This window comes from Acetobacter sp. DsW_54 (genome assembly GCF_002153575.1).
Taxonomy (GTDB): domain Bacteria; phylum Pseudomonadota; class Alphaproteobacteria; order Acetobacterales; family Acetobacteraceae; genus Acetobacter; species Acetobacter fabarum.
In genome coordinates this window covers 115,344-173,014 of the sequence record NZ_JOPD01000002.1, presented here as the reverse complement: position 1 = coordinate 173,014, position 57,671 = coordinate 115,344, and the positions used below count along the sequence as shown (strand labels likewise).

The window sequence follows — 57,671 nt, the reverse complement described above, 5'->3', positions numbered from 1 at the left end:
CCAGCAGCACAAGGGCCGTACCCGTAAACAGGCCAAACACCAGAGGTGAAAGGGCCAGAACCCCCAGACAGGCCAGCACGCAGGCCACACCAGCACGCCCCCGGCCAACCAGCGCCCCCACACAGGCCAGAATGGCCAGCATGGGCAAAGATGGCCCATCCGCCCCAAATACGGGGAACCACCCCAACTCCCCTTCCACACGGAAGGCGGCACCGGTCAGGGCTGTTACACCGGCAATGGCCCAGAGTACCGCCAGTATTTCTGTCCGCCAGAATGCCATGCCACGCAGGATTTTATCCGGCAGCGCAGCAACAGCACCCAGTGCCACCAGCACCAGAAGCAGACCACAAAGAACACTAGAGAGAAGAATGGAACCCAGCCCCAAAACCTATGAACACGAAAACCGGCGGATAACACCATGAGTGCAGGCTGAATACAATGCGTTCAACCGTGCCCAGTGCGGGCTAGGGTGTTTTTCCCGCTCTGGGCGCTCCGGCCATGCCAGCCGAGGGCATGCGCATACGCGCAAGCCACCCCTTTTTGTGCTGCACGGGCAAAGAAAGAGCAGAATACATTTCCGGCACGGCTTCTACCAGAATAAGGCTTCCGCCACCGGGGCAGAGCACCTTGCCTGCAATATCCATCCGCCGACCACGCCTAAGCGTGCGGCAGGCCTGACTTGCGGGCAGGAATACGGCCTCATCCCACTGTTCGGCCCGCAGCATGGCTGCTGCCAGCAACTGCCGCAGCTTGGGCCGCGTAAAGGAGGCATCCCGCGCAAACGGAGTACGCCGCAGCCTTGCCCGCCCACCCAGCCGACTGGGCACCACCATAAGCAGGCGCCCGTCATCCTTGAGCGCGCGCGCTGCGGAGCGCAGCACGGTCAGCGGGTTTTCACGCCCTTGCAGGGCATGCACAAGCACAATGCGGTCAAACCTCTGCGCTTCAAATGGAAGGCTCGCAGGATCCACCACACAACACGGACCGGGCTGCAAAACCATATCGCCCTGCGCGCCCCCAAAACTGGCCCCTATGCGCAGGGTGGATGCATCGCCCAGTGCGTGCAGGTAAGGAACTGCCCCGCCCAACCCCAGAACAGACTGGTTTTTAAGCTCCGGCCAGAACCACCGCATGCGCTCGCCCAGCAGGCTGACACACACTCTGCCCGGTGGAGTCCCGTAAAAGCATTCTTCGCGCGGCATGGCATTTTGCATGGTTCATGCCTATCATATATTGGCCCGCCAAAGCCATGACCCAGCCAGCAGCAGGAGGCCCCATGCCCCTTACCATTCGCGCCATTCCGGTCCTGAACGATAATTACGCCTGGCTCCTGCGGGATGAAGCAACAGGCACAACTGCCATTGTGGACCCCGGCGAGGCCGCCCCCATAGAACGCGCACTGGCTGAGGATGGGAACAGGCTGGATTTTATTTTACTCACCCACCACCACCACGACCATATTGGCGGCACTGATACCCTGCGCACCCGCTACCATGCCAAGGTGGCTGGCCCCGCGGCCGAACAGCACCGCATGCCAGCACTGGACCTGCCCCTGCATGACAATGACAGGCTGGAAATAGGCCAGAGCGCCGGGCAGGTTCTTGCCATGCCGGGCCATACGCTGGGCCATATTGCCTATTACTTTGACCAGCCCCCGGCCCTGTTCTGTGGCGATACGCTGTTCAGCCTAGGCTGTGGCCGCCTGTTTGAAGGCACAGCACAGCAGATGTTTACAAGCCTGAGCAGGTTACGCGCCCTGCCAGAGCAGACCCTCATCTGCTGCGGGCATGAATATACGCTCTCCAACGCCCTTTTTGCCCTGAGCGTGGACCCCAAAAACCCCGCCTTAGCAGCACGCGCGCAGGAAGTACGCGCCCTGCGTGACAAGGGATTGCCCACCGTGCCCTCTCCCCTTGGGCTTGAGCGCGCGACAAACCCGTTCCTACGCGCACCCGATGCGCAAACGCTGGCCAGCCTGCGCAAACGTAAAGACACGTTCTGACCACCCACGACACTACTGCGTAGCCTGCGTGCCCTGTTGGGGTTGCATCAGCCTTACAACTGGCAAAATCTGCCCCAGCGGCACAGCCCCCATATACACATAGCCATTGCGTGCGGAGAGCGAGAGAACGAGTTTGCCGCCTGACCGGTCCCCCCGGGCAATCATATCTTCCAATGTGGCTTTAAAAACCGCTGCCTGCTCAGGGGGGAGGATTTTTTCAGGTTGCAGGCGCTCCACAAAAGGCTTCCAGTCCCTGACTGTCAGCCAGAAATCACCGGTCATGGCTGTGGCATGCCCACCCCGCACATGGCCAGTCACACCCAGTTTGAGGCCATTCCAGTCCGCCGAGGCTTTTTGCACGAGCAGTTCGGGCCAGATGGCCTGCCCGCTCTCCTCCTCCTGTTCCAGCACGCGCAGGCGCTCATACGGGCCGGGCATGGAAAAAGCGGCTTTGACGTTTTGCAGGTATTGCGGCCAGGCAGGGACAGTCATCTGCTCCACCGACAAGGAAAGGCCTAGCACGCTGGCCTGAAACGTAGCCTGTGTGTTCCACAACCATTCGCCCTGCACGTTGGTCATGCTCACGCCCGATGCACGCACATGCACAAACGGAGCGGTAAACGCAGCACGACCGGCAGGCCGGGAGCGCGCGGGCCAGAATACATCTACCGGGCTGCCTTCAAGCACAAATGCACGTGTATCCTCCACGCCATCATGTTCATACGGCACGGCAAAGGACTGCGGTCCGTCCAAGCGCATATGCACCTGCAAGGGGTGCCACGGCACCACCTCCAGCCAGACACGGCTGACCGCGTATTCCACCGCCCCTCTGGCTGGCCCGCCATGCGTGATGGGGGTGCAGGCTACACGCACGCCCTGCAATGCCAGACCGGCCCGGAACAGCCCCCCCGTGTGCTGCCTGCCCTGATAGGTTATCTGGCACAGCCCGGCAGGGTGCGTAACAAGCTGGTCCAGATACTGCTGGCTCTTCCAGCGGAACGCGCCAGCTCCGCCACCAAGCAGCACAACACCAGCGGCCAGCGTTACAAGAGCCGTTTTTACAAAGCGTGTCATCCCCACCTCAAATGGCTGTCTTCCGCCTGCCGCGTAAAATTATCCACAGCCTGACTTCCTTCCCGGCAGCGCCTTGCCCTGCGGCAACCTAGCCTATGCCTCCACCCAATTCCACAGCAAATGCACTGAATACATGAGGCTTAAAAATCCCTTTGCAGGCAATGGATTTTTTTAACAAAAATCCATACGGACCCTAACATGCACAAAATACCTTCGCCTGATTTACTTAAGGGCATGCAGTAAATCAGGCTGCAATACTGGTATGACCCTTTTATGACATGGATCATACTCCACAAAGTTATCCACAATGACGGGTGGTTTATCCCCTGCCGCCAAGCTGTGCCTGAAGCTACAGACCACAGCCTGGTTCAAGCGCGCGCCAGCTTTTTTCAATCTCTTCCAGCAGGACCGCTCTTCTGGTCGGGGCAATGCTGGGGCCAATGCACACATGCAGCACACCCGAGCGTTTAACAAACGCATTACGCCCCCAGAATAGGCCCGAATTGGTGGCAACAGGAATAACCGGCAACCCAGTATGGCTGGACATGGCGGCAACCCCGGGCTTGAGCGCCACGTGCTCGCCCGGCATGGTGCGCGTTCCTTCAGGGAAAATAATAATCTGCCGGTTATCGGCCACTGCCTTGTCCGTGCCCTGCAACAGCAGCCGCAGGGCACGCGCCCCCGCTGCGCGCTCGACCGGCATCATGCCCGTAAGGACCAGCATGGGGCCAAGCAGGGGAATACGGGTGAGTTCACCTTTCATGACATAGCATGGCCGTGGCAGAAGCAGCATCCATACCAGCGTATCGAACGCAGACTGATGCTGCGAGGCAATAAGGGCCGGGCCGGATTGTGGCAGATGTTCCAGCCCGCTCACACGCACCTGCACCCCGCAGATGGCACGGAACAGCCACAGGACCAGCCGCGACCACAACTTGGCATAGGCCAGCGCATGCTCGGGCATAAACCAGCGGATTGGCAATGCGCCAACCCCCATGACCCCGGTCAGCACAAAAGCCACAATATTAAACACGACGGAACGCACAACAGCCATTAGAACAAACCCGTTACAACCCGCATAATTTAGTCTTTGATTAACAAGTGCTGGACACCAGAAAACCGCCGTTGTGGCAAGCAAAACCACATAAAACCAGACCTGCCATACCTGTTCCGGCTGGCCTATGGCCGTCTATGGCTGTATAGCAAAGCAGCACTTTGCATAGAAAGACAGGATAATATGAGCGACTATAAGGTAAAGGACCTCTCGCTGGCCGATTGGGGTCGCAAGGAAATTTCCATTGCTGAAGGCGAAATGCCGGGTCTGATGGCACTGCGCGAAGAATACGGCGCAAGCCAGCCCCTTAAGGGCGCGCGTATTGCCGGCTGCCTGCACATGACCATCCAGACCGCGGTTCTGATTGAAACGCTGGTCGCTCTGGGTGCAACCGTGCGCTGGTCTTCTTGCAACATTTTCTCCACGCAGGACCACGCTGCCGCAGCCATTGCCGCTGCTGGCATTCCGGTGTTCGCATGGAAAGGCCTGACAGAAGACGAATTCAACTGGTGTATCGAGCAGACCATTCAGGGCCCCGATGGCTGGACCCCGAACATGATCCTCGATGACGGCGGTGACCTGACCGTGATGATGCACGAGCAGTACCCCGAACTGCTGGCCAAGGTTAAGGGCCTGTCGGAAGAAACCACAACGGGTGTGCACCGTCTGTGGGAAATGCAGAAAAAAGGCACGCTGAAGGTTCCCGCCATCAACGTGAACGACAGCGTTACCAAATCCAAATTTGATAACCTGTATGGCTGCCGTGAAAGCCTGGTGGACGCCATCCGCCGTGGTACCGACGTCATGATGGCAGGCAAGGTTGCCGTTGTTGCCGGTTATGGTGACGTGGGCAAAGGCTCCGCTGCCTCCCTGCGTAATGCTGGCTGCCGCGTGCTGGTAACGGAAGTGGACCCGATCTGCGCCCTGCAAGCCGCCATGGAAGGCTACGAAGTGGTCACCATGGAAGCCGCTGCACCGCGTGGGGACATTTTTGTAACCGCAACCGGCAACGTGGACGTCATTACCGTTGACCACATGCGCGCCATGAAAAACCGCGCAATCGTGTGCAACATCGGCCACTTTGACTCCGAAATCCAAATCGGCGGGCTGCGCAACTTCACGTGGGAAAACATCAAACCGCAGGTTGATGAAGTGGTGTTCCCCGATGGCAAGCGCTTGATTGTTCTGTCCGAAGGCCGTCTGGTCAATCTGGGCAACGCAACCGGCCACCCGTCCTTTGTGATGTCTGCTTCCTTCACCAACCAGACGCTGGCACAGATCGAACTGTGGACGGCACCTGAAGGCAAGTATGACGTTGCCGTTTACACCCTGCCCAAAAAGCTGGACGAAAAAGTTGCAGCCCTGCATCTGGCCAAAGTTGGCGCGCAGCTGAGCAAGCTGAGCGAAACACAGGCCAAGTACATTGACGTTCCGGTTAACGGTCCCTTCAAGCACGAAGAATACCGTTACTAAAATATCTTGAACGAAGGGTGGGGGAGCATTCCTTATGGAGTATCCCCTACCCTTCTTCGGGCCTTGGCCCTGCCGGCACCACGCGTGCCGTGGCCAGCCCCCTCTCTCCCCTACAAAAAATTCCTGACTGGTCGCGGTTTTTAACCCGAACCGGCCCCGGCTCCGGGCGTTAGCACCGGCATGGTCTTTGCCTGCATAGGGCTGCGGCTTTTTGCCGTGTCTGCACGCCAGAACATGCCACCGTTAGCCTCCACGCCCATGCGCTTGCACAAAACTGTCTCTTTCCTGCCAGATTTGTCAGGTTATCTTACCTCACACGATCGCATTGTATCTTATGAAAGGGTTACCCCCATGAGCATTTTTGGTTCCATTTTATCTGCCATTTTTCATCACGCCAAAGCTGCAACGCCAGACACCACATCCCCCGCCAATGCCGGCACGCAGCCCAGTGCCGCCGCCACAGCGGCACCTGGCACGGTGCCCCCGGCAGGCTCCCCCGTTAATGTTGATGCCGTGCTGACAAGCCTTGCCACCCAGAACGGGCAGAACCTGAACTGGAAAGAGTCCATTGTGGACCTGCTTAAACTGCTGGGGCTGGATAGCTCGCTGGATGCCCGCAAAAAGCTGGCGGCAGAACTGGGCTACACCGGCAGCACGGAAGACAGCGCGAGCATGAATATCTGGCTGATCAAGGAAGTTCGCCAGAAACTGGCGCAGAATGGCGGCACGCTGCCTGCAGGCCTGTAAGCCAAAGCTTACACAGGCTGAACCGGAGCACACAGTAAAGCGCAAGCCCCCAGCTTGCGCTTTACACTTTTACGGCACTACGCACACCGGAACTCGCTTCAGCGGCAGCTAGAGCTAGAGCTAGAGCTAGAGCTAGAGCTAGAGCTAGAGCTAGAGCTAGAGCTAGGCGTAAAGACCAACCTTATCCATGCACAATGGGCCTGTGTGGGGCAGCCTCGTTTTTAAAAGCCGCAGCGGCCGGGGGCATGGCCAGCCCTGCTGTATCCACCACCACAACCAGCAGTCCGGCTATGGGGGAAGCAACCCTGTCCTTGCGTAAGAGGGCTGCAAACCTGCGGTCCACGGTGGCGCGTTGTTCATACTCCGTATCCAACAGCCCGTGGCGGTCAATGAACACATTGAGTGATGACGGAATACGGATGCACCCCTCGGACGCCGTATGGCCCAGCCGCTGCTCCAGATAAACCGGGTCTGTTGCGTGCATTTCCAGCCGGATCTGCACTTTGTCCCGGCTTGGTAGCCAGCCTTTTTCGGCCCATTGCCAACCAAAATCCCAGACGCGCATCCCCGTGGTGCCGTTCCCCATAATGCCGTTTTCGTTCTTGGTACCCAAGGCCCGGTAGCCAAGCCGGGTTGCCGAATTGGGGAAAACGCCGGTAGGAGTAATATAATAATACTGCCGCCCGGTTGTGCCGGTGGAGACTTTGGTACTGCCAATAACCTGCCAGTCCGCGCTACCGGGAATGGCCAGAATCAGGCAAAGGCGCTGCACTTTGGGGTTGCGGTCCACCACCACAAGCACCTGCGGGCGATCCAGCACATAGCCTGCCTGCTCCAGTTGCTGGCGGGCCAGAGCCACCCATGCCGCTTTATAAGCTGAGGAAACAGAAACAGCGACAGGCACCTCGCGCCTGAACGCCAGTGTCAGCGCCCATGCTTCCTGCCGGGCGGCATCCTCCCCAAGAATGGGGGGAGAGTCGTCTGTAAAGGAAGAAGACGGGTGTATGCCGCCAGACACCCCTGCAAAGGCGGGGTCAAGTGCGCGGTCATCCACACCCGCAGGGGGTGTAGCAGCCTGTGTGCCAGCACCGGCATGGCCAGTGTTCTGCCATGCCGCACCTTGGGCATACACCATATTCGCCCCGGCCAGAAAACCGCCAGCCACGGCCAAGCAGACTGCCAGCTTCCCTGCCACACACATACATACTCTCCTCCGTATGCAACTACGGAAGAGAGTATGGCATTAGTCCTAACAAGAAGAAAATTTTCTTAGATATTGATCGCGCGGTTGTCAGCGCCCAGAGCAGCTTCCTTTACGGCTTCGCTCAGAGTTGGGTGCGCGTGGCAGACGCGGCCAATATCTTCCGCCGAGGCACCAAACTCGATCGCCATGGTGGCTTCGGCAATCAGCTCACCTGCTGCGGGGCCAATAATGTGCACACCCAGCACGCGGTCTGTCTGCTTGTCGGCCAGCACCTTCACAAAGCCATCGGTCATGCCCAGTGCGCGTGCGCGGCCATTGGCAAGGAAGGGGAACTTGCCGGTCTTGTAAGCAACACCCTTGTCCTTGAGCTGCTCTTCCGTAAAGCCCACGGAGGCAACTTCGGGCCATGTGTAAATCACGCCGGGAATGGCATCGTAATTAACGTGTCCGGCCTGCCCGGCCAGCAGTTCGGCCAGCGCCACACCTTCCTCTTCCGCCTTGTGGGCCAGCATGGGACCCGCAATAACGTCCCCAATAGCGTAAATGCCGGGCACGTTGGTTGCGTAATGGGCATCCACTTCCACACGGCCGCGCTTGTCCAGCGCAATACCGGCTTCTTCCAGCCCCATGTTCTTGCTGGCTGCCGTACGGCCAACCGCAACCAGAACCACATCGGCTTCCAGCGTTTCCACCGCGCCACCAGCCGATGGTTCGATGCTGAGCACAACGCCTTTTTTGGTTTTTTCGGCCTTGGTCACCTTGTGGCCCAGCTTCATTTTGAAGCCCTGCTTGGTCAGCAGTTTCTGGAACTGTGCCGCCACTTCATTATCGGTGCCGGGCACCAGACGGTCGAGGAACTCAACCACGGTAACTTCCGCACCAAGGCGGTGCCATACGCTACCCAGTTCCAGCCCGATAACGCCGCCACCAATAACCACCAGACGCTTGGGCACTTCAGACAGTTCAAGCGCACCTGTGGAAGTGACAATAACTTTTTCGTCCACCTCAATACCCGGCAGGTTTGCGCTGTCGCTCCCGCTGGCAATAATGATGTGCTTGGCGGTTACCGGCTTGCCGTCCACACTCAGGCGGCCTGTGCCTTCAACCTTGCCGTGGCCTTTAAGCCAGGTGATGCCGTTTTTCTTGAAAAGGAATTCAACCCCTTTCACGTTGGCACCAACAATATCGGCCTTGCGGGCCTGCATTTTGGCCAGATCAAGCTTTACGCTATCAATCAGCACGCCATGGGCAGCAAAATCATGCCCTGCTGCATGATAGTTTTCTGAAGACTGAAGTAGCGCCTTGGAAGGAATGCAGCCGACATTAAGGCAGGTGCCACCAAGAGTTGCGCGTTTTTCCACGCAGGCAACCTTAAAGCCAAGCTGCGCTGCACGAATGGCGCAAACATACCCACCCGGGCCCGCACCAATAACCACAACGTCATAATCCGTCTCGGCCGGGGGAGCGGCCTGTGCTTCTGCCTTGGGGGCAGGTGCCGCCTGAGCGGGAGCAGCCTGTGCCGCCGGGGCAGCGGCCTTGCCTGCGGCTCCGGCTTCCAGCAGAGCCAGCACGGCGCCAACTTCAACCTCGTCCCCTTCCTTGACCGCGTGGTTTTCCAGCCGACCGGCGGCGGGGGCAGGCACTTCCACGCTCACCTTATCCGTTTCCAGCTCCACAACCGGTTCGTCTTCCTTGACCGCTTCGCCCGGCTGCTTCAGCCACTTCCCTACCGTGGCGGTGGTCACACTTTCTCCAAGGGTTGGTACTTTAATTTCGGTCGGCATGGGTATTGTCTCGCTCACGTTAGGGTCTGCAAAAAAGGAAAGGCCGGAGAGCAGCACCAAGGCAGCCTCCGGCCTGTGCCAGTGTCAGATCAGACGTCAATCAACAGGCGGCGGGGGTCTTCCACATTCTGCTTGAGCCGGACAAGGAAGCTGACCGCCTCCTTACCATCCACAATGCGATGATCGTAGGACAGGGCCACATACATCATGGGGCGGATGACCACCTGACCGTTTACGGCAACCGGGCGTTCCTGAATGGAATGCATGCCCAGAATACCGGACTGCGGGGAGTTCAGGATCGGGGTGGACAGCAACGAACCGTAAATGCCGCCATTGGTGATGGAGAAGGTACCGCCGGAGAGTTCGTCCAGCTTGAGTGTGCCTTCCCGCGCGGCCTTGCCAAACCCGGAAATGGTTTTTTCAATCTGGGCAAAACCCATTTTGTCGGCATCGCGGATAACCGGCACCACCAGACCGTTGGGGCCACCCACGGCAATACCAAGGTTGATGAAGTCGCGGTAAATTACGTCTTCACCATCGATTTCGGCGTTAATGGCCGGGAATTCCTTAAGTGCCGCAATAACAGCACGGGAGAAGATGGACATATAACCCAGCTTCACACCATGCTTTTTAACAAAGCTGTCCTGGAATTCGGCACGCAGCGCCATGGCACCGGACATGTCGATTTCGTTAAACGTGGTCAGCATGGCCGCCGTGTTCTGCGCTTCCTTCAGGCGGCGGGCAATGGTGCGGCGCAGGCGCGTCATTTTTACGCGTTCTTCACGCGGGTCGTCCTTGCGGGCGGCTTTGGGTGCAGCGGCGGGGGCTGCCCCCTGCGGCTGGGACAAAAAGCCCAGGACATCGCCTTTGGTAATCCGCCCGCCAAGGCCCGTGCCCTGACCAACCTGCCCGGCACTCAGGCCATTTTCGGCCATGATCTTGCGTGCAGCAGGCAGAGCAGCTGCGGGATCAACTGCCCCGGCCGCAGGCTGTGCTGCGGGGGCGGGAGTTGCAGGGGCTTCCACCTTCTTTTCCGCGGCTACAGCCTTGGGCGCTGCGGGGGCTGCCCCTGCCTTGCCGGGTTCAACGGTTGCCAGCAGGGCACCCACTTCAACCTCGTCCCCTTCCTTGACGGCCTGCGGGCCAAGCACACCAGCCTGCGGGGCGGCAACTTCCACACTGACCTTATCAGTTTCAAGTTCAACGACTGGTTCGTCTTCCTTGACCGCCTCACCCGGCTGCTTCAGCCATTTGGCAATGGTTGCCGTGGTCACGCTCTCGCCCAGTGTTGGCACCTTGATCTCGACTGACATCCTGTTCCCCATTCTTCTCAAGAAAGCCCCTGTGTGGGGTAATGGTTTTGCCACACAGGGTTTTTCTTCCGCGTAAGGCGGACAATTTTTCTAAAATTCCAGACCCTGCTCAGCGAGCCGCCTTCAACCCAAGTGCGCGGTCCACAAGGTCCGCCTGCTCGGCGGCATGGATACGTGCAAGACCCGTTGCCGGGCTGGCTGCGGCAGCACGCCCCACATACTGCGGGCGCCCCGCCTTGTGGCCTGCACGCACCAGAGCTTTTTCAATCCGCCGGTCCACAAAGTGCCACGCGCCACCATTTTCCGTTTCTTCCTGACACCAGACAATATCTGCCTCAGGATAACGCTTGAGCTCGGCTGCGAGTGCTGCTTCTGGGAAGGGGTAGAGTTGCTCCACACGCACGATGGCGACATCCTTGATGTCCTTTTCGCGCCGGGCGGCAAGCAGGTCGTAATAAACCTTGCCCGAGCAGACCACCACGCGGCGGACCTTGGCATCCGGCCCCAGAGCATCCACCTCGGGCAGAACGGGGCTGAAGCGCGTCCCCGGCCCGAAATCGGCCAGAGCAGAAACCGCGAGCTTGTGGCGCAGGAGGGATTTGGGCTCCATCAGCACCAGCGGCTTGCGGTAATCCAGCTTGAGCTGGCGACGCAGCGCGTGGAAGTAGTTTGCAGGCGTGGTGATGTTGCAGACAAACATGTTATCTTCCGCGCAAAGCTGGAGATAACGCTCCAGACGCGCGGAGGAGTGTTCCGGCCCCTGCCCTTCGTACCCGTGGGGCAGAAGCAGCACCAGACCGGACATGCGCAGCCACTTGGTCTCACCCGATGCGATAAACTGGTCAATAATGACCTGTGCACAGTTGGCGAAGTCCCCGAACTGGGCTTCCCACAGAACCAGCGTCTGCGGGTTGCGTACGGAGTAACCGTATTCAAAACCCAGCACGCCGTATTCGGACAGCAGCGAGTTCCAGATTTCGATTTTGGCCTGATCCGCCTGAATATGGTTCAGCGGTGTGCAGGGGGTCTGGTTGACCTGATCGGTCCATGTTGCATGGCGCTGGCTGAAGGTCCCGCGCTGGCAGTCCTCGCCAGACAGGCGTACACGGTGGCCTTCCAGCAGGAGCGAGCCAAAGCCCATGGCCTCACCCGTTGCCCAGTCGAACCCTTCGCCCGAGCTGAACATGGCCGCCTTGGCCTTGAGCTGGCGCGCAATTTTGGAATTGAGGTTGAACCCTTCGGGCACCTTGGTAATGGCCGCCCCAATTTTTTGCAGCGCATCCAGAGCCACACCCGTATCGGGCCATGCCTGTTCGGGCTTCTGCCCCGGTGCGGTTAGCCCCTTCCAGCCGCCTTCCAGCCAGTCTGCCTTGTTAACCTTGTAGGACTCAGCAGCCTTGTAATCCGCTTCCAACCGGTCCTGGAACGCATCCCACTGGGCCTGCGCTTCGGCCTCGGTCATGACCCCTGCTTCCACAACACGGCGGGCATACAGGGTGTGCGGCGTTTCGTGGCTGGCAATGGCCTTGTACATGACGGGCTGGGTAAAGACCGGCTCGTCCGTTTCGTTGTGGCCATGGCGGCGGTAGCAGACAATGTCGAGCACAATGTCGCTGGCAAATCTGAGGCGATAATCCGCGGCAAGGCGTGAGGCGTAGATAACGGCCTCGGCATCATCCCCATTCACATGCAGGACAGGTGCCTCAATGGATTTGGCAAGGTCAGTGCCATACACACCGGAATGCCCGCATTCGGGGTTGGTGGTAAAGCCGATCTGGTTGTTGACCACCATATGGATGGTCCCACCCGTGCGGTAGCCGGGGAGCTGGGACATGGCAAAGGTTTCGTAAACAATACCCTGCCCGGCAAATGCCGCATCACCATGAATGATAATGCCCATGCTGCCAGTGCGGTTTTGCGTATCGCCCGCATCATCCTGCGTTGCGCGCACCTTGCCCAGCACAACGGAATCCACGGCCTCAAGATGCGAAGGGTTGGGCAGGAGCGAAATATGGACCGAGCGCCCGCTCACTTCCACATCCGCCGAAGACCCCAGATGGTACTTGACGTCCCCCGAGCCTTCCACATTGTCGGGCTTGAAGGAGCCACCGGCAAATTCGTTAAAAATGGCCACGTAAGGCTTGCGCACTACATTGACCAGCGTGTTCAGGCGGCCACGATGGGCCATGCCGATGGTGACCGAGCCAACACCCTGCACTGCGGACTGGTCCACAATGGCGTGCAGTGCGGGAATGGAGATTTCCCCCCCTTCCAGCCCAAAGCGCTTCGCACCCACGTAGCGCTTCTGGCAGAAGGCTTCGAACCCTTCTGCTTCAGCCAGATTTTTAAGAATGCTCTTACGTTCGGCCACGCTGACATTCTGCTGCCAGTTATCGCTTTCCAGCCGGTTGCGGAACCATTCGCGCTGCTCGGTATTCCGGGCATACAGGTATTCCGCACCAATATTGCCACAGTATACCGTGCGCAGGGCCGCAATAACGTCCTTGACCTTGGCTGTGTTGCGCCCCTTGAGCAGAGGCTCCAGCAGGGAGCCAATAAAAACCTCACGCTCCAGATCCTTGGGGCCAAAGCCGTAGGTCTGGGGGTTCAGTTCCTCACGCTGGGTGGGAACCTTGAGCCCGAGCGGGTCAAGCGTTGCTTCCAGATGACCAAATTCGCGGTAGGCGCGGACCAGCCGGGCAATAGCCAGACTATCCTGCGCGGCCAGACCGCCAGCCGGGCCACCCTTGGCAGGTGGTGGCGGCTCTTCCCCCGTAATAATGGACGGGCGCGGTGCCCAGGATGCGCCAAGCGCATCATGCAGCACGGCCGCCTCGTCATCCCCCAGCGAGCTGAAGAGAATATCGAAGGAGGGATCTACACTTTTTGGATCCTTTGCCCACTGGGCATACAAATCCGCAAGGTACGCGATATTGGCACCGTTCAGAGCGGTTGCCAGCATATCCGATACCGCCATCTCACATTCCTCCCTGTCGCGGGGTGATCACGCGCCGCAGACCAGATGTTGTGTCACACTCCAACGTAAGCCGGACCATCTTTTCCTTCACCCCACCCATACGGCAGAGTGCCCTTGATATCCCTTGCCAGAAGCACACAGCCCCCGGCTCTTTCTGTCTCAAGAGCTAGACCGGCCATGGGAGCGGAACAAGGGCACCGCCTGTCACGCTCTAGCGAGGCTGTGCGCCGCCTGTGCTGCCTGTGCACCATGCTCAAGCCAGCTTTCACTGCCCATTTCCGCCAGACGGGAGGCTGTACGGGCAAATGCGTCCGATCCTTCGCCCTCGGTAAACAGTTTGTCAGGTGCGGCCGCAGCCGAGGCAAACAGCAGGTTTCCGTTGTCGTACAAGGCATCTATGAGGGTAATGAAGCGCCGCGCCAGATTGGCCTCGTCCTGTCCCATGCAGGGAATGTTGTCGATCACGACAACGGGAAAACGCCTTGCCAGTGCCAGATAATCGTTCGGCCCCAGCGGTTTTCCACACAAAGAGTTGAAATCGAACCGGCACACCGGCCCTGCCGCCTGCTCCACCTCAAAACTGCGGCCAATAAACTCCAACGTGACCGGCTGGGGGCTGGCACCACCGGCCTGATGGGCAAAAATACGGTCCAGCGTGGCGTGGGCCTGCGCATCGGCCGGGACCAGCCATGTCTGCCGGTCCTGCTCGCGCCCGCGCCGGTAATCCCGTGGCGAATCCAGCTCGATCGTATCCAGCTCACGCCGGATAATGGCAATGAACGGCTTAAAGGCATCCGCCCCCGGCCTGTTCTGGAACAACTGGGAAGGCTCGGTGTTGGAGGTGGCCACAATCACCACGCCATCTGCAAACAGGGCCTCGAACAGGCGGCCCAGAATCATGGCATCGGCAATGTCGTTCACCTGAAACTCGTCAAAGCACAAAAGCTGCACACGGGCTGCAATGGCTTTGGCCAGCGGGGGAATGGGGTCGGCCATACCGGGGTTGGCGGCCTTGAGGGCATGCAGCTTCTGGTGCACGTCCTGCATGAAGCGCAGAAAATGGATGCGCTCCTTGAGCCGGACAGGCGCACAGCCAAAAAACAGATCCATGACCATGGTTTTGCCCCGGCCGACCCGCCCCACAATATAAAGCCCGCGCGGGCGGTCCTGCGTGGGCTGTGCGGGCTGGCTCATCAGCTTTTTGGCAAGTCCTGCCAAAAAGCCCCTGCCTTTGCTGGCGGGGCTGGCCGCCTGCGGCGCGCGCGCGGGCATGGTGGCAAGTTCGCGCCACAACTGGTCCAGACGTTCGACCACACGGGCCTGATCCGGATCGCTCTTGATGTCCCCGGTCGCAATGCGCTGCCGGTAAACTGCCAGAGGCCCCTGTGCGGTCGCAGCGGAGGCCCCGCTCGTGTTCATGTCTGTCATAAGTCTGCCCGATAACGGCTTGAAGGCTCTTTCCGCAAGTATCAACACCTCTCCTAACCGTGTCGTGACAAGGCCGAAGGGCTCTGGTGCTGTTGGAAGGTCCAACATACCCATATCGGAGTCCATGTCATGACCGACTGGAATGCTTATCGCGCCAATATGCAAAAAAACGTCAAGGCACTGGCACAGCTAACCCCAAACACACTCAAAGGGTTGCAAACGCTGGAAACACCTCTGCCTGAACTGAAGCATCTGGACGCTAAAACGCGCGAGCTGATTGCGCTGGCCGTAGCCGTAACCACACGGTGTGATGGCTGTATTGCCGTACACTCCGCTGCCGCCCGCAAGGTAGGCGCCAGCAAGGAGGAAATAGCCGAAGCCCTTGGCGTGGCCGTGGCACTGAACGCAGGGGCCGCCCTTGTCTATTCCAGCCGGGTGATGGAAGCGTTTGACAGCACGGAAAGCTGACCAACGCCCCATAAACAGGCGTGGGTGCCACGCCAGCACACACCTTATTCCGCCTGAGCCAGAGGTAGGGTGGGCATACCGTGGCCGCCGGGCTTAAGCACCCACAGCCGCTCCCCCCGTGTTTGCCGGTCACTGACCACCCGCACGCCCGAAGCCAGAAAAACCGCCTGTGCTCCCACGCGCCAGGCAGAAAAACGATCCAGCCGGACTGCAACATCGGGGCATGATTCCCTTAAGGGGGCCACGCTCACCACCAGATCAGCCTGCGCGCACAGGTCTGGGGGGAGCAGGCTGCGCCCGTCCGAGGGATCATGCACACGCAGCACCACTTCGTGCTTATTGCGGAGCAGGGTGCAGGTGCCCCCGGCATCGCCCTCCCCGCAGATCAGGCTGCCATCGGGTGTTTCGACCGCCTGCTCCGCCGTGGTGGAAAAACCGGTTACAGGTATGGCCAGTGCCTGTGCCCAGGCAGCCTTTATGGCCCGCTCATCCCGCGCATGGCCCATAACCAGTATGGCCGTGTGATCGCGCACCCCCATTAACTGCCCATCCGGGCTGATCAGGAGGTCCGGCCGGCTCACCAGCCATGGGCTCAGGGTGGCACACAGTACAACAGGCATGCCCCACCACCGCAGCCGCCACCGCCACAAACACAGCCAGCACAGGCCCAGAAGCACACCGGCAAGCCCCCAGCCGGGCATGGCGGGCACCTCCATGCTCGCACCCGGCCAAGCTGCCACACTCCGCGCCAGCCACAGCACAACACGCACACCGGCATCCATCAGGTATAAAAAAGGAGCCTCTGCATGCAGGGGCATGGCCACCAGCGCCGCCAGCCCCAGCGGCATAACCCAAACGCCCATAAGCGGCACGGCCAGCAGGTTGGCCAGCACAAAAAACGGCTGCACCACCCCAAAATGGGCCATCACCACCGGCAAGGTGGCCGTGCCAGCCAAAAGGCTGGTCAGCACCAGCATAACACCATGCCGGGCCAGCCCGTGTCTGGCTCCCGTAAGCCCGGACAGGCCGCGGGTCAGGCGGGGTTGCAGGAGCTCATACCCTGCCACAAGCGCCATAACCGCGGCCATGGACATTTGAAAAGCCACATCCAGCACAACCTGCGGTGCCACCAGCAGCATAAGGGTTGCCGCCAGCGCCAACCCCCGCATGGACACGGCCCTGCGCCCCACCATAAGCCCCAGCACCACAACACTGGCCATAAGCCAGCTCCGCACGGCGGGCAGGTGCGCGCCAGTAAGCAGCACATACCCCCCGCCCACACCCCATGCCACAAAGGCGGAAAGCGCCTTGCAGGGCCACCGCAGGGCGGCATATTCCCACGCGGCCAGCGCCATGCGGCAAACCAGCATGGCCGCCCCCATAACAAGGCCAAGGTGCAAGCCCGCTACCGCCAGCAGATGCGCAAGCCCGGAGGCGGCAAAGTCTTCCCGCACATCCTGCGGAACGGCCTCTGCCCTGCCATCCAGCAAGGTGGCGACAACAGCCCCGGAAGGGCCGGGCAGAACAGCCCGCACACGCGCGTTAACCCGCCCGCGCACGGTAGCCACCCCCTGCCAGAAGCCCGATACCCTGCCCTGTGCCCCCGGCTCCACCTGCACGGGCTCCAGCGCATAACCACTTCCTGCCTGCCCGGAAAACCATGCCTCGAACTGCCTGTCCCGCCCACCGGGCAAGGCGGGAAAAGGCGGGGGTTGCAGCATAGTCCGCACCCGCACGCCATCCCCCGGCGCGAGCAGGGCCGAATCGTTTTGCACCAGCCGTATAGCCAGAGTGCGGCGCAGGGGGGCCATGCCATCATCTACAAAATCATGCAGAACCACCTGCGCAAGGGTCACGCGCCGTACCGGCTCCCCCTGCCCTGTGGGCGCGGGAAAAAAGGCAACATCGCGCACAATGCCGGAAATTTCGGTACCCCGGCGGGGCAGTTCAGGCATGGGCGGCTGGCGGTGTGCTGCGCACCATGCTGCACCAAACCCCACAGCCAACGCCATGCCAGCCCCACCAGCCAGCCGCGCCACAAGGCTCTGCCGCCAGTAAAAACAGGCCCCAAGGCACAGGCCCACTACCCCTGCGGGTACGCCCACGCCACCGAGCAGCCCCGGCTCATACGGCCATAAAAAATAGGCGAGCGCCCCCAGCGCCAGCAGGACCGGAACCCACAGCACCAACCGCCTGAACTCCGCATCCAGCAACACCATGACAGACATCGGGTTCAGCATATGGCTCCCTGCGCCTGCGCGTGATAAAGAAGCGCCCCATGACGACCATCCGCACACGCTTTGCGCCGAGTCCGACAGGCCTGCTGCATATTGGCAACGCCCGCGCAGCCCTGTTCAACTTCCTCTTTGCCCGTCACCATGGCGGTCAATTCCTCCTGCGTATTGAAGATACCGACCGCGAACGCTCCACCCAACAGGCCGTAGATGTTATTTTTGCGGGTCTGGACTGGATGGGCATTACGCCGGATGAGGAACCCGTCTTCCAGTCCTCGCGGGAGGCACGCCACCGCGAGGTTGCACTGGAACTGCTTGAAAAAGGTCTGGCCTACAAGTGCTACTGCACGCCAGAAGAACTCAGGCAGATGCGCGAAGACGCCACAAAAAATGGCCTGCCCCCGCGCTATAACGGCCTGTGGCGCGACCGCGACCCGGCAGACGCGCCTGCGGGTGCCCCCTACGCCATCCGCATCAAGGCCCCGCGTGAAGGGGATGCGGTTATTGATGATCTGGTGCAGGGCGAAGTCCGCGTGGCCAATGTGGAACTGGATGACATGATCATCCTGCGGTCCGATGGCACCCCCACCTACCAGCACGCCGTGGTGGTGGATGACCACGACATGGCCATTACCCACGTGATCCGTGGTGATGACCACCTGACCAACACCTTCCGTCAGGCCATGATCTACCGCGCCATGGGCTGGGACCTGCCGCGCTTTGGCCATCTGCCGCTTATTCATGGCCCCGATGGCGCCAAACTTTCCAAACGCCATGGCGCGCAGTCCGTGGTGGAATTCCGCGACATGGGCTACCTGCCCGAAGCCCTTTGCAACTACCTGCTCCGTCTGGGCTGGGGGCATGGGGATGCGGAAATCCTCTCGCGCGAAGAACAGATCAAGCTGTTCGACATTGATGGTGTGGGCCGTGCGCCCTCGCGCATGGATTACGCCAAGCTCGACCACATCAACGCCGTATGGCTGCGGCAGGCGGATGACGTGCGCCTGACGGATGACGTTATGGAACGCCTGAAAAAAGTTGAAGGCGTTAATGTGGACGAAACCACCCGTGCCCGTGTGCTGTCCCTTATGCCCGGCCTTAAGGAACGCGCACGCACACTGGTTGAGCTGACCGAGAACGCCGCCTTCCTTGGCCGCCATGTGCCCCTGCCCATGAACGCCAAAGCCGAAAAGCTGCTCACCCCCGAAGGCCGCGCCCTGCTGGGTGAACTGGCGCGGGATCTGGCCGTGGTGGAACCCTTCAGCCCCGAAAACATAGATGCCGCCCTGCGCGCCTTTGCCGAGCGTGGTGGCCACAAGCTTGGTCAGGTTGCCCAGCCACTGCGCGCGGCCGTAACCGGCTCCAACTCCTCCCCCGGGATTGATGCCACGTTGCAGGCACTCGGCCGAGATGAAACACTGGCCAGAATAGGAGCCGTACTGCATGGCTAGCTTTCCCGGCCGCCACACCCGGCATCTGCTCGGGCTGGAGGGCATGACGCCAGACCAGATCGAGCCGCTGCTGGATCTGGCCGAGAGCTATGCCCTGCTCAACCGCTCCCGCAAGGTCCCGCGCGATGTGCTGCGCGGGCGCACCTTGATCAACCTGTTTTTTGAAGACAGTACGCGCACGCGTACCTCCTTTGAACTGGCAGGCAAGCGGCTGGGGGCGGACGTGATCAACATGTCCGTCGCCCAGTCCTCGGTGAACAAGGGGGAAACCCTGCTGGACACCGCAGCCACCCTTAATGCCATGCGCACGGACCTGCTGGTGGTCCGCCACTCCCAGTCCGGTGCGCCTGCCCTGCTGGCCCGCAAGGTGGAAGCCTCGGTCGTGAATGCGGGCGATGGCATGCACGAGCACCCCACGCAGGCTTTGCTGGATGCGCTGACCATCCGCCGCCACCATGGCACTCTGGGGGGGCTTAAAGTCGCCATCTGTGGGGATGTCGCCCATTCCCGCGTGGCGCGCTCCAATATTCATCTGCTCACCACAATGGGCAGTTCCGTGCGCCTTGTAGGCCCGCCCACACTGGTGCCGGGCAACCTTGGCCAGCTTGGGGTAGACATCCACCACAGCATGGAAGACGGCCTGCGCGATGTGGATGTGGTGATGATGCTGCGCCTACAGCGCGAGCGCATGTCCTCCGGGCTTATTCCCAGCGCGCGCGAATACTTCCGCTTTTTTGGTCTGGACCGCAGGCGGCTGGATCTGGCGCACAAAAACGCGCTGGTCATGCACCCCGGCCCCATGAACCGGGGCGTGGAAATTGACAGCTCCGTTGCCGATTCCGACCAGAGCGTTATTCAGGAACAGGTGGAAATGGGTGTGGCCGTACGCATGGCCGTTCTGGACCGCCTTACACGCAGCAGGCAAACGCCATGACCACCGTTGTTTTTGAAAATGTTCGCCTGATCGACCCTGCCTCCGGGCTGGACCAACCCGGCCGCCTGCTTGTGCGCGACGGGCAGATAGCCGGCATAGACAAACCCGGTGCAGAAGGCAGGCCGGAAGGGGCCGCCCATGTGGATGGGCAAGGTGCCGTGCTCTGCCCCGGTCTTGTGGACATGCGCGTGGAAATTGGTGAACCCGGCTACGAATACCGTGAGACCATAGCCTCCGCCACCCGTGCTGCCTCTGCCGGGGGGATTACCACCATTGCAGTACTCCCCACCTGCAAACCCGCCATAGATAACCCAGCTCTGGTCCGGATGCTCCGCGCCCGGGGGGAGGAAACCGGGGCTGTAACCATTCTGCCCTATGGGGCCCTGACCAAAGGGTGCGAAGGCAAGGAACTGGCCGAAATCGGCCTGCTGCACGAAGCCGGAGCCGTGGCCTTTACCGATGGTAACCGCGCCATAGACCCTTCCCGCCTTATGCGGCTTGCTCTGGCCTATGCCAGCGGGTTTAACGCCATGGTGGTGCAGCACCCCGAAGACCCATCCCTTGCCGGGTCAGGATGTGCCACATCTGGCGCACTGGCCACCCGCCTTGGGCTTGCGGGCATTCCCACAGCGGCCGAATCGATCATGATCGCGCGGGACATCCGTCTGGCGGAACTGACCGGGGGACGCCTGCATTTTGGCCATGTCTCCACGGGAGAAGGGCTGGACCTGATCCGTCAGGCCAAGGCGCGCGGGCTGAACGTGACATGCGATACAGCCCCCCCCTATTTTGACCTGAACGAAAACGCGATTGGCGATTTCAGAACCTACGCCAAGTTCTCCCCCCCCCTGCGGAGCGAGGAAGACCGGCTGGCCGTATGTGCCGGGCTGGCCGATGGCACGATTGACGCCATTGCCTCCGACCACCACCCGCGGGATGCGGATGACAAGCGCCTGCCCTTTGCGCAGGCCGCAACCGGGGGCACGGGCATGGTGACGCTGCTGGGCGTAACCCTTGCGCGTGTGCATGATGGCACGCTGGGTCTGCCACAGGCTCTTGGCCTGCTGACCTACCGCCCCGCCAGCCTGCTGGGCGTGGAAGCCGGAACACTGGCCGTAGGGGCCATGGCCGACCTGTGTCTGTTTGCCCCAGAGCAGAGCTGGCTGGTAACAGCAGGCAAGCTCCCCGGTCGTGCGCAGAACACTCCATTTGACCGCCGTCCGCTGGAAGGCCGCGTACTGGGCACATGGAAGGCTGGCCAGCGCGTTTATGAGGCAGACGCGGCATGAGCGGGCAGCTTCCCTCCTACGTGCTGTGGCTTATGGCGGCCATGGCGTTCATGGGTTATGCACTGGGGAGTGTTCCGTTCGGGCTGATCCTGACCAACCTTGGCGGTGCGGGGGATTTACGCAGCATCGGCTCGGGCAATATTGGCGCGACCAATGTGCTGCGCACCGGCCGCAAGGACCTTGCCGCCGCAACGCTGGGGCTGGATGCTGGCAAGGGGTTTCTGGCGGTTCTGATCGCATGGGTCATGACCTCGCCCGATTATTCCGACCATACCGCATCTCTTGCGGCCCTTGCGGCGGTGGTGGGGCACTGTTTCCCCGTTTTTCTGGGCTTTCGGGGGGGCAAGGGCGTGGCCACAGGGCTGGGGGCACTGCTTGCCCTCTCCCCCATTACCGGGCTGGTCGGGTGTGCCGTGTGGCTGGGGGTTGCCAAGCTTTCCCGCATTTCCTCCGCCGGGGCGTTGGCTGCCTTTGTGGCCATGCCCGTTGTTATTCTGGCCTTGTATGGGTTTTCCTTTCAGGCCAGCCCAAAGCCCATGGCAACGCTGCTGATCAGCCTGCTGGTCATTGCCCGCCATCATGAAAACATTGCCCGTATCCTGCGGGGGACCGAGTCCCGCATTGGTCAGAAAAAGGACTGACCGGCCTTTGTGCCGGTTGCTCCACCCTTTCGCATGAGCAGCCTGTATGCTGCCCTGCGCCTTGCGCGGACCGAGCAGGTTGGCCCGCGCACATGGCAGCGGCTGGTCGCGCAGTATGGCACGCCAGAGGCGGCACTGGATGCCCTGCCGGGTCTGCCCGCCAGAGGGCGCACACGCCCCAGCATTCCCCCGCGGGACAGGATTGAGCGCGAAATTGAGAACACGCTGGCCCTCGGCGGGCAGTTCCTGACCCTGCTGGACCCGCACTACCCTCCCCTTTTGCGGCATATTCCCGATGCCCCACCCGTACTGAGCATTCTGGGCGACCCTGCCTGCCTGAGCCAGCCGGGCGTTGGCATTGTCGGGGCGCGCAATGCCTCGGCCCAGGGGTTACGGCTGGCCGAAAGTCTGGCCACGGAGATAGCCGACTCCGGCCTGAGCGTTATTTCCGGTCTGGCACGGGGGATAGACAGTGCCGCCCATCATGGCGCGCTTTACAAACAGGGCCTGACCGTTGCCGCCATAGCAGGTGGGCTGGACTGCCCTTACCCACCCCAGAACACCGATTTGCAGGCACGCATTGCCCAAATGGGCGCAGTTGTGACCGAGGCTCCCCTTGGCACCGCCCCGCAAGGCCGCCATTTTCCGCGCCGGAACAGACTTATTGCAGGGCTGGCCCTTGGCTGTGTGGTGGTGGAGGCGGCCCCCCATTCTGGCACGCTGATTACGGCACGCATGGCCGCCGATTACGGGCGGGAGGTCTTTGCCGTGCCCGGCTCCCCGCTGGACCCAAGGTGCAGAGGCAGCAATGATCTGCTGCGCAAGGGGGCCATTCTGGTCGAGCGTGTGTCCGATATTCTGCCCCATATTGCCGTAACTCCACCCCAGAACCCGCCTTTGGCCCTGAGCCGCACAAAATCCACGCCTGACCTGTTTGCATCTCTTCCCCCCTCCGCCACCACAGGTACGGAGGGGAAGGATTTTAAAAATTCACCACAAAAACAAAGCCTTGCGTACACAGCGTCGGCCTTGCCAGCACAGCAGCATGCAGCACCCACCCCAGCCAGACAGCTGCTTGATCTTCTGTCCTTTACACCCATAGCTGTTGACGATCTTATAAGGCGCTGCCAGTTCTCGGCTTCTGTCGTTCTGGCCGCGCTCACCCAGCTTGAGCTGTCAGGTCAGGTGACCACCTATCAGGATGGTCGCGTTGGGCTAACTAACGGGCAGGCAGAAACGAGTAGGTAAGTGCTGCTTCCGGGCAGGTCGGAGAGAGTATGACTGACGTTGTTGTGGTCGAGAGCCCAGCCAAGGCTAAAACGATCAACAAATATCTGGGCGATGGCTACACGGTGCTTGCATCGTTTGGACATGTGCGCGACCTCCCCCCCAAAGATGGGTCCGTCCTGCCCGATGACGGCTTTGCCATGAAGTGGCAGGCCGATGAACGCGGCACAAAGCAGGTTGCTGCCATTATCAAGGCGCTCAAGGGCGCCAAGCACCTCTACCTCGCCACTGACCCGGACCGGGAAGGGGAAGCCATTTCTTGGCATGTGCGCGCCATGCTGGAGGAGCGCAACGCGCTCAAAGGCGTGGACGTGCAGCGTGTCACGTTTAACGAAATTACCAAAAGCGCCATCAAGCACGCCATGGCTCACCCCCGCGAGCTTGATCTGCCGCTGATCGAGGCTTATCTGGCCCGCCGCGCGCTGGATTATCTGGTGGGCTTTACCCTCTCCCCCGTTCTGTGGCGCAAACTGCCCGGCTCGCGCAGTGCTGGCCGGGTGCAATCTGTTGCCCTGCGCCTGATCTGCGAGCGTGAGGCCGAGATCGAGGTGTTTAAGCCGCGGGAATACTGGAGTGTAACCGCGTCCCTGCTCACGCCGGGCAACGCACCCTTTACCGCGCGCCTGACACACCTGAACGGCAAAAAGCTCGACCAGTTTGACCTTGGCAATGCCGAGCAGGCCGAAGCCGCCAAACGCGCGGTGGAAGCCGAGGAACTGAGTGTCCGCTCCATTGAGCGGCGCAAGGTCCGGCGCAACCCGCAGCCACCCTTTACCACCTCCACCTTGCAGCAGGAGGCATCGCGCAAACTGGGCATGAGTGCCCAGACCACCATGCGCACCGCCCAACAGCTCTATGAAGGCATGGAACTGGGGGGGGAAACCGTCGGCCTGATCACCTATATGCGAACCGATGGCGTAACCATGGCGCAGGAAGCCATCCACGCCATTCGCGGGCATATTGGCAGCAAGATTGGCGCAGACTACGTGCCTGCCCAGCCACGCCATTACACATCCAAGGCCAAGAACGCGCAGGAAGCGCATGAGGCCATTCGCCCCACGGATATTTCCCGCACCCCCGAATCCATGGCGCGCTACCTCAACAATGATCAGCGCCGCCTGTACGAACTGGTGTGGAAGCGCGCCGTAGCCAGCCAGATGGAATCGGCAACGCTGGATCAGGTGGCGGTAGATATTGCCGGCCCCTCCGCCCAGACCGTACTGCGCGCCAATGGCTCGATCATTACCTTTGACGGTTTTCTCAAACTCTACCGCGAAGGCCGTGATGATACCGAAAAAGCGGCGGCGGATGATGAATCCCGCATGCTCCCGCCCATGCATGAGAAAGACCCCCTCAAGCGTGAGGACGTAGAGGCAGAGCAGCACTTCACCCAGCCGCCTCCGCGCTATTCCGAGGCATCTCTGGTCAAGAAAATGGAAGAGCTGGGTATTGGTCGGCCCTCTACCTACGCATCCATCCTGACCGTGCTTCAGGACCGCAGTTACGTTCAGCTGGAAAACCGGCGCTTTGTGCCCGAAGCCCGTGGGCGGCTGGTAACTGCGTTCCTTGTTTCCTTTTTCGAGCGGTATGTGGACACGGGCTTTACGGCCAGTCTGGAAGAACTGCTGGATGATATTTCGGACGGTCAGGCCCAGTGGAAGGAAGTTCTGGCCTCCTTCTGGCATGACTTTTCCAAGGCTGTGGGCGACACCAAGGAACTGACCATTACCGATGTGCTGAACGCACTGGACAAGGACCTTGGTCCCTTCTTCTTCCCCCCCCGTGCAGATGGCTCGGACCCGAGGCATTGCGCTGCATGTGGTACGGGGCGGCTTGGCCTTAAGCTGGGGCGTTATGGGGCGTTTATTGGCTGCTCCAACTACCCCGAATGCCAGTTTACCCGCCGGCTGACAGCCGAAAGCGCTGAAGATGGCGATGGCAGCAGCACGCTCAAGGACGGTATGCGCCTGCTGGGCCAGCACCCGCAAACCGGCGAGGATATTACAGTGCGGCAAGGCCCGTGGGGCCTGTATGTGCAGCAGGGCGAACCCGACCCGGCGGACAAAAAAGCCAAGCCCCGCCGCGCATCCCTGCCCAAAGGGATGGATGGCGCCAGCATAACGCTGGATCAGGCTGTTGGCCTGCTCTCCCTCCCCCGCCTTGTGGGCCTGCACCCTGAAACGGGTGAGCCGATAGAGGCCGGTCTGGGCCGGTTTGGGCCATACGTCAAAATGGGTGCGGTTTATGGCTCGCTCGACAAGGATGATGATGTCCTGACCGTGGGGCTGAACCGGGCGGTTGATGCGCTGGCCAAAAAGCTGGCTTCCATCCGCAATCTGGGCAACCACCCCAAGGATGGCGAGCCGGTTATGGTGCGCAAAGGCCGGTTTGGGCCATATGCCCAGCACGGGCAGGTGGTTGCCACCCTGCCACGCGGCACGGATATGGACGAGGTCACGCTGGACGAAGCCGTGGCCCTACTGGCAGACAAGGGCAAGCCTCTCAAAGCCAAGGCCGGAGCCAAAAAAGCCCCAGCCAAGAAAAAAGCGGCCACAAAAACCACGACTGCCAAGGCCACCACAAAAACACCGGCCAAAACTGGCACCAAAACGGCCACCAAGAGTACGACCAAAACCACAAAGGCCAAAGCCGCCGCCACACCAGAAGGCGAAGCCGCACCAGCCAAACCCAAGGCCCGCAAGGCCACCACGACAACGCGCAAAAAAAAGGCTGAATAACCCATGTCTGGCAGGTCTGAAGTTGCTGCCCTTCCTTCCAGCGCAGCACTTCGGGCCTTCCTGCTTGGCGGGGTTACCCCCGTTGGGCTGAGCGACATTTTGCGCGCATTTGACCGCCCGATCCGCGACAAGGCACGCCTGAAGGCCATACTGCACACCATGGCGCTGGATGGCAGCCTGCTTGACCTGCCCGCAGGACGCCTGAAAACCTCCATCGGGCTGCCAGAAACCGCACGGGCGCGCATAACCCATATCCGCCCCGACGGTACCCCCTGCGGCATACTGGCTGATGACCCCACAGCAACGCCTGTTGTTCTCAACACCCGCGCCCCCGACCTGCACCTCCCCTTACCCGGTGATCTGGTTCTGGCCCGCCTGCGCCCCACCTGCGGTGCCCGCCGCAGGGAGGCCCGCGCCGAACGTGTACTGGCCCGAACGGGGGAGAGCCTCGCCTTTTCCCGCGCACTTGGGGAGGATGGCGCGCCAGTGGAACGGCTATGGGCCTGTAACCCGCAGATTGCAGGCACGTTCGCGCTGGCCACACCAGAGCAGCATGCCCTGCCCGAACCGGGGGAGGTTGTTCTGGCGACCTTGCGCTCCATGCCAGATGGCACACTGGCGGTGGATACCCCCACCCCTTACGGCCGGGCAGATACCGCAGGCATGGCCAGCGCGCTCAGCCTGCTGACACACGCCATCCCCACCCATTTTTCCGCAGCTGCGGAGCAGGAGGCCGCGCGCGGAGCCGCACAGGCCGCAGCCCTGCACAACCAGCCCGCCCCAGCCGACCGGCACGACCTGCGCGCTCTCCCGCTGGTTACGCTGGATGACGAAACCGCACAGGATTATGACGACGCCATATGGGCAGAGCCGACAGACACGGGTTTTCATCTTGTCATCGCCATTGCCGATGTCAGCCACTACGTGCCAGCCGGTTCGGCGCTGGATGAGGAGGCCCACTTACGGGGCACCTCCGTTTACCTGCCCGACCAGACCATACCCATGCTGCCGTTGGACCTGTCGGCCAATGCGTGTTCGCTCCTGCCCGGGCAGGACCGGCTCTGCCTGTTTGCCGATATTCTCATCACCCATGACGGCCATATGCAGGATGGAACAATCAGGCGCGGGATCATGCGCAGCGCAACCCGGCTGAGCTACCGCGATGCACAAAGCGCGCTGGACGGCAAAACCCTACCCCCGGCCCACGCCATACACACCCTGCCGGCAACATTGCTGCAAACCCTTATGGCCGCGAGCAGTGCGCTCAATAACGATGCAACCAAACGCAATGCCATGCGTTTGGATGAAGATGCCTGGGTCGTTACCTTCCACCCCGACGGGCAGCCTGCTGCCTTTTTACCGCGCGAGCGCCTTGCAACCCATGATCTGGTTGCCAGCTTCATGATCGCGGCAAACACGCTCGCCGCCCGGATTGCGCATACAAACCGGCTTGCAGTTCCGTTTCGGGTGCATCCCGCCCCTACGGCCACCCAGCCACGCCCGGCAGCACGCTACAGTGCTGTAGCTGGCCGCCATAACGGGCTTGGCCTGCCGTTATACACCCATTTTACCAGCCCCATCCGCCGCTATGCCGACCTGCTGGTACACAGAGCCATAAGTGCTTGGTGCATGGAGCAAAATCCCCGGCAGGAGGGCACTCCATCTGTGGCCTGCGCGCCACCATGGGAGCAGGATCATGCATTGGTGTCCCACCTTAATTTTACCGAGCGCCGGGCCGGAAAAAGCGTTCAGGACTGCCAAAATCGGCTGGCGGCGGCCTTTCTGGTTCCCGACATAGGGCAAAACGTGAACATCCATGCCACCACAACAACACGGCATGGCCTTTGCGTGCGATTGACGAAAACAGGAACTCCGTCTTTGCTGCCGTGGTCTGCTTTTCCGGATTGCGCAAGGATGAATGACGACTCGCCGTACGGTGGCATTGCCGCCCGCTACACGCCCCTTATCCAGAACGGGGCACTGCCTGTGGCAGTTCTGCTGGCAACCTGCCCGGCGCGTGGCGTGTCCGTACTGGCGTCCCATACCCATGCGCGCTGAACTTCCCTTCCGCGGTTATGTCCGGGCCATAGTGCAGCACCAGTTGCTTGTGCCCGGCGTTGTGCTGGCCATTCTGCTCCTGTGCCAGCCCGCCACCCTGCATGCCCAAAGCAGCAGCGGCGGGCCTGTGCCCAGCCCACCGCCAGCAACGCCCCAGCCCGCGGCCCCAGCCCCCAGCGCGGCCCCGGCAGCTGAGGCCCCCGCCGGACCTGCACAGGCCAGCCCGGCACCTGCTCCACCAGCCCAGCCCGATGTACCCGCGCCCCCGTCCCCCCCTGTGGTGGACATGCAGCTTGTGCATTCGGTCATTGCCACGGCACTGGAGTTTTTAGGCCCCCGTACACTTGAGCCCCATAGCAGCCGGGATTTTACCCTGTGGGGGCTGGGCTGCCTGACAGCGCTGGACCCTACGCTCACCTTCGATTCCCGCGGGACAAACATCCAGCTCCTTGCAGGCCCGCAACCCCTGCTCTCCCGCCCCGCACCACCAGCAGACAGCGTGGATGACTGGGCCAGACTGGCCACTGATTTTCTGGAAGCCGCCCGTACCCATTCCGCCGCTGTGCGTTCAGCCGAGCGGGATGATCTGTTGCAGGCTTTTTTTGATGAACTGTTCAACCATCTGGACCCCTACTCCCGCTACATAGGGCCATCTTCCGCCAGTACGGACCGCGAGGCCCGCACCGGTGGGGAAGCCGATGCAGGCATCACTCTGGCCCAGAGCGGGCGGCATATTGTTGTGTCCGCCATTAATGCAAACGGCCCGGCATGGACCTCCGAGATTGATACGGGGGACCGGATCATAGCTGTTAACGGCCAGCTAACCGCCGGGCAGTCCATTGCCACCGTTACGGACTGGATTCGTGGACCAGAAGACAGCGCCCTTGTGCTGCGTCTGCTCTCCCCCGGGCGGCGGCGCGCACATACGGTTACGCTACGCCGCTCCAAAGTGCCGCCAGAAACCGTGTTTGCTTTTGCCAGCGGCCCTATTGTGGTGCTCCGTGTAACCGCTTTTTCCTCCGATACGGCGGAGGAGATGAGTCAGTATCTGGACCAGGCCACACAGGACAAGAACCTGCGCGGCCTGATTATTGACCTGCGCGGCAACCGGGGCGGTGTGCTGCAACAGGCCGTAACCGCCGCAGCCTTGCTGCTTGACCACGGTGTGGCCGCCGTAACCAGTGGGCGGGACCCACAATCCAACCATATCTGGGCCGTGCAGGGTGGGGACATGACCAACGGCCTGCCCATTGCCGTTCTGGTGGACGGACGCACCGCCAGTGCTGCGGAAATTCTGGCCGCAGCGCTGGCTGACCACCGGCGCGCCGTGGTGATCGGTAGCGCCACTCTGGGTAAGGGGCTGGTGCAGACCGTGGCGCAGCTCCCCGATGAAGGCGAACTGTTTGTCACGTGGAGCCGGGTCATCGCCCCCCTGCACTGGCCGTTGCAGGGGCTGGGCGTTATGCCCCAGATCTGCACCAGTCTGGGGGAGGCGGATACAAACCACGCGCTCCACACGCTTGCCAGTGGCAAACTGGCCAATCAGGCGGCCATAACAGCTTCCCGCGCGGCGCGTTACCCGTTGAGTGTTCCCAGTATTCTGGCCATTCGCAAGGCATGCCCTGCCGCACTGGGTAATGACCGCGACATCAGCGTTGCGCGTGACCTTATTAACCACCCCGCATGGTACAAAACCGCCATTACCGCCATTCCTGATGATGTGGCCGCCGTACCCCAGATGTCCGCTGCACCATGAAGGATGACATGACCCCTCCTCCCCGCCTGCGCACGGACCTTGTAGCCCGCGCACTCATCCGTCAGGCCGGGTTGGATGGCCGCTCGGCCATGCTGCTCCGCAGGGGCGACCCGGATGCAGGTGGTATTCTGGTAATATTACTCGGCCGTAACGGAGACGGTGTGGTACTCACCCAGACCCGCACACCCGAGGGAGAGGCCGCGTGGATGCGTGGCACAGGCACAACACCCGTAAACGCAGAACAAATTCAGGCCTATGTTGACCGGCAGCTCAAATACGACCCGGACCTGTGGGTGCTGGAGGTTGAAACCGTGGACTTCAGCCCTCCGTTTGAAGCAATACTGATCTGACAAGAAAGGTAGGTATTGTGGCTTAACCCACACGCCTGCGGTATTTATGACGCATAAAATCCACAAGTTTGGGAAAACTCTGGCTTCTGCCTGTTGCGTCATACACAACTTTACAGCAAAGAAGGCAGGCATGTGTGCCCTCGTACCATCCAACGCCATACGTGATGTATCGCACAACCTTTGCCACAGCAGGGAGAAGACCATGAAGCCGCGCCGTATACTGCTTGCGCAAACGCTGCTTTCTGCGCCGCTTGCGGCTGGCCTCCTGCTGTCCGCCGTTTCAGCGCATGCGCAGCCTGTTCAAGGCCTGTATATTGCCGGTGAAGGGGGCGGGACCCTCAATCAGGATCAGCGCGTCAGAAGCACACCCAACTTCCCCGACGGTCGGGACCGCTGGAAAGCTGGCGCGGTTGGAATCGGCTCTGTGGGCTGGGGGCTTGGCAACGGTTTTCGTGTTGAGGTTGAAGGCAACTATCGCAGTATGGACTATAACCGCCTTGTGAACAGCAACGTGACCACAAAAGGGGATGGTCGCCGCCAGACCTATGGCGTTATGGTTAATGCCCTGTTTGACCTTGATATAGGCAAACCGTGGCTGTTCCCCTATTTCGGGGCTGGCGTTGGTTATGGCTGGACCTCCACCACGGCATCGCTCGTGGGGCATAATGCTTCGGGTGGCACCACCATGCAGCGTATGGGTGGCACTTACGGCAACGCCACCTATCAGGGCATTTTTGGCCTGTCCTTTCCCGTTCCCTGGGTTGTCGGCCTGTCTGCCACGGCGGAATACCGGTTCTGGACCATGTTTGGCCCGCAGTCCCATGGCGTGACCTCCACGGGGGATATTGGGGGTACACAAGCAGTTATTGGCGGAAGCACCACCTTTAACGGCACCCACAAGACGGCAACGGACTTCAACCATTCCATGATGCTGGGCCTGCGGTATGAGTTTAATCCCGCACCCCCGCCTCCGCCGCCAGTGGCCAACACCCCGGCCCCGGCTCCGCAGGCCGCACGCAGCTATCTGATCTTCTTTGACTGGGACAAAGCCGACCTGACCGACAGGGCACGTTCCATTGTGAACGAAGCAGCACAAGCCGCTACCCATGTTGCCCTGACCCGTATTACCGTGTCAGGCTATACGGATAACTCCTCTGCCCATCCGGGCCAGAAGGCGGGCGAAGAATACAACATGAAGCTCTCCATCCGCCGCGCAACGGTTGTTAAGGCCGAGCTTATGCGGGATGGCATTGCAGGCTCCACCATTGATATTCACGGTTATGGGGACACGCACCCACTGGTGCAGACGGCCCCCAATACCAAGGAAGCCCAGAATCGCCGGGTGGAAATTATATTCCGCTAACAGACAGGTTTTTCCCCTGCCTTAAAAAAGCCCGCCCCAATATGAGGCGGGCTTTTTTTATACCCAGAACAACATAGCCAAAGCCGGGAGAAGCTTACAGCCCCGAGAACAGGGAGGTGGAGAGGTAACGCTCGGCAAAAGAGGGGGCTATGGCAACAATGGTCTTGCCTGCGTTTTCCTTTTTATGGGCCAGCTGCAAAGCCGCGTGCAGCGCAGCGCCTGAGGAAATACCAACGGGAATACCATCAATCCGCGCGCAGCGTCTGGCAGCCGCAATGGCCTCACGCTCAGAGACAGTCAGCACCCCATCAAGCGATTTAAGGTGCAGTGTCGCCGGGCAAAAACCCGGGCCAATGCCCTGAATACCGTGGGGGCCGGGTTCATCCCCGTTCAGGATGGCACTTTCCGCCGGTTCCACACCAAAAACCTGTATGCCCTTGCGCCGGGGCTTGAGCGATTCCGCAATCCCGGTTGCGGTTCCACCCGTACCAACACCGGCAACAACAATATCGACCTTACCTGCCGTATCTTCCCAGATTTCCTCTGCTGTGGTGGCGGCATGCACGGCGGGGTTTGCGGGGTTGTCAAACTGGTCGGGCATCCACGCGTCGGGTGTTTCGGCCAGAATTTCGTTCGCGCGGGCAATGGCTCCTGCCATGCCAAGGCGGGCGGGGGTCAGTTCCACCTGGGCATCCATCAGCCGCACCATGCGCCGCCGCTCGATAGAAGCACCTTCTGGCATGGTCACGATCAGCCTGTAACCCCGTGCAGCGGCCACAAACGCCAAGGAGATGCCCGTATTGCCCGATGTGGGCTCCACCAGCAGGGTGCGACCGGGTGTAATTTTACCCCTGCGCTCGGCATCAAGCACCATGGCTGTGCCGATTCTGTCCTTGACCGAGCCGAGCGGATTAAAAAATTCCAGCTTGAGCAGAACCCGGCTTGTCAGCTTGTCTTCCTGCATGATGCGCGGCACGGCAACCAGAGGGGTTCCACCCACCACGTTCAAAACCGAGTCGTAAACTCTCCCACGAGGCGCTGCAAAGCCGTAACCCTCGTTATCGTGCGTTGTTGATGGCATTTGGTCCCTACCTGAACTGTTTAAATGTTCAACTGTCTTATAATACGAATTTACAACGTAGATAAACAGCCATTCCCCTGCTATAAGCACTCAACACAGCAAAGCTGGCACATCATACGCCAGACCGTAAGCCAAGCAGGAAGGACCTTGCGATGATTCTTCGTCGTGACAGAGCAATGACCGCTGTTCTCATCATGCTGGACGTTGCTTTCCACGCAGGCCGCTCCAATGCGGTAAGTGCTGCCGATATTGCCGAGCGCTCCGGCCTGGCCCGCCGGGGGATTGAACCGCTGCTTCAGGCACTCTCACGCTCAGGGCTGCTGGAGAGCATCCGCGGCCCGCGTGGGGGCTACCGGCTGGGCCGCCCCCGGCGGGATGTAACCCTGATCAATATTATTGAAGCAGTTCTGAACGATGACCCCGAAGGCAGCGATGGCCCGCAAGGCCCTCTCTTCCACAAGGTTATTGAACCCTGTTGGAGCGGGTTTGACACCAAGCTGACAGAACAGATGCGCCAGACCACGCTGGATGAACTGGTTCGTCAGGCCGAGGATGCCGGTCTTAAACGCCCGCAAAGCGAGCCCATTACCTTTTCCATCTGACCTTTGGTTACAAGGTTGGTCCGGGCATAAAAAAAGCGGTGCTGCTTACGCGGCACCGCTTTTTTGCTGATCCGGAGGATCTGCTCAGTTCTTGGTAGCTGCTTTGGCTGGGCGCGCAGCCCGCTTTGTCACCACCTTCTTTTCCGCAGCAGCAGGCACAGGCGCGATCACTGCGGGGTGGGGGATATACACACCCGTTGCATCAACCTGTGCGGTAACCGTCAGGCGGGTACGCTGCTGGCCCGGACCGGGGATAAGGATAACCGTAAACCGGTCCTGCCCTGCGTAACCCTGTGTGGGCGTGTAGGTTACGTGTGTGTCGTTATCCAGCGTGTACAGGAACGCCTTGCCATGCTCGGGAGCAGGAGAGGCCCCAAAGGACAGGTAGGGCTTGCCATCAGGCTGGGAGACCAGCACCTCACACAGCCCGTCATCGGAGCGGACCGTCATGGTGGTGGAAAGCTGGCCGTCGGCCTCTTTCTTGATGGGGGTCGTGCTGCACACGGCAGATTTTTTGAGATACCCAAACGGATTGGGAGATCCGACATGGACAGGGCCCACGGTTGTCGCGCAGCCGGCAAGCATGCCAGCAGTTAGCGTCAGCCCGGCAATTCCTCGTAAGCGCACTCCACAGCTCCGCTTCATTCTTGTTAAATCAACCATAAACCCAGTGCGTTCCATTCTGGTTAAAGGGATAAGCCTTTGCCTGCTGGGCTCACCAGCACAACAGGCCATAACGCCGCATGAGTCGTTCTTGCCTTTAAATCATCCCGCCGCAGGAAGGAAGAGGCACGACCCGCACCTTTTGGCACCCCTGCCTCTCTGTTTACAGGCAGGTGCAGTAAAAACATTGTTTTGCCACAACACAGCACTAACGCAGCAGGGCAGCACACGGCCATGTATGCATAATCCTGCCATGTGCCCCCATGGCGGGAAATGACGGTATGACAAATTAGGCCGTTTCTTTCCTGCCTGAATAGGCTATTGCGTTGTGCAGCATCTGTCGGAGGTCCTACCGTATGTTCCTTTCCCGTCTTTTTGCCGCGGGTGTTCTTGCCGCGGGCGTTCTGCATGGTTCCGTTACTTTTGCCGCCAGTCCGTGCGGCCATTCCCCAGCACATGAAGCCTTTAACGTGCAGGGTCTCAAAAGCGAGCTGATGGTAACCGCCCTCTCGTGCAGCGCGCAGGACCGCTACAACGCGTTTGTTGCCAAGTTCCGCACTGTTCTGCTGAACGAGGAAGACAAGCTTAACGGCTACTTCCGCTCCACCTACGGCCGCACCGCACAGCGCGAGCATGACGATTATATTACCCAGCTGGCCAACGTGCAGTCCGAGCGCGGGTTGCAATCAGGCACCATCTTCTGCCAGCAGCGCATGGCCATGTTTGATGAAGTGAATGCCCTGGACACCGGGGAAGACCTCTCCAATTATTCCGATGCCAAGGATGTTACGCAGCCTGCGTCGTTTGAAACATGTGCAGCGCCTACCACCACACGCGCCCCTGTGCGCCGCCGGGCTACCCACAAAGCCGCATAATGTTTGTCAACCACAGGTGGCATACCGGGGTTTTGGTCCCCGGGCTGCCTCTGGTGCTTGACGAATCAACGCCAAAGCGGGACAGACTTCCCGCATGAGCGATCTGTTTTCCGCCCCCACACCGCCCCGCAAATCCGCCAGCGCCTCCGCCCGCCCCAAAGCGCCGGACAATCAGGCGTATGACGCCAGCGCCATTGAGGTGCTTGAGGGGCTGGAACCCGTACGCCGCAGGCCCGGCATGTATATTGGCGGAACAGACGAAGGTGCCCTGCACCATCTGGCCGCAGAAATTCTTGATAACTCGATGGATGAGGCCGTGGCAGGCCACGCCAACACCATTGACGTGCATCTGGCCCCCAATAACTGGCTGTCCGTGCGGGATAATGGCCGGGGTATTCCCGTTGACCCACACCCCCGCTTTCCCGACCGCTCGGCGCTGGAAGTGATTCTGACCACGCTGCACGCAGGGGGTAAGTTCTCGGGCAAGGCATATGCCACCTCTGGCGGGTTGCACGGTGTTGGCTCTTCCGTGGTCAATGCCCTTTCCGCCCGCATGGATGTGGAAATCGCGCGTGACCGCACCTTGTGGCAGCAGTCCTACGAACGGGGCAAACCCGTAAGTGCATTGCAAAAAGCGGGAGCGGCCCCCAACCGGCGCGGCACCCAGATTACCTTCCAGCCGGACCCGGAAATTTTTGGCACGCATGTTTTTGTGCCCTCCCGCCTGTACAAGCTCTGCCGCTCCAAGGCGTTCCTGTTCCGTGGGGTTACCATCCGCTGGTCGTGCGACCCCTCTTTGCTCAAAGCGGGGGATGAAACCCCGGCAGAAGCTGTTCTGCACTTCCCCGGTGGTCTGGCCGACAGTCTGGCTGATGAGCTTGGCCCCGATGCTCCCCTGCTCACCCCCTTCTGGTCGGGGGAAGCGCCCCTGCCCCCGCAGGCGGATGGAACAGATAATGGCAAGGTGGAATGGGCCGTTGCCTTTCTGGAAAGTGGTCCGGCATCCCTGATCTCCTACTGCAACACCATCCCGACTCCACAAGGTGGCACGCATGAGACCGGGTTCCGCAACGCGCTGCTCAAGGGGCTGCGCGCATGGGGAGACCAGCGTTCCATTAAAAAAGCAGCCAGCATTACAGCCGAAGACATACTGGGCATGATTGCCGCCCGTCTGTCCGCCTTTATTCGGGACCCTCAGTTCCAGGGGCAGACCAAGGAAAAGCTGACCACGGCCGAAGCCAGCAAACTGCTGGAAACCGCCCTGCGTGACCGGTTTGACCACTGGCTGGCCCAGAACCCCCCGCAGGCGGATTCGCTGCTCAGCTTTGCCATTGACCGCGCAGAAGAGCGCCTGCGCCGCCGTGAACTCAAAGATACGCCGCGCAAAAGTGCGACCCGCCGCTTGCGGCTGCCCGGCAAACTGACCGACTGCACCAAGGAACACGCACCCGACACCGAAATTTTTCTGGTGGAAGGGGATTCGGCAGGCGGGTCCGCCAAACAGGCCCGCAACCGTGAAACACAGGCCGTGCTCCCCCTGCGCGGCAAAATCCTGAACGTGGCAAGCGCGACAACAGAAAAACTACGCGCCAATCAGGAACTACGGGATCTGATAGAAGCGCTGGGTTGCGGGTCGGGTGAGCGCTTTGACCTGACCAAGCTACGCTATGGCCGCGTCATTATCATGACCGATGCAGACGTGGATGGCGCCCATATTGCCTCCCTGCTCATGACGTTCTTCTACCGCGAACTCCCCGAGCTTATCCGCAACGGGCACCTGTATCTGGCGCAGCCCCCGCTCTACCGGCTTACACAGGGCGCACACAGCGTGTACGCCATGGATGATGCGGACCGGGAACGCAAAATGGCGATCCTGACCAAAAAGCGGGGCAAGATTGATGTCTCCCGCTTTAAAGGGCTGGGGGAAATGCCTCCGGCGGACCTGAAGGAAACCACAATGGACCCACGCAGCCGCACCCTGCTCCGCGTGGTGGCCCCACCGGAAGACCGGCTTTCCACGCGTGAGCGGGTGGAAAGCCTGATGGGCCGCAAACCCGAACTCCGCTTTGCCTTTATTCAGGAACATGCCCGCTCGGTTGATGAGTTGCTGGACATCTGAGCGGACAGCCCATGAGTAGGCCCATTTTTTCCGTTAAGGAGCGCCTGTCTGCCCTGCTGCAGGTTGTAGGGGGCATGCTCTTCCTGCAATTTGGCTCCTCCTATGCCAAAATGCTATTCCCCACTTTTGGGGCGGCGGGCATGGTGGGGCTGCGCACTTTTTTTGCCGCCATTATGCTGATGCTGTTCTTCCGCAGCTGGCATAACCTGTCACGCAGGGTGCTTCTGCTGGTGCTGCCTTATGGGCTGTCACTCGCAGCCATGAACTATTTTTTCTACCTTTCCCTTGGCCGCCTGCCTTTGGGCACAACTGTAGCGCTGGAGTTTACCGGCCCCCTTGTGCTGTCCTTCATCCATACCCGCCGCTGGAGCGATGTGGTGTGGACCAGCCTGACCGTGCTGGGGCTTGTTTTGCTGCTTCGCCCCGAATCAGCCGTTCGGCCAGACCTTATTGGTATTCTGTTTGCCCTGCTCGCTGCTGTGTGCTGGGCGCTTTATATTATTTTTGCCCGCAATATTGCTGGTAAACTGCCCTCTGGTCAGGCGTGCTCGCTTGGTATGCTGTGTGGGGGTGCTGCGGTTTTTGTGCCCTGCACCGTTCCCGCATTATGGGTGGGGGTGCATGCACCGCTTTTGCTGGCGCTGAGCGTTGTGGTTGCCCTTTGCTCCTCCGCCCTGCCCTACACTCTGGAAATGAGTGCAATGCAAAAGCTCTCGGCCCGCGAGTTTGGGGTACTGTGTAGTCTGGAACCTGTTTCCGCAGCGCTGGCCGGAGCCATATTGCTGCATGAGATTCCATCCCTGCTACGTTTGTGCGGTATTTTCTGTGTGGTTCTGGCGTCCCTCGGCACTGTGCTGATGCCCCAGGGGAGCAACACCACAGTGCCAGACGGCCCAACCCTGCCGGAATAATCCGTCCTGTGGCCTGCCGTTACCGGCTGGCCAGATGCAAAACCGGGTCATGGAGAGTGGAGGACGCAACGTTAACTGCGTTTGCGTGCACAGCCTGCATGATCATCGGATCAAAAATCCGGGTGAATGTGCCCGGGTGGACCCCCATCCACAACGTGACCACCGCCAGAGGCACCAGCACGGCAAGTTCCCCCACCGTTAGGTCACGCAACAGGCCAACCGTGCCACGCACGCTACCAAACAGAACCCGACGATACAGCGAGAGCATGTAAACCGCCCCCATAATCATGGTGCCACCAGCCAGCAGCGCCACCCAGATGGAAACGTGAACAGCCCCCATAAGCACCAGCAGTTCGCCCACAAAGGCCCCGGTGCCGGGCAGGCCCACATTGGCCATGGTGAACAGCATGGCCAGCAGGGCCAGCACAGGCATTTGCCGGGCAACACCGCCCAAAGCGTCAATCTCCTGCGTTTCTGCCCGCCATGCCACTGCCGCCACGCAAAAGAACAGGGCTGCAATAACCACACCGTGCGAGAGCATCTGGAAGATGGCGCCATCTATCCCTTCTGCCGTCAGGGTAAACAGGCCAACCGCGATCATGCCCATATGGGAGAACGAGGAGTAGGCGATAAGCCGCTTCATGTCCGTCTGGGCGAAGGCCACAAACGCTGCGTACAGAATGGCCACCACACCAAGGGCAAGCACATAGGGTGCAAACTGGCGCACGGCATCGGGGAACATCAGCACGCCAAAGCGTAGCAGCCCGTAAGCCCCTGTTTTGGACAACACACCAGAGAGCATGGCTGATGCCGGCGTGGGGGCTTCCGTATAGGCATCAGGCAGCCAGGCATGAAGCGGAAACAGAGGGAGTTTGACGCCAAAAGCCAGCAGAAAAGCCAGCAGCAGCCAACCCTGAAGGGAGTGCGAAAAACCGGTATGCATAAGGGCCGGAATATCCGTAGTCCCGGCGTGCAGCCACATGGTGATCAGCCCGACCAGCATGAACAGCGAACCGCCAAAGGTAAACAGGAAGAACTGAAGCGATGCCCAGACCCGCTTGGCCCCGCCCCAAATGCCAATCATCAGGCAGCCGGGAATAAGCGTTGCTTCGTAAAAAACATAAAACAGCACCAGATCCTGCGCGGAGAACAGGCCAAACAGGGCTGTTTCCAACAGCAGCATGGCGGCAACAAAGTCCCGCCCTTGCGTTTGCACGCTCCGCCAGCCTGCCCCAAGCGCCAGTGGCGTGAGAAAAGCGGTGAGCAGGATAAAGACCAGACTGATCCCATCCACCCCGGTATGGTAGGAAATACCATAGTCGCTCAGCCAGCGTAGCCGGGTTTCAAATTGCAGGCCGGGCTGGCTGGGGTCAAAACCGACCCACATCAGCACGCTCAGCCCAAACGTGAGGAGCGTAGTCCACAACCCCAGCCAGCGCGCCGTGCGGTCCCGCTCCGGTCCCTGACCGGGGCAAAGAAAGGCCGCAACCGCGCCTGCAAGGGGAAGATAGGTTATCAGCGAAAGCAGGATTGGCTGCACGGCTTAACACCATCCGGGTTTAATGACACTTTTTTAAGACTGCGCCTTTTTAGCGCATGAGGCCAGCGTGGGGCTGTTCACGTTCCGCCGATCAGCCATTCCCGAACAGGGGATGGCTAACGGCGACCAAACAATTTTTCGAGATCATTGCGGCTGAGCTTGAGCCATGTTGGCCGCCCGTGCGAGCACGTTCCTGCACGCGGTGTGGCTTCCATCTGCCGTAGCAGGGCGTTCATTTCCTCCGGTGCAAGCCGCCTGCCTGCCCGGATACTGCCGTGGCAGGCCATGCGCGCAATGACCGCATCCAGCTTGCCATCAAGGGATGCCATTTCATCAGGGGCACCCGTGTCATCGGCTTCCAGTTCATCGGCCAGATCACGCAACAGGCTGACAGCATCACTTTTGCCCAGCATGGCGGGCAATGCACGCACCAGAATGGAGCCACCACCAAACTCTTCTATTTCCACCCCGAGTCTTTCCAGCATGGGCTGGCGGGCCAGCAGCAGGTCCTGCTGTACGCGGGGCAGTTCAACCACATCTGGCACAAGCAGGCGCTGGGCCTGCACATGCCCGCTCAGATACTGCTCGCGCAGGCGCTCATGCGTCAGCCGTTCATGGGCGGCATGCTGGTCAACCAGCACCAGAGAGCCATCCGCCGCAACAGCCAGAATATACGTATCCAGCACCTGCGCGACAGCCGCCCCCAAGGGGTGGTCCAGCGGAGCGATCCCACCCGCCCCGCCTGCTGTTTCTGCCGAAGGGCCAGCCTGTGCGGCCTGTGGCCATGGTTCGGTCTGGTTTGTCGCAAAGGCCGTGGGCAGGGTGCGGGCCGATGGAGCATCCCCAAACATCAGGCGTGGTTCGGCCATGCCTGCCCCTTGGGCTGCGGCAGGGTAAGCGGGAGCAGGCTGTACGGCCGCCTGCCCCTGTTCTGGCGGATACCATATCCGGCTTGCCCGTGGTGCCGCGGACAGAACCGGACGCACACCCGCAACCCCTGCCCCGTGCTCCAGCGCGCGCTGGAGCGTGCCAATAACCAGTGAGCGCACGGCAGCTTCATCCGCAAAGCGCAGTTCGGTTTTGGCAGGGTGCACGTTTACATCCACCTGTTCAGGCGGAACAGTGAGCTTAAGCGCCACAACCGGGTGGCGACCGGGTTCTATCACCCGGCGGTAAGCCACGCGCACGGCGGTTTTAAGCACCGGGTCCACCACAGGCCGACCATTAACCAGCATGAACTGCCCGTTGGCCGTGGACCGATGCACCGATGGCGGGCAGATAAAGCCGCTCAGGGTCATGCCCTCACGCGCGCCGTCTATGGTCAAAAAACCATCGGCCTCGCTGGCATCCAGCAGGGCGGCTGCACGGGCGGCCATATCCTGAGCGGGCAGGTCCAGCACTTCACGCCCATCAAGCACAAAGCGGAAGGCGGTCTGGGGCACGGCCAGAGCCAGACGGCGCACAACGCTTTCCACATGGCGGCCTTCCACACGGGCACTTTTCAGGAATTTGCGGCGGGCGGGCGTGGCAAAAAACAGGTCTTCAACCACAACGCTGGTGCCGAAAGCCCCGGCAACAGGTTCTGGCGGGTAGGTTTTACCCCCCTCGACCCGAATATGCCATGCGCCACTTTCCCCCCTTGGGCGGGAGGTAATGCTCAACCGCGCCGCAGCCCCGATGGACGGCAGCGCCTCCCCCCGAAAACCAAGGGTGTTGATGTGCACCAGCGTTTCGTCCCCCAGTTTGGAGGTACAGTGCCGCTCGACTGCAAGAGCCAGATCATCGGGGGACATGCCAACCCCGTCATCCGTCACAATCATGCGCTCCACCCCGCCCCCATCGAGCGAGATGTCCAGCCGCCGGGCTCCGGCGTCTATGGCATTTTCTATCAGTTCTTTTACGGCAGCGGCGGGGCGTTCAATAACTTCGCCCGCAGCAATGCGGTTGACAATAACTTCGGGCAACCGCCGCACATGCGGGCGATCAGGCATAGTCCCCAACATGGCAGCCTGTTCTGGCTGGTCTGACATGGTCAGACCCGTGCCTTACTTCTTTTTGGGGTGCTGGGTGGGCGTAACGCCCTTGGTGGGGGGCAGGCCAAGAGCTGCGTTGGTTTTGAGCCTGCGGTTTTCTTCATCCGCATTCACCACACCTCCAGCCTTGCCACCTTTCCAGAACATCAGCTGTTCCACAAAGCCTGTACCTGCGGCACCGAGTTCGCCCTGATCGGGTTCGTCTGCGGCGGCAGAGGCTTCGTTGACCAGAATGGTCTGGCCTTCGCTGGTGTCCCCGTTGGTGCCGCGCAGAGCCACATCGGGGGAGAGGGTTTCGAGCGCCTGAAGGCGTTCGCTCTCATCCTGCGTGCGTTCATCCCCTTTGCTGGGCTTAACCAGCTCCTCCGAAGGGGGCATGGACAGCGGTGAGCGGGTTGTCACCGTATATTCATCTGGCATGCTGCGTTCCAGACCAAAGGCCTGAGCGGCCTCATGCCCGGAGCAGCCGCTCAGCATCATGCAGCCGCCTACCAGCAGCACCGGAGAAATCAGGGTCGAAACACGGCGCACTATCATCTGCCTTCCACTCATCCTGAAAACCGCGCGCTCTGGCGCGGGCTGCCTAATGCCTAAGATGTCTGCTGTCCGTCAGACAGAAAGTTCTGCAACAGCAATACGCATACTGCGCACACTATAGCGGAGTCAGCCACATTGAACACATACCAAGACCAACCGAATGCATGGGCATGCAAAAAATCCACCACGGCCCCGTAACGCACACGGTCAATCACGTTGCCTATGGCGCCCCCGGTTACCGCACCCACGCAGGCTGCTGTCATCTTGCTGGGGGTTCTGGCCATCCACACCAGCAGACAACACGCTACTACCATTGCCACAACGGAAAATACAATCCGCCCGGCCCCACCCAGCCCGCCAAACATGCCAAATGTTACGGCGTGATTCCAGACCATGGTAAAGTTAAGGAACGGCAATACCCTGACAGAACCACGGGCTGGCAGGTCCAGCCCATATAAAATCCAGAACTTGCTCAACTGGTCCGCAGAGAGAACCAGCATCAGCACAAGCAGGCCAATTCCTGCGGGCCGGAGCATGAACGGCTTTTTCATGCACCCTCCTGCGCGGATGTGCTGACAAAGCCGCTCTGGGCCACAACATCCGCACAGCGTGGGCACACACCAGGATACGCCGGATTCGACCCGGTTTCTGGCAGGACCTTCCAGCAGCGGGCGCATTTTTCGCCCTCTGCCACCCGAACCACAGGCGCACCATGCAGGGTTCCCCCTTCATCCCCCTCCACATAAACGGAGGAAGATGTGGGGTCGATCAACACTTCCACGTGGGAGACAATGGCCAGCTCGCTCCAGTTAACACCGGCAAAAATGCTGGCTTCCTCTTCCGAAAAAGTCAGTTCAACCTGTGCCTGCAACGAAGAACCAATGGTGCCCGCACGGCGTGCCCCTTCGATCTCGGTTGTAATAATCCGGCGCACGGAGCGAATACGCGCCCAGCGTTCCTCCAGTGCCGTGTCGGTCCATTCTACCGGCAGGTCGGGGAAGGCCTGCTCGTGCACACTGGCCTGATCACCAAAGCGGGCGGCCCATGCTTCTTCCGCCGTAAAGACCAGTACGGGGGCCAGCCACGTGCTCAGGCAGCGGTGCAGCACATCCAGCACCGTACGCACCGCACGGCGCGTGGGGGAGGACGGTGCATCGCAGTACAGCGCGTCCTTGCGGATATCGAAGTAGAAGGCCGACAGGTCCGTTGTGCAAAAACCATGCAGGGCGGGGTAAACACCAACCCACTCATGTGTTTCCACCGCACGGGCCACCAGCCCGCCCAGTTCGCTCAGGCGGTGCAGAACCCAGCGTTCCAGCTCTGGCAGTTCGGCATAGGGCAGCACTTCTGCATCCGTAAACCCGTCCAGCCCACCCAGCAGCCAGCGCAGCGTGTTGCGCAGGCGGCGGTACAGCTCGCCCTGCTGCTTAAGGATTTCCTTGCCAATGCGCAGGTCGTCATTGGTATCGGAGTTCATGACCCACAGGCGCAGCACGTCAGCGCCCATGCTGTCATTCACGTCCTGCGGGGCAATCACGTTGCCGAGGGACTTGGACATTTTGCGGCCCTGCTCGTCCAGAACAAAACCGTTGGTCACCAGTGCTTTGTAGGGTGAGACACCGCGCGTGCCCACACTTTCGAGCAGGGAGGACTGGAACCAGCCACGATGCTGGTCCGACCCTTCCAGATACAGGTCTGCGGGAAAGCTCAGCCCCGGACGCCCCAGCACAAAGGCGTGGGTCGAGCCACTTTCAAACCAGACATCCACGATGTCGAACACCTGTTCGTAATCATCGGGGTTGCGGCCTTCACCCAGAAAACGGGCAGGCTCGGAGGTGTACCAGGCATCTGCCCCATCGGAGCGGAAAGCATCTACCACGCGCTGCATAACGGCTGGGTCGCGCAGCACCTCGCCTGTACGTTTTTCCACGAACACGGCAATGGGCACGCCCCATGCGCGCTGGCGGCTGATGCACCAGTCCGGGCGGGTACGGATCATGGAGGTCAGGCGGTTGCGGGCCTGTGCGGGCACAAAGGTTACGTTTTCCAGCGCTTTGAGTGCGTTTTCACGCAGCGCGTTTTCCCCGTCCATGCGGATGAACCATTGTGGCGTAGCCCGATAGATAATGGGTGCGCGTGAACGCCACGAATGGGGGTAGGAATGTACGATCTGCCCGCGCCCGACCAGCCCTGCGGGGGGCGTGCCCGCTGCGTTGGCCCGCTCCATCACACTTGCCAGCGTGGAGCAGACCACATCTGCCGCCTTGAACACATGCACACCGGCAAAACCGGGCACCCATGGTGCGTATGTGCCATCATCCTGCACGGTTTCAGGCACATCCACGCCATTGGCGCGGCAGAGCATGAAGTCGTCCTCACCATGTGCGGGGGCCTGATGGACAAGGCCGGTCCCGGCATCGGTGGTTACAAATTCACCGGCCAGCATGGGCACGTCAAAATCATACCCTGCGCCACGCAGCGGATGGGCGCATACCGCACCCGCCAGCGCACTGCCGGGCAGGGTGTAAAGAATGTGGTGCGCCGTCACATGCGCTTCGGTGCAGAAGGACTCTACAAGGGCTTCTGCCACCAGTACGCGGGCACCGGGCTCAAGCAGAGCACCCTCGCCCGTTTCGTCCACACGCAGGACCACGTATGTAATCTCCGGCCCGTAAGCCAGAGCGCGGTTGCCCGGAATGGTCCACGGCGTTGTGGTCCAGATAACCACGGACACATCAGCCAGCGCGTGGGCGGGTGTTGGGTCCTTGACCACGGGGAACGCGACCAGAATGGTGGTGGACGTGTGGTCGTGATATTCGATTTCGGCTTCAGCCAGCGCGGTTTTTTCCACCGGACTCCACATGACCGGGCGCAGGCCACGGTACAGCTTGCCGTTCAGCAGAAAACGCCCGATTTCCTCCACAATGGCCGCCTCGGAGGAAAAATCCATGGTGGCGTAGCGGTTGCGCCATTCGGCCTGCACACCCAGACGCTGGAACTCCTCCATCTGGATATTCAGCCAGTTGCCTGCATAGTTGCGGCATTCGGCACGGAACTCCAGCACAGGCACGGAATCCTTGTCCCGCTTGGCTTTGCGGTACCCTTCCTCAACCTTCCACTCGATCGGCAGGCCGTGGCAGTCCCAGCCCGGCACGTAACGCACCGCGTAGCCCGCCATGCGGTGGGCGCGGTTGATAACATCCTTGTTGATCTTGTTGAGCGCATGCCCAATGTGCAGGTGCCCGTTGGCGTAGGGCGGACCATCATGCAGGGTAAAGACCGGGCGGCCTTCCGCCTGCTGCTTCAGCCGTTCATCCAGCCCGCTTTCGCGCCATTTTTCAAGCCATTTGGGCTCCTGTTGGGGCAGGTTGCCACGCATGGGAAAAGAGGTCCGTGGCAGAAACACCGTATTGCGATACTGGTCGGCCAGGGTTGTCTTGTCGGGTTCGCTGCTCGATGAGGTCATGGGAGGCTGAGGTCACTTCGGTTCGGGTTCATGCCGTGCGGGCTTTTGGCCCCCACGCCACCTTGGGCGTTACTGTCTTATCAAAAAGGAAAAGCGCAGGGTCAAGCGCCAAACCGGGCTGCACGCCCAACATGGCCCCCGACCATGCCAGTGGGCCTAACTTGGGGTGGGTTGCACGTCCAGCACCAGCCGGGCCTGCGCGGCATCCTGCGCAATCTGGGTTTTAAGGGCATCCAGCCCGTCAAAGCGTTTTTCCTCACGCAGCAGGGCATGGAGCGAAACCGAGAGTTCCTGCCCGTACAGGTCGCCCTCAAAGTCAAACAGATGGGCTTCCAGCCTGCTTTCCTGCCCGTCATTTATGGTCGGGCGGCGGCCAATGTTGGCCACACCATGGTGCGTTCTGCCATCTGGCAGACGGATTGTGACCGCATACACACCCCGCGCGGGTTCAAGGTGGCGGCCAAGCGGAATATTGGCGGTGGGGAAGCCCAGCAACCTGCCGCGCTTGTCCCCGTGCTGGACAACACCGCGAATACACCACAGCCGCCCAAGCTCTCTGGCAGCTTCCTCCGGATAGCCATCCTGCAACAGACGGCGGATACGGGAGGAGGACAGAGGCCCGCCCTGATCAGCCAGCGCCTGTACGGCAGTAAAGCCCATGCCGAGCTGATGGGTCCGTTCCGCCAGAAACGCCACATTACCCCCCCGGCGGTGCCCGAAGGCAAAGTCCGGGCCGCAGCCAACATGGTGCAGGCGCAGGGCGTTATGCAGCACATCTTGCACAAACTGCTCAGCACTCAGTTCGGAAAAGGTCTTGTCAAACCCGATCTGGAACACGTGGCGCACGCCCAGTGCGCGCAGCGCGGCCAGCCGCTCGGTGCTCAGAGTCAGGCGGAATGGCGGGTCCTGCGGCCGGAAGAGTTCGCGCGGATGCGGCTCAAAGGTGACAACGGCAGGCGGCAGGTCCGGCCGGGCAGCAAAAACGGACCGGAGCAGATGGGCATGCCCAAGATGCACACCATCAAAATTACCCAGTGCCGCAGCGCAGCCATAGGCTTCTGCGGGAATGTTCCGCCAGTTGGTGTGCAGGCTGATTGTCATCGACCCATTACGCTCCTTGTGGCAGACCAAACAGGCTGGCGGCCTGCTGCAGGGAGGCCGCAACACGGTGGCGGACACCGGGTACCGTTTTATCCTCGGGGCGGGCAATCTGGCAGACCTGCAACCCGGCCTGCTCGGCGGCTTCCAGCTCGGCCACCACATCGGACAGGAACAGCACATCCGCCGGAACCCAGCCAGCCTTGCGCACAATGGCGCTGTAGCTGGCACTTTCCCTTTTACCCCCCATTTCCAGGTCAAAGAACGCGCTGAACAGGGGCGTTACGTCCCCCTGCTCCGTGTAGCCGTAAATCAGCTTCTGCGCGGCCTGAGAGCCGGAGGAATACACGGCCAGTGTCAGCCCTGCCGCTTTCCATGCCTTTAGGGTCGGCACAACATCGGGGTAGAGGTCAGCCACCAGTTCGCCCTCGCGGTAGCCCTGTTCCCAGCATAGCCCCTGCAGGCTTTTAAGGGGGGCTACCTTGGCATCCGTATCCATCCAGCGTTCAAGCTGTTCTGCGGCTGGCACACCGGGGGCCAGTTCCGCCGTCTGGGCCAGTGCCTGCGCCACCACGGGGTTATCGTGCTGGGCAAGCAGCGCTGGCAGGTGTTTGCGCGCATAGGGGAAGAGAACTTTGTGCACAAAAGCCACCGGCAGGGTGGTGCCTTCAATATCCAGCAGCACCACGCGCGGCGTGATCAAGCCCGTATTCTGAATCATGATCCTGAACTCTTGCTAGCTGGAAAAGGAGGGAAACTGGCGGGCAATATCCGCCCCCGTATACTGGGCCACCCAACCTTCCTTATGGGTAAAGATGCGCAGGGTCACCATATCGGGCTGCGGGCCTGCATCAAACCAGTGCTTATACCCTTCCGGCACGGAAATCAGGTCTCCCTGCGTGCATTCCACGTCATACACCCGGTCCTTGATGTGCATGATGAAGTGACCACCCCCATGCACAAAAAACCGTACCTCGTCCTCACTATGCGTATGTTCGGACAGGAACTTGCTGCGCAGGGCTTCCTTGTTGGGGGTCTGGGCGTTTACGCGCAGCACGTCGGCCGAGCCTGCCCCGGTTTCGCCCATCAGCCTGTCCAGCCAGGGGCGGTAGGTGGCCAGCACGGTGGCTTCATCCGCATCCTTTGCCGGGGGCTGCACGGCATCCCACCGTTCAAAGCGGATGCCAAACGGGGCAAGGGCTGCTGCAATTTCTGCTGCATCGTGGGTCTGCAACAGGGGCACGCCGGGGCGGGTGTCCTCAAACACACTCAGGCTGCTCATATCCCCAGCTTCCTTCTTTCCAGAACACAGGCGAGCAGGAACTCCAGCCCTTCCAGCCGGGCAAGGGCTGCGGCCATGGTCTTGCCCCACACGTACACACCATGCCCACGGATAATGTAGCCTGCAGGCATGTCGGCAAAAAACGGCTCCACCTCACGCGCCAGACGGGCAATATCCTGATCATTGGCAAAAAGCGGTATGCGCACTGCCGCATCATGCGTGTTCTGCCCCTCAAACACTTTCTGAACCTCGTACCCTTCCACAACAAGGGCTGGGGATGGCTCGATCATGGACAGAACGGTGGACGCAACGGAATGACCGTGCAGCACGGCCCCCACGTCGGGCAGCAGGCGGTAAACCTGACAGTGCAGAAGTGTTTCCGCACTCGGCTTGTTATCCGGCTGGTGGGGCTGGCCCGCCAGATCCACGGTAATTACGTCATTCTGGGTTAAAAAACCCTTGTGGCAACCAGAGCGTGTAATGGCGATGCGCCCGTCGGGCAGCCTGCAACTGATGTTGCCTGCCGTAGCGGGCACCCAGCCGCGCGCATCCAGCCGCTGCCCCGCATGCACAATATCCTGCGCGCCGCGGACAAAATCCGTGGTGGCGTTATCCGTCATGATACTGCTGGCCTTCCTCGGCGTTAGTTAGTGCTGGGTGGTCTTGTCTGCTGGGGCGGCGGTGCGCTCGGCAGCAGCGGCAGGGGGAGGCGCAATATGGCCGGAGCCCGCACGGGGGGGGGCGTCATCCATCGGTTCGTCATCAGCCATGTGTTTCTTGAAGGATTTTATGCCCTTGGCCATATCCCCCATGATGGTGCTGATCTTGCCGCCACCACCAAACAACACCAGCACGACCACCAGAACAATAAGCCAGTGCCAGATGCTCAAGCTGCCCATTCCACTCTTCCTTAACCTGATGGCGCGCATGTGCGGCCAGTCTGCTTGCCGTAATCGGCCTTGTACATGAGGGCGAACACGCCGTGATGCAAGTTTTTCCTTTTTAACCCCGCGCAAACGCCCTGTTCAGCTATTTCCGGGGGCATACGGTTCTATAAATCCGTAGGTTGGGTAAACCGTCTTGCCATAGGCATGTGTGGGGGACCACCACACGCGCACGCGCGTCCAGTCATTACGGGGGGATACGTCCTGTACCGGGGCGTGGCGTGTGACCTCACCCGGCTCCCAGTTTGCGTGGTCCACCAGCACCAGACGGTTGCTCCGCACCTCCCTGACCACCGAAACATGGCCCGAAGGCAACCTGTGCGTGGAGCGGAATACAAGCACATCCCCCGCTCTGGGGCGGGAGGCCCGTGCGTACTGCCCCCGCGCCTGCCACCACCATGTTGCGGCATCTCCGCGCAGGTTGATGTCCGAATGTTCCCGCGCATAGGGCGCACACTGCACGGACCCATGCCAGTTACCGCCCCCCGTACAGGCCGCCAATAACGGCAGCAGGGCAAGGCATGACCAGCCCGCCCTCACGACTCGGCCCTCAGGCGGTCCATCCACTCCTCCGCTTCCTCGTGCTGCATTTCCAGCACACGCTGGGCCACATCGCGCGCAAAACCTGCCCGGGCGAGCACACCCAGCGCCCTGTTCCGCCGGGCCATGCCTGTGGCTTCGTCCTCATCTTCCATGGCGGGTTCGGTGGCAAAGGGGCCAAGCCTGCGCTTGCGCGCCAGCACCAGTGCGGCACAGAGTTCCTGCTCGGCTGCACTCAGGGTGCCTACAGCCATATCCAGTGCTTCATTGCGCACCTGTGGCGCCACACCTTTTGCAGCCAGATGCGCCTGCACCGCACGGGCCGAACGCCCCGAGCGCACAAGCCTGCGCACGCGTGAGCGGGCAAACACCGCGTCATCCACCGCACCAAGGCGCACCATATCCTCCACCACTGCACTCACAACGGAGTGCAGTCCGGCGGCGTGCTCTGCCACGCTCTCCGCACAATCCCCTGCCCTCTGGGCTTTTTGTGCCCAGCGGGCAACACGGCGCAGCAGAACCTGCTCCAGCCCCTGCCGGGTCGTGCCAAACCGGGCCAGATGCGCCAAGGCGGCCTCCCGCAGAGTAGAGCGCTGCGGAGGTGGGCAGGTAAAGGAAGGAGGCACGGTCTTGTCCATTACGGAAGATAGTATGCCCATGTCGCACCTTTGCGCCACTACGCGCTCGCGCTTAAATTGCCATGCTGCATATTTGACATGCAAAGTATTCAATACAGAAGTTTGACACCCGCAACATGAACACGGCATTATGGCGCCATGCGCAACGGGCCGCCCGCTCCACCCTTGTACGGTAGCGGGCGTTTTTTGTTTTGCGCTGTTCCAGATTCCCTCATTCAGGTTTGATAACCACCAACGTAAAGACCAGATTCCATGATTCCTCCCCTGATGCCGACCTATAAGCGTGCCGACCTCGCCTTTGAGCGGGGCGAAGGCTCCTGGCTGTACGCATCGGACGGGCGACGATTCCTGGACTTTGCTGCGGGCATTGCCACCTGCTCCATTGGTCACGCGCACCCGCATCTGGTGGAAACCATAAGCCAGCAGGCCGGACGGGTTATGCATGTGTCCAACCTGTTCCGCATTCCGCAGGCGGAAAAACTGGCCGAACGGCTTGTGGCCAACACGTTTGCCGATAGCGTGTTCTTCTGCAATTCCGGTGCGGAAGCCAACGAAGGCATGGTCAAGATGGCCCGCCGCGCCCAGATGCTGGCAGGCCACCCCGAGCGGACCCAGATCATCTGCATGGATGGTGCATTCCATGGCCGGACACTGGCCATGCTCTCCGCCACCGGCAACCCGAAATATCTGGAAGGGTTTGGCACGCCGGTCACTGACTTTGTGCATGTACCCTTTAATGACCTTGAAGCCGTAAAGGCCGCCATTACCCCGCGCACCGCAGCGGTTATGCTGGAGCCCATTCAGGGGGAAAGCGGCATCAAGCGCGCCAGCGTGGAATATCTGCGTGCCCTGCGCGCCCTGTGCGACCAGACAGGCGTACTGCTTGCCCTTGATGAGGTGCAAAGTGGTGTTGGCCGTACAGGCCGCCTGTTTGCCCACCAATGGGCCGGCATTACGCCCGATGTCATGAGCACGGCCAAGGGGCTTGGCGGGGGTTTTCCCATCGGGGCCATTCTGGCGACCGAGACTGTGGCCAAAGCCATGACCGCAGGCACGCACGGCACCACCTTTGGCGGTAACCCGCTGGCCTGCGCTGCCGCCAACGCGGTGCTGGACGTGCTGCTCGCCCCCGGCTTTATGGATCAGGTCTGTGCCCGTGCCGCCCTGCTGGACGAACTGCTGGACAGTCTGGTGGCCGATGCGCCCGACGTGTTTGAACAGCGCCGTGGCCTTGGCCTGCTGATTGGCCTGCGCTGCGTACCCGCAGTGGGCGACGTACAGACCGCCGCCCAGAATGCTGGGCTCCTGTGCGTCACGGCGGGGGACAACGTCCTGCGCCTTGTGCCGCCCCTGACCGTAACGGAAGAAGACTGCCGCAAGGCCGTAGCCATGCTGGTGCAGGCCGTAACAACGCTGCGCACCCACCCTGATAACAAAAACAAGACAGTTCTGGAGACAACCCCATGAGTGCGGCTCTTTCCACCTCCTCCATTACGCCGGTGCAGACGGGGCTCCGCCACTTTCTCGACCTCAAGGATCTGGACGGGGCAACCCTGCGCCAGATTCTGGACGTTGCCAGCAGTATGAAGCGGATGCAGCAGAACCGCCGCTTCCCGCTCCACCCCCGCCAGCCTCTGGCGGGGCGCCAGCTCGGGCTTATTCTCTCCAAGCCTTCCACCCGGACCCGCGTCTCCTTTGAAGTGGGCATGCGCCAGCTTGGGGGGGATGCCGTTGTGCTCAGCCCGCAGGACATGCAGATCGGGCGGGGGGAAACACTGGCCGATACAGCCCGTGTGCTCTCCCGCTTTGTGGATGCCATTGTGCTGCGGACGGGTAACACCACCAACCTGCACGAACTGGCACGCTGGAGCACAAGCCCAGTCATTAACGGGCTGACCCCGGACTCCCACCCTGTGCAGATTCTGGCCGACATCATGACGTTTGAGGAACATCGCGGCCCCGTGCGTGGCCGCACGTTTGCCTGGACGGGTGACGGCAACAACGTTCTGGTCTCCCTGATCGAAGGGGCCGTGCGCTTTGGCTTCAAGCTTCGGGCGGCAACTCCGGCCAAAATGAAGCCCCCGCAGGCTGTGCTGGACTGGGCCCGGCAGGAAGGCGGCGATGTGGAATGGATGGAAGACCCCCGCGCTGCGGTGGAAAAGGCCGACTGCATTGTAACGGACACGTGGGTCAGCATGTCCGACTCGCACGAGGAGGCCGCTTCCCGCATGGCACGGCTTGAACCCTACCGCGTGGATGCAAAATTGATGGCGCAGGCCGCCCCCGATGCCCTGTTCATGCACTGCCTGCCTGCCCATATTGGGGAGGAAGTGACGCAGGACGTGTTTGAAGGCCCGCATTCCGTTGTGTTTGACGAGGCCGAAAACCGACTGCACGCCCAGAAGGGCATTCTGGCATGGACAATGGGGGGGGCTAACTGGACCTCCTTTGGCAAGGAATAAGCAGATGTGCGATGCGGAAAAACCCGTAACACCCACAACAACGGAAGAAACACCCTCCGTTCCCGGCTGGGTTGAACCGGCGCTGGACACCATTCTGGCTACCCTTCCCTTTGCTGCGGACAAGCTGGCCCCCTTGCGCGCGTCGTATCTGGACTGTCTGGCCGGGTGTGGGCGCGCGGGAGATCTGGATATGGAGCACGACGCATGCCGCAAGGGCTTCCTGCGCGCGTTGGTTGACACGCTGGGCCTGGCCCCCGATGCGACCCGCACGCTTGAACAGCAGCTTGAAAAACTCGAACTGGATATTTCCGCTCAGGTCTGAGCCGCCCCTATGCTCCCTGCCGCAGGCCCCACCCTGCGGCAGGGAGAGGCAGGACCTTGATGTTTATGTTGGCAGGATAGAACGTTTTTATGGAAAAACCGGCTTTTCTCGACCGTGACCGCCCCGATGTGCCCGGTCTGGTGGTTCCGGGCGGTGTAACGCCCTTCTATCTGGCAGGTCGCCCGGTCCGTGGGCGACTGATCCGCCTTGGCGTGCTGGCCGATGCCATGCTGACCCGCCATGACAACCCCGATCAGGTTACCGCCCTAGCGGGCAAGGCGCTGGCTCTGGTGGCGGCACTGGCCTCCGCCCTTAAATTTCAGGGGTCATTCTCCCTCCAGATCAAGGGTGATGGCCCGGTTTCCATGCTGGTGGCAGACTGCACGCATGATGGTGCCCTGCGCTTTTATGCCCGTTCGGATGAAGACGCGCTGAACGCCCTGCTGGCCCAGAACCCCACCCCCACGGACAGGGAACTGCTGGGGAATGGCTACCTTGCCCTGACGGTTGACCAGGGGGCGGACATGGAGCGCCACCAAGGTATTGTGGAAATTGCGGGCGATGACCTGTCCGCCATGGCCACCCATTACTTTGCCACGAGCGAGCAGCATGCCTGCTGGATCATGCTGGCATGCAAAATGACCGATGCGGGCTGGCGCTCTGGCGCACTCGTGCTCGAACGCATTGCAGGGGAAGGTGGCACGGCCGAAGCCGAGCTGACCACGCCTGACGGCACAACCCACGACGACACCGCATGGGAGACAGCGACCATTCTGGCAACCACGCTCAGCGTGGGTGAACTGCTCGATGATACCCTGCCCGGCCCCCAGCTTTTACACCGCCTGTTCCATGAGGAAGATCTGCGTGTCAGCCAGTCCCGTGCTCTGGCGTTTGGCTGCCGCTGCTCGCGCGCAAGACTGGTGGAGGTGCTCCAGCACTTCCCCGAAGATGATCTGGACCACATGTGCGTGAACAATGACACCATCGTTATGACCTGTGAGTTCTGTAACAAGGATTTTCATTTTCCGCGCAGGGACATCGCCTCCGCCACAAGCTGAGCGCCTTGTTTGTAACGCATGGTTGACGCAGCCCCACGCTGGGGGCCTGCGTTGGATTATTTCAGTCGGCTGTTCAAGAGGTTGTGCATGATGCCGTTCCCCCGTATGCGCCTTTCCCATCTGGTTGCCGCTTTTGTGCTGCCAGCAGCACTTGCCGGGTGCGCAGACCAGCCCCAGCCAACCCGGTTTGCGCCGCTGAGCTATGAGTATCTGGGCCAGATTCACCTGAACGTGGCCACGCTGGATGTGGTGGACAATTCCGTAGCCAACCCGGAACCGGGGGATATTGGTTACAAATCCCCCTCCCCGCCCGACCACACACTACGGCAGATGGCGGCAGACCGACTGATCGCAACAGGCAATGCGGCAGCGGCCAGCACCGCCCATTTTGTTATTGACCGTGCGTTTATCCTGCACCAGCCCGGCGGCACGCTGGACGGGCAGATGGATATTCATCTGGACATCCTCAACCCCGAAGGCAGGCGCGTGGCGACTGCCTCCGCACAGGCAACCCAGACCCTTCACCCCGATCCTTCGCAGGATGTGGAAAGCCCGGCCAATCTGTACGAAATTACAAAAGACATGATGCAGACCATCAATGTCGAATTTGAGTACCAGATCCGCCATTCCCTGAACAAATGGCTGGTGGATGCGGGGGGCACCCCCATGAACAACGCCATCCAGACCCAGCCCCTGACAGGCGCACCGGATGCAACAGCCCCGGTACCTTCCGCTGCCGCGGTATCCCCCCCTGCAGCAGACACAATGTCTGACACCAAAAGGCTGACCGAGCTGCCATCTGCGGGAACACCCCCTGCAAATGTTAGTGTAGACTCTGCCAGCACGGACACCGCCTCCAGCGCAGCCCAATCCAGCACGCCAGCACCCGCACAGGCACAGGCACAGGCGGCACCGCAGGAGAGTGAACCCAGCGCCATCTTCCCCGCCGGGACGGATGACACCCCTGCTCCGGCCAAAACCCTTTCCCCCAAAGCGGGTTTTTTAACCCTGCCCGCCAGCAAAAAAACACGCTAACTCCGGCTCCACCGGCATCTGGCCCGCCCCCATGCACCACAAAGGTCATGGGGGATGTGAGCAACCGTGCAGCCAGCCCGCCAGAGCAACATAAAAAGCGGCACGATGCCCCAGACCCTTTTTTCCGACCCTGATGACATTGCAAACGGACTGCCGGTTAAGGAGATTCTCCCCCAGCTCCGCGCGGTTCTGGCGGCAGAGCCCACAGCCGAACGCCCTGCCAGCGCCATTGTGGTGGCACCTCCGGGGGCAGGCAAAACCACGTCCATTCCCCCTGTGCTGGCAGCCAGCGCGTGGCGGGGCGAGAGCGGGCGGATTATCATGCTCGAACCCCGCAGACTGGCCGCCCGCGCCGCCGCCCAGCGCATTGCCAGCCTGATGGGGGAAGAGGCAGGCGGGTTTGTGGGCTACCGCACCCGCATAGACAGCGCCGTTTCTGCCCGCACCCGTATTGAGGTACTGACCGAAGGACTGTTCCTGCGCCGCCTGCTGGGGGACCCCATGCTGGAGGATGTCGCCTGCGTTATTCTGGACGAGGTGCATGAACGTTCTCTGGAGGCGGATCTCGCCCTTGCGTTCTGCCTGGACCTGCAACGCACCCTGCGGCCAGACCTGCGGCTTGTCGCCATGTCCGCCACCGCCGAAACCGAACGGCTGGCCAGCCTGATGAACGCCCCCGTGCTGACCAGCGAGGGCCGTATGTTCGCGCTGGAAGTCCACCATGCCAAAAAGGACATTCCCACCCTGCGCGACATAGCCCCCGCCACGGCTGCGGGCATACGGCAGGCACTGGCGGAAACCACGGGGGATATTCTGGCCTTTTTGCCCGGCACGGGAGAAATCCGGCGCACGGCCCAGTTGCTGGACGGCATCAGTGCGACTGTCCTGCCCCTGCATGGGGAGTTGCACCCCGCAGAACAGGCCCGTGTGCTACGCCCGGCCGATAACGGGGAGCGCCGCGTTATTCTGGCCACATCCATTGCGGAAACATCGCTGACCGTACCGGGTGTGCGTGTGGTAGTGGATTGCGGTTACCGCCGCGCGCCACGGTTTGATGCCGGGGCCGGACTTTCCCGCCTGGATACACTGCGTATTTCCCGCGCGGCAGCACGCCAGCGGGCCGGCCGCGCAGGGCGCGAAGCACCGGGCACGGCCTATTGCCTATGGAGCGCCAGCACACAGCGCGCCATGCCCCAGCATGACCGCCCCGAAATTCTGGAAGCTGATCTGGCAGATTATGTTCTGGCCACAGCCTTGTGGGCTGATACGGTTGGAACAAGTGAGCCATTACCCCTACCCGACCAGCCCCCCGGCAGCGCGGTTGCCGCTGCGCGGGAGCTGCTGGAACAACTGGGAGCACTGGATCAGGCGGGGCATATTACCCCACTTGGCAAACGCATGGCCCAGCTTGGCACACACCCCCGCCTTGCCGCCATGCTTTTGGCGGCGCGTACGGGGGAGGAGGCCGCCATGGCAGCCAACCTTGCCGCCCTGCTTGAAGAGCGCGATCCCCTGCGCCCACGCCACACAGCCCACGGCAAGCCCCCCATAACACCCCCTGCCGATATAGGGTTAAGGCTGGACCTGATTGCAGGCGAAGACCACCCTGATGCAGACCGCGCCGCCCTGAGCCGCATACGGCTGGCGGCAAAGCGGTTCCGCTCCCGGCTGAATGTTCCCCAGCACCTGCCTGCGCAGGGCAACCCCGCCGCCCTGCTGGCAGCAGGCTTCCCTGACCGGATAGCCCTATGCCGGGGAGAACCGGGCAGCTACCGGCTGGCCAATGGCAGCAATGCGCGCCTCCGGCGTGATGATGGGCTAAGCCCCCACCGCCTGCTGGCCGTGGCCGGGCTACACCTGCGCACCGCCGCCGAAATACGACTGGCAGCACCGCTGGACCTGAACGACCTGCCCCCCACCCTGCTGGCCCGTACGCAGGAGCAGGTTGAAACCACGCTCGACCCCGTATCTGGCAATATTCTGGCCCGCAGGCGCACACGCATTGGCTGCCTTGTGCTCAAGGACAGGACCGAAAAAGTTAAGCCGGAGGAAGCCGCAGCCCTTCTGCTGCTCCATGTGCGCGACAACCTGGAAAACGCCCTGAACTGGACAGAGGCCGTAAAGCAGTTGCAGGCCCGCGTTGCTCTGGCCCGGAGCGTGCACACCACGCCAGAATCCGCTGGCAGCGCGCAGGAGGAAGAACCAGCCTGGCCCGATTTTGCCTCCCCGGCTCTGGCGCAGACTGTGGCGGACTGGCTGGCCCCTTATATGGAAGGCCGCAACTCCGTTGCTGCCATGAAGGAACTGGATGTGCACACCCTGCTGCGCAACCTGCTGACATACACCCAGTACCAATGGCTGGAGCGGGAACTGCCAACACACCTACCCTTCCCCGGTGGACGGGCAGAGGTGGATTACACCCAGCCCGTACCCGTGGCCTCGGCCCGTGCGCAGGTTTTTTATGGCACGGAACAAACGCCTCTACTGGCAGGCGGGCGGGTACCCCTGCGGCTGGCTCTTCTTTCCCCCGCCGGGCGGCCACAGGCCATTACGGCGGACCTTGGCGGGTTCTGGCAAGGGGGATGGGCGGATATGCGCAGGGATATGCGCGGCCGCTACCCCCGCCACGACTGGCCCGAAAACCCGGCCCTTGCCCCGGCAAAACCGCGCACACGCCCAAGCTAGGGCAAAGCTTCCCCAATCCCATGGGGGCATCGCCTACAGGCACCAGCCCCAGAGCCCTGCAAACTTGTGCGACATATGCCCCCAACCCAGCCCCAATATGGCTGGGCCGTAACCACAGGGAGCGGCATTGCACCCGCCTCTGCGCCCCCGCGATG

At 61.2% G+C, this 57,671-nt stretch carries 48 protein-coding genes (1 of these 48 only partly in view); 24 read left to right on the top strand and 24 right to left on the bottom strand.

What is annotated here, in order from left to right:
- Both HK20_RS01350 and HK20_RS01345 read right to left on the bottom strand, forming a co-directional pair.
- Positions 1–385, bottom strand: the 5' end (the start) of a protein-coding gene (locus tag HK20_RS01350) for a hypothetical protein (RefSeq protein WP_233129030.1). Its footprint begins 1,349 nt before the window's first position; only the first 385 of its 1,734 coding nucleotides appear in the window; the start codon lies at positions 383–385; its stop codon lies beyond the left edge, outside the window.
- 79 nt (positions 386–464) lie between these two features.
- A complete protein-coding gene (locus HK20_RS01345) occupies positions 465–1,214 on the bottom strand; it encodes a methyltransferase domain-containing protein (RefSeq protein WP_086645291.1) in 750 nt (249 codons plus the stop codon).
- Positions 1,215–1,276: 62 nt separating this feature from the next.
- Here HK20_RS01345 and gloB point away from each other — a divergent pair, with 62 nt between their 5' ends.
- Positions 1,277–2,002: a hydroxyacylglutathione hydrolase gene (gene gloB, locus HK20_RS01340; RefSeq protein WP_086645391.1), complete on the top strand. Its 726-nt coding sequence runs from the start codon at positions 1,277–1,279 to the stop codon at positions 2,000–2,002.
- Between the two features lie 12 nt (positions 2,003–2,014).
- On the opposite strand, the gene HK20_RS01335 is transcribed toward gloB, so the two are convergent.
- On the bottom strand, positions 2,015–3,076 hold the full coding sequence (locus HK20_RS01335) for a DUF2125 domain-containing protein (protein ID WP_086645290.1): 1,062 nt from the start codon (positions 3,074–3,076) through the stop codon (positions 2,015–2,017).
- A 349-nt stretch (positions 3,077–3,425) separates the two neighbouring features.
- Entirely contained in the window at positions 3,426–4,130 is a 705-nt protein-coding gene (locus tag HK20_RS01330) for a 1-acyl-sn-glycerol-3-phosphate acyltransferase (protein WP_086645289.1), read from the bottom strand.
- Between the two features lie 183 nt (positions 4,131–4,313).
- Between HK20_RS01330 and ahcY the strand changes: the two genes are divergently transcribed.
- The gene (gene ahcY / locus HK20_RS01325) at positions 4,314–5,603 is read left to right on the top strand and encodes an adenosylhomocysteinase (RefSeq protein WP_086645390.1); all 1,290 of its coding nucleotides are present in this window, start codon (positions 4,314–4,316) and stop codon (positions 5,601–5,603) included.
- A gap of 351 nt (positions 5,604–5,954) precedes the next feature.
- Entirely contained in the window at positions 5,955–6,350 is a 396-nt protein-coding gene (locus HK20_RS01320) for a DUF3597 domain-containing protein (RefSeq protein ID WP_086645389.1), read from the top strand.
- Positions 6,351–6,531: 181 nt separating this feature from the next.
- On the opposite strand, the gene HK20_RS01315 is transcribed toward HK20_RS01320, so the two are convergent.
- From HK20_RS01315 to zapE, 5 genes are all read right to left on the bottom strand, one after another.
- Positions 6,532–7,551: a L,D-transpeptidase gene (locus HK20_RS01315; protein ID WP_233129029.1), complete on the bottom strand. Its 1,020-nt coding sequence runs from the start codon at positions 7,549–7,551 to the stop codon at positions 6,532–6,534.
- Between the two features lie 68 nt (positions 7,552–7,619).
- Positions 7,620–9,338, bottom strand: a complete 1,719-nt coding sequence (gene lpdA, locus HK20_RS01310) for a dihydrolipoyl dehydrogenase (protein ID WP_086645288.1) — start codon at positions 9,336–9,338, stop codon at positions 7,620–7,622.
- 89 nt (positions 9,339–9,427) lie between these two features.
- Positions 9,428–10,651 (bottom strand): 2-oxoglutarate dehydrogenase complex dihydrolipoyllysine-residue succinyltransferase, encoded by a 1,224-nt coding sequence (odhB, locus tag HK20_RS01305; protein WP_086645287.1) that lies wholly within the window; start codon positions 10,649–10,651, stop codon positions 9,428–9,430.
- 109 nt (positions 10,652–10,760) lie between these two features.
- Entirely contained in the window at positions 10,761–13,628 is a 2,868-nt protein-coding gene (locus HK20_RS01300) for a 2-oxoglutarate dehydrogenase E1 component (RefSeq protein ID WP_086645286.1), read from the bottom strand.
- Positions 13,629–13,832: 204 nt separating this feature from the next.
- Positions 13,833–15,170 (bottom strand): cell division protein ZapE, encoded by a 1,338-nt coding sequence (zapE, locus tag HK20_RS01295; RefSeq protein ID WP_086645388.1) that lies wholly within the window; start codon positions 15,168–15,170, stop codon positions 13,833–13,835.
- A gap of 15 nt (positions 15,171–15,185) precedes the next feature.
- Between zapE and HK20_RS01290 the strand changes: the two genes are divergently transcribed.
- The gene (locus HK20_RS01290) at positions 15,186–15,524 is read left to right on the top strand and encodes a carboxymuconolactone decarboxylase family protein (RefSeq protein ID WP_086645285.1); all 339 of its coding nucleotides are present in this window, start codon (positions 15,186–15,188) and stop codon (positions 15,522–15,524) included.
- Between the two features lie 44 nt (positions 15,525–15,568).
- On the opposite strand, the gene HK20_RS01285 is transcribed toward HK20_RS01290, so the two are convergent.
- Positions 15,569–17,764: a ComEC/Rec2 family competence protein gene (locus HK20_RS01285; protein WP_086645284.1), complete on the bottom strand. Its 2,196-nt coding sequence runs from the start codon at positions 17,762–17,764 to the stop codon at positions 15,569–15,571.
- 38 nt (positions 17,765–17,802) lie between these two features.
- Between HK20_RS01285 and gltX the strand changes: the two genes are divergently transcribed.
- The 10 genes from gltX (at position 17,803) to HK20_RS01235 (ending at position 31,625) form a co-directional block, all read left to right on the top strand.
- On the top strand, positions 17,803–19,209 hold the full coding sequence (gene gltX / locus HK20_RS01280) for a glutamate--tRNA ligase (RefSeq protein WP_086645283.1): 1,407 nt from the start codon (positions 17,803–17,805) through the stop codon (positions 19,207–19,209).
- Positions 19,202–20,143: an aspartate carbamoyltransferase catalytic subunit gene (locus tag HK20_RS01275; RefSeq protein WP_025827260.1), complete on the top strand. Its 942-nt coding sequence runs from the start codon at positions 19,202–19,204 to the stop codon at positions 20,141–20,143. The genes gltX and HK20_RS01275 overlap by 8 nt, the downstream gene beginning before the upstream one ends.
- Positions 20,140–21,432, top strand: coding sequence for a dihydroorotase family protein (locus HK20_RS01270; RefSeq protein WP_086645282.1), 1,293 nt, complete (start codon positions 20,140–20,142; stop codon positions 21,430–21,432). Before HK20_RS01275 ends, HK20_RS01270 begins: the two co-directional genes overlap by 4 nt.
- A complete protein-coding gene (gene plsY / locus HK20_RS01265) occupies positions 21,429–22,073 on the top strand; it encodes a glycerol-3-phosphate 1-O-acyltransferase PlsY (RefSeq protein ID WP_086645281.1) in 645 nt (214 codons plus the stop codon). The genes HK20_RS01270 and plsY overlap by 4 nt, the downstream gene beginning before the upstream one ends.
- Before the next feature lie 33 nt (positions 22,074–22,106).
- On the top strand, positions 22,107–23,321 hold the full coding sequence (gene dprA / locus HK20_RS01260; protein WP_086645280.1) for a DNA-processing protein DprA: 1,215 nt from the start codon (positions 22,107–22,109) through the stop codon (positions 23,319–23,321).
- Between the two features lie 29 nt (positions 23,322–23,350).
- Positions 23,351–26,098, top strand: a complete 2,748-nt coding sequence (topA, locus tag HK20_RS01255) for a type I DNA topoisomerase (protein WP_086645279.1) — start codon at positions 23,351–23,353, stop codon at positions 26,096–26,098.
- A gap of 3 nt (positions 26,099–26,101) precedes the next feature.
- Complete coding sequence (locus HK20_RS01250; protein ID WP_086645278.1) at positions 26,102–28,156, top strand: ribonuclease R family protein; 2,055 nt, start codon at positions 26,102–26,104, stop codon at positions 28,154–28,156.
- Positions 28,146–29,912, top strand: a complete 1,767-nt coding sequence (locus HK20_RS01245) for a S41 family peptidase (protein ID WP_086645277.1) — start codon at positions 28,146–28,148, stop codon at positions 29,910–29,912. Before HK20_RS01250 ends, HK20_RS01245 begins: the two co-directional genes overlap by 11 nt.
- Before the next feature lie 8 nt (positions 29,913–29,920).
- Positions 29,921–30,262, top strand: coding sequence for a DUF1491 family protein (locus HK20_RS01240; RefSeq protein WP_086645387.1), 342 nt, complete (start codon positions 29,921–29,923; stop codon positions 30,260–30,262).
- A 130-nt stretch (positions 30,263–30,392) separates the two neighbouring features.
- Positions 30,393–31,625, top strand: coding sequence for an OmpA family protein (locus HK20_RS01235; RefSeq protein ID WP_179290097.1), 1,233 nt, complete (start codon positions 30,393–30,395; stop codon positions 31,623–31,625).
- A 94-nt stretch (positions 31,626–31,719) separates the two neighbouring features.
- On the opposite strand, the gene cysK is transcribed toward HK20_RS01235, so the two are convergent.
- Complete coding sequence (gene cysK, locus HK20_RS01230; protein WP_086645275.1) at positions 31,720–32,706, bottom strand: cysteine synthase A; 987 nt, start codon at positions 32,704–32,706, stop codon at positions 31,720–31,722.
- Between the two features lie 152 nt (positions 32,707–32,858).
- On the opposite strand from cysK, the gene HK20_RS01225 reads away from it, so the two are divergent.
- The gene (locus HK20_RS01225) at positions 32,859–33,308 is read left to right on the top strand and encodes an Rrf2 family transcriptional regulator (protein WP_086645274.1); all 450 of its coding nucleotides are present in this window, start codon (positions 32,859–32,861) and stop codon (positions 33,306–33,308) included.
- Positions 33,309–33,392: 84 nt separating this feature from the next.
- Here the strand turns inward: HK20_RS01225 and HK20_RS01220 are convergent, their stop codons facing one another.
- Positions 33,393–33,935, bottom strand: a complete 543-nt coding sequence (locus tag HK20_RS01220) for an Ig-like domain-containing protein (RefSeq protein ID WP_086645273.1) — start codon at positions 33,933–33,935, stop codon at positions 33,393–33,395.
- Between the two features lie 392 nt (positions 33,936–34,327).
- Here HK20_RS01220 and HK20_RS01215 point away from each other — a divergent pair, with 392 nt between their 5' ends.
- The 3 genes from HK20_RS01215 to HK20_RS01205 all read left to right on the top strand — a co-directional run bounded on the left by HK20_RS01215 (position 34,328) and on the right by HK20_RS01205 (position 37,876).
- Entirely contained in the window at positions 34,328–34,846 is a 519-nt protein-coding gene (locus tag HK20_RS01215; protein ID WP_086645272.1) for a hypothetical protein, read from the top strand.
- Between the two features lie 94 nt (positions 34,847–34,940).
- On the top strand, positions 34,941–36,965 hold the full coding sequence (parE, locus tag HK20_RS01210) for a DNA topoisomerase IV subunit B (protein ID WP_086645271.1): 2,025 nt from the start codon (positions 34,941–34,943) through the stop codon (positions 36,963–36,965).
- An 11-nt stretch (positions 36,966–36,976) separates the two neighbouring features.
- A complete protein-coding gene (locus tag HK20_RS01205; RefSeq protein ID WP_086645270.1) occupies positions 36,977–37,876 on the top strand; it encodes a DMT family transporter in 900 nt (299 codons plus the stop codon).
- Positions 37,877–37,895: 19 nt separating this feature from the next.
- Here HK20_RS01205 and HK20_RS01200 read toward each other — a convergent pair whose 3' ends face one another.
- The 12 genes from HK20_RS01200 to HK20_RS01145 form a co-directional block, all read right to left on the bottom strand.
- A complete protein-coding gene (locus HK20_RS01200) occupies positions 37,896–39,416 on the bottom strand; it encodes a NuoM family protein (RefSeq protein ID WP_086645269.1) in 1,521 nt (506 codons plus the stop codon).
- Between the two features lie 116 nt (positions 39,417–39,532).
- Positions 39,533–41,446, bottom strand: coding sequence for a DNA mismatch repair endonuclease MutL (gene mutL, locus HK20_RS01195; RefSeq protein WP_233129027.1), 1,914 nt, complete (start codon positions 41,444–41,446; stop codon positions 39,533–39,535).
- Between the two features lie 15 nt (positions 41,447–41,461).
- On the bottom strand, positions 41,462–41,983 hold the full coding sequence (locus HK20_RS01190; RefSeq protein ID WP_086645385.1) for a DUF3035 domain-containing protein: 522 nt from the start codon (positions 41,981–41,983) through the stop codon (positions 41,462–41,464).
- Between the two features lie 56 nt (positions 41,984–42,039).
- Positions 42,040–42,537, bottom strand: a complete 498-nt coding sequence (lspA, locus tag HK20_RS01185) for a signal peptidase II (protein ID WP_086645268.1) — start codon at positions 42,535–42,537, stop codon at positions 42,040–42,042.
- Positions 42,534–45,452: an isoleucine--tRNA ligase gene (ileS, locus tag HK20_RS01180; protein WP_086645267.1), complete on the bottom strand. Its 2,919-nt coding sequence runs from the start codon at positions 45,450–45,452 to the stop codon at positions 42,534–42,536. The genes lspA and ileS overlap by 4 nt, the downstream gene beginning before the upstream one ends.
- Before the next feature lie 156 nt (positions 45,453–45,608).
- Positions 45,609–46,553, bottom strand: coding sequence for a bifunctional riboflavin kinase/FAD synthetase (locus tag HK20_RS01175; RefSeq protein ID WP_086645266.1), 945 nt, complete (start codon positions 46,551–46,553; stop codon positions 45,609–45,611).
- 7 nt (positions 46,554–46,560) lie between these two features.
- Complete coding sequence (gene mtnC, locus HK20_RS01170) at positions 46,561–47,271, bottom strand: acireductone synthase (protein ID WP_086645265.1); 711 nt, start codon at positions 47,269–47,271, stop codon at positions 46,561–46,563.
- Between the two features lie 15 nt (positions 47,272–47,286).
- Positions 47,287–47,832 (bottom strand): acireductone dioxygenase, encoded by a 546-nt coding sequence (locus HK20_RS01165; RefSeq protein WP_086645264.1) that lies wholly within the window; start codon positions 47,830–47,832, stop codon positions 47,287–47,289.
- On the bottom strand, positions 47,829–48,452 hold the full coding sequence (locus HK20_RS01160) for a methylthioribulose 1-phosphate dehydratase (protein ID WP_086645263.1): 624 nt from the start codon (positions 48,450–48,452) through the stop codon (positions 47,829–47,831). The genes HK20_RS01165 and HK20_RS01160 overlap by 4 nt, the downstream gene beginning before the upstream one ends.
- A gap of 27 nt (positions 48,453–48,479) precedes the next feature.
- Positions 48,480–48,731, bottom strand: a complete 252-nt coding sequence (locus tag HK20_RS01155) for a twin-arginine translocase TatA/TatE family subunit (RefSeq protein WP_086645262.1) — start codon at positions 48,729–48,731, stop codon at positions 48,480–48,482.
- Between the two features lie 126 nt (positions 48,732–48,857).
- Complete coding sequence (locus HK20_RS01150; RefSeq protein WP_086645261.1) at positions 48,858–49,316, bottom strand: CHAP domain-containing protein; 459 nt, start codon at positions 49,314–49,316, stop codon at positions 48,858–48,860.
- Positions 49,313–49,975, bottom strand: a complete 663-nt coding sequence (locus HK20_RS01145) for a regulatory protein RecX (RefSeq protein WP_369822995.1) — start codon at positions 49,973–49,975, stop codon at positions 49,313–49,315. The genes HK20_RS01150 and HK20_RS01145 overlap by 4 nt, the downstream gene beginning before the upstream one ends.
- 231 nt (positions 49,976–50,206) lie before the next feature.
- Here HK20_RS01145 and HK20_RS01140 point away from each other — a divergent pair, with 231 nt between their 5' ends.
- The 6 genes from HK20_RS01140 (at position 50,207) to hrpB (ending at position 57,516) form a co-directional block, all read left to right on the top strand.
- A complete protein-coding gene (locus tag HK20_RS01140; protein ID WP_086645259.1) occupies positions 50,207–51,421 on the top strand; it encodes an aspartate aminotransferase family protein in 1,215 nt (404 codons plus the stop codon).
- Positions 51,418–52,416, top strand: coding sequence for an ornithine carbamoyltransferase (gene argF / locus HK20_RS01135; protein ID WP_086645258.1), 999 nt, complete (start codon positions 51,418–51,420; stop codon positions 52,414–52,416). The genes HK20_RS01140 and argF overlap by 4 nt, the downstream gene beginning before the upstream one ends.
- Positions 52,417–52,420: 4 nt before the next feature.
- The gene (locus HK20_RS01130) at positions 52,421–52,738 is read left to right on the top strand and encodes a hypothetical protein (protein WP_086645257.1); all 318 of its coding nucleotides are present in this window, start codon (positions 52,421–52,423) and stop codon (positions 52,736–52,738) included.
- Between the two features lie 89 nt (positions 52,739–52,827).
- Entirely contained in the window at positions 52,828–53,796 is a 969-nt protein-coding gene (locus tag HK20_RS01125) for an Hsp33 family molecular chaperone HslO (RefSeq protein ID WP_086645256.1), read from the top strand.
- Between the two features lie 87 nt (positions 53,797–53,883).
- A complete protein-coding gene (locus HK20_RS01120) occupies positions 53,884–54,831 on the top strand; it encodes a hypothetical protein (protein WP_086645255.1) in 948 nt (315 codons plus the stop codon).
- Between the two features lie 105 nt (positions 54,832–54,936).
- Positions 54,937–57,516, top strand: coding sequence for an ATP-dependent helicase HrpB (hrpB, locus tag HK20_RS01115; protein ID WP_086645384.1), 2,580 nt, complete (start codon positions 54,937–54,939; stop codon positions 57,514–57,516).
- The last annotated feature ends 155 nt before the right edge of the window (positions 57,517–57,671 follow it).

Bases quoted from the DNA above. Each gene is read 5' to 3' on its own strand.
- HK20_RS01300 (WP_086645286.1), bottom strand. From the start codon at position 13,628: ATGGCGGTATCGGATATGCTGGCAACCGCTCTGAACGGTGCCAATATC.
- cysK (WP_086645275.1), bottom strand. From the start codon at position 32,706: ATGCCATCAACAACGCACGATAACGAGGGTTACGGCTTTGCAGCGCCT.
- HK20_RS01275 (WP_025827260.1), top strand. From the start codon at position 19,202: ATGGCTAGCTTTCCCGGCCGCCACACCCGGCATCTGCTCGGGCTGGAG.
- HK20_RS01155 (WP_086645262.1), bottom strand. From the start codon at position 48,731: ATGGGCAGCTTGAGCATCTGGCACTGGCTTATTGTTCTGGTGGTCGTG.
- HK20_RS01165 (WP_086645264.1), bottom strand. From the start codon at position 47,832: ATGAGCAGCCTGAGTGTGTTTGAGGACACCCGCCCCGGCGTGCCCCTG.
- HK20_RS01235 (WP_179290097.1), top strand. From the start codon at position 30,393: ATGTGTGCCCTCGTACCATCCAACGCCATACGTGATGTATCGCACAAC.
- HK20_RS01120 (WP_086645255.1), top strand. From the start codon at position 53,884: ATGATGCCGTTCCCCCGTATGCGCCTTTCCCATCTGGTTGCCGCTTTT.
- ileS (WP_086645267.1), bottom strand. From the start codon at position 45,452: ATGACCTCATCGAGCAGCGAACCCGACAAGACAACCCTGGCCGACCAG.
- topA (WP_086645279.1), top strand. From the start codon at position 23,351: ATGACTGACGTTGTTGTGGTCGAGAGCCCAGCCAAGGCTAAAACGATC.
- parE (WP_086645271.1), top strand. From the start codon at position 34,941: ATGAGCGATCTGTTTTCCGCCCCCACACCGCCCCGCAAATCCGCCAGC.
- odhB (WP_086645287.1), bottom strand. From the start codon at position 10,651: ATGTCAGTCGAGATCAAGGTGCCAACACTGGGCGAGAGCGTGACCACG.
- HK20_RS01335 (WP_086645290.1), bottom strand. From the start codon at position 3,076: ATGACACGCTTTGTAAAAACGGCTCTTGTAACGCTGGCCGCTGGTGTT.
- HK20_RS01250 (WP_086645278.1), top strand. From the start codon at position 26,102: ATGTCTGGCAGGTCTGAAGTTGCTGCCCTTCCTTCCAGCGCAGCACTT.
- argF (WP_086645258.1), top strand. From the start codon at position 51,418: ATGAGTGCGGCTCTTTCCACCTCCTCCATTACGCCGGTGCAGACGGGG.
- HK20_RS01145 (WP_369822995.1), bottom strand. From the start codon at position 49,975: ATGGGCATACTATCTTCCGTAATGGACAAGACCGTGCCTCCTTCCTTT.
- HK20_RS01205 (WP_086645270.1), top strand. From the start codon at position 36,977: ATGAGTAGGCCCATTTTTTCCGTTAAGGAGCGCCTGTCTGCCCTGCTG.
- HK20_RS01285 (WP_086645284.1), bottom strand. From the start codon at position 17,764: ATGCTGAACCCGATGTCTGTCATGGTGTTGCTGGATGCGGAGTTCAGG.
- HK20_RS01175 (WP_086645266.1), bottom strand. From the start codon at position 46,553: ATGACAATCAGCCTGCACACCAACTGGCGGAACATTCCCGCAGAAGCC.
- HK20_RS01125 (WP_086645256.1), top strand. From the start codon at position 52,828: ATGGAAAAACCGGCTTTTCTCGACCGTGACCGCCCCGATGTGCCCGGT.
- hrpB (WP_086645384.1), top strand. From the start codon at position 54,937: ATGCCCCAGACCCTTTTTTCCGACCCTGATGACATTGCAAACGGACTG.
- zapE (WP_086645388.1), bottom strand. From the start codon at position 15,170: ATGGGTATGTTGGACCTTCCAACAGCACCAGAGCCCTTCGGCCTTGTC.
- HK20_RS01245 (WP_086645277.1), top strand. From the start codon at position 28,146: ATGCGCGCTGAACTTCCCTTCCGCGGTTATGTCCGGGCCATAGTGCAG.
- HK20_RS01160 (WP_086645263.1), bottom strand. From the start codon at position 48,452: ATGACGGATAACGCCACCACGGATTTTGTCCGCGGCGCGCAGGATATT.
- HK20_RS01290 (WP_086645285.1), top strand. From the start codon at position 15,186: ATGACCGACTGGAATGCTTATCGCGCCAATATGCAAAAAAACGTCAAG.
- lpdA (WP_086645288.1), bottom strand. From the start codon at position 9,338: ATGCCGACCGAAATTAAAGTACCAACCCTTGGAGAAAGTGTGACCACC.
- HK20_RS01345 (WP_086645291.1), bottom strand. From the start codon at position 1,214: ATGCAAAATGCCATGCCGCGCGAAGAATGCTTTTACGGGACTCCACCG.
- HK20_RS01270 (WP_086645282.1), top strand. From the start codon at position 20,140: ATGACCACCGTTGTTTTTGAAAATGTTCGCCTGATCGACCCTGCCTCC.
- HK20_RS01315 (WP_233129029.1), bottom strand. From the start codon at position 7,551: ATGTGTGTGGCAGGGAAGCTGGCAGTCTGCTTGGCCGTGGCTGGCGGT.
- HK20_RS01130 (WP_086645257.1), top strand. From the start codon at position 52,421: ATGTGCGATGCGGAAAAACCCGTAACACCCACAACAACGGAAGAAACA.
- lspA (WP_086645268.1), bottom strand. From the start codon at position 42,537: ATGAAAAAGCCGTTCATGCTCCGGCCCGCAGGAATTGGCCTGCTTGTG.
- mtnC (WP_086645265.1), bottom strand. From the start codon at position 47,271: ATGATTCAGAATACGGGCTTGATCACGCCGCGCGTGGTGCTGCTGGAT.
- HK20_RS01215 (WP_086645272.1), top strand. From the start codon at position 34,328: ATGTTCCTTTCCCGTCTTTTTGCCGCGGGTGTTCTTGCCGCGGGCGTT.
- HK20_RS01320 (WP_086645389.1), top strand. From the start codon at position 5,955: ATGAGCATTTTTGGTTCCATTTTATCTGCCATTTTTCATCACGCCAAA.
- gloB (WP_086645391.1), top strand. From the start codon at position 1,277: ATGCCCCTTACCATTCGCGCCATTCCGGTCCTGAACGATAATTACGCC.
- HK20_RS01225 (WP_086645274.1), top strand. From the start codon at position 32,859: ATGATTCTTCGTCGTGACAGAGCAATGACCGCTGTTCTCATCATGCTG.
- gltX (WP_086645283.1), top strand. From the start codon at position 17,803: ATGACGACCATCCGCACACGCTTTGCGCCGAGTCCGACAGGCCTGCTG.
- plsY (WP_086645281.1), top strand. From the start codon at position 21,429: ATGAGCGGGCAGCTTCCCTCCTACGTGCTGTGGCTTATGGCGGCCATG.
- dprA (WP_086645280.1), top strand. From the start codon at position 22,107: ATGAGCAGCCTGTATGCTGCCCTGCGCCTTGCGCGGACCGAGCAGGTT.
- HK20_RS01240 (WP_086645387.1), top strand. From the start codon at position 29,921: ATGACCCCTCCTCCCCGCCTGCGCACGGACCTTGTAGCCCGCGCACTC.
- HK20_RS01140 (WP_086645259.1), top strand. From the start codon at position 50,207: ATGATTCCTCCCCTGATGCCGACCTATAAGCGTGCCGACCTCGCCTTT.
- HK20_RS01330 (WP_086645289.1), bottom strand. From the start codon at position 4,130: ATGGCTGTTGTGCGTTCCGTCGTGTTTAATATTGTGGCTTTTGTGCTG.
- ahcY (WP_086645390.1), top strand. From the start codon at position 4,314: ATGAGCGACTATAAGGTAAAGGACCTCTCGCTGGCCGATTGGGGTCGC.
- mutL (WP_233129027.1), bottom strand. From the start codon at position 41,446: ATGTCAGACCAGCCAGAACAGGCTGCCATGTTGGGGACTATGCCTGAT.